The following is a 50,189-nucleotide window of genomic DNA, read 5'->3' as shown; positions in this document are numbered from 1 at the left end:
CTCGTTTGGAGAACAGGCTAACTTCAAACTGCGGACTTTTCAGGGGAGCAGGTCACAGGCGTACTCGTATCCTTCGCGCGCTCTATACGTCACCCATGATCAGATCGAGGCGATGACGCTGGCCGACCGCATCGTGGCACTGGACTGCGGGCGGATCGAACAGGTCGGCCGGCCGCAGGAGCTCTACCGCCAGCCCGCCAAAATATTCGTCGCAGGGGTCATTGGCTCACCAGCGATGACCTTCTTCGATGCGCGCCTCGACACGCGGGATGGTCGCAAGGTCGGCGTTCTGAAGACGGGAGAGACCGTGCCGATCTCGGCGCCCCCCCAATAAGGCAGGTGAAGACGGACGCGACGTTGTCCTGGGCATCCGCCCCGAGGACCTTGCCCTCGGCGAGGGGCCGATCCGCGGCTCCGTTCAGCTTGCCGAGGTCACTGGGGCTCAGGCGCTGCTCACCTTCGAATGCACTGCCGCCCGGCAGCCGGTGGTGTTGCTTGTCGAAACAGACACGAACCCCGACATCGGCGCTCCTGTTTCGGCTTGCGCGCCACCCGAGCGGGTCCACATATTTGACCGTCAAACTGGAGACCGCCCATGACCGATCTCGCCGCGCAGATAGCCGCACTGGAGGCGGAGCACGAGGCGCTAGTCATGGATCGCTTCGACGTCGATGTGGCCTGGTCTATGGGCAGTTGGCCGCGGCGGAGGGCCGCTGCCGATTCCTTGCCGATTGCGATCCAAGTCGCGCTGCCCGGCTGTCCGGTGTTCTCTGCGCTGCTGCCCGGTGCCGGCCTGGACAATCTCGCGTGGATCGAATGGAAACGTAACGTGGTGGAGCGGTTCTGGGAAGGTTCGCTGCTCACCACACTGCGCTGCGAGGCGATGGGAGCTACCCTCACGGGCAAGTTCCGGCTCGACGAAACACGCTTCGTTCACTCTGGTGTCGGTGTCGCCGTGCGACTTTCTGCGCTGGGTGGGATTTCCGGAAGCGTGATCGCCACCGGCCTGCCCCGGTTCATCGAGGCCTACAACAACCGCCGCCTGCATTCAGCCTTGGGCTATCTCAGCCCTGCACAGTTCGAAGATCGCCACGCCCGCGCCATGGTCAAAACCGCCGCCTGAGAATGTCCATCCGCAGGGGCGCACTCCAATACCGACCGCGGAGACAACCATGCATCCGGCAGGCACGCAATCAGGCGAGCAGGGCTTGACGCGACAAAGGCGATTAGACAACCCCATCAGTTCTGGGTGGAAATCAACACACCCAGATGTGTTGCAGGTCTGATGGCGATTGACTGAGGTCACCGCACCCACCTCCCGGCGGGACATCACAGGCTCGGCGTCAGGCCTGCAAACTCGGGGTCGGCCCCTCGTCGGGCATGCCTGTGGCGCTTGCGCCCGTTCGAAGGCCGTCCCGTCGACCCAGATACATTTATGGATCACGACCGGCTTCCGGGCGACAGCACCCGTTCCCGCAGTCCCTCCCCAGCACCACCTACTCGGGTCTGATGAAGATCAGCGGCCCGATCCGCAACATTCTGACGTCAAGCGCTGCCTCCAGGAAGGAGAGGGCAGAAAGCGGGTCGGTGACGTCAAGGGTCCCGCTCAGACGCTTTTGCGAAAGCGGCTCATCCGGCACCATGATCCGCCCGGCAAAGCGGTTGTCGATTTCAGCGATAACATCGGCGATCGGGGTGTCATCAAGCACAAGCTTGCCCTGACGCCAGGCCAGTGCGCGGTTCCGGTCGGCAGGGGTGATCTCTAGTTGCGCTCCGGCGATGTTGTAGTTGCCTCGCTGTCCCTCTTCCATTCGCGTTCCGTCATCATCGTCAAGCTTCAGTAGGACGCTGTGGTCCGTCACCGTGACCTCGATGTCGTTCAGTCCGAGCCGTACGACGAATGCGGTGCCGAGAGCTACGACCGTAGTATCGCCCGCGATGACAGAAAAGGGACGATCACGATCGGGCGCAACTTCGAAATAGGCCTGGCCGCGCAGCAAATGAACGCTGCGGTTTTCAGCGTCGAAATCAACTGAAATCGCGGAACTCGCGTTCAACTGCAACACCGTGCCATCATCGAGCGTTACCCTCGGCAACTCATCGATCCTGGCAACGACATCCGCACGCAGTCGCATTGGTCCGTCGGCCCAGAAAAAGCCCGCAAGGCCAACAGCAAATACCGCCGCCATGACGGCGATCTTCTTGCGCGGCCGTGCCGGATTCGCCTCGAAGGCGCTGAGTTCCGGGTCTGATGCGATCGCCCGTCCCGCTGCGCCAAAGAGGTGCCGTGCCGACTCGTAACTCCGTCGATTCGCTGCGGAGGCCGTCAACCAGGCCTGAAATGCGGCCTCCTCCGCAGGCCCCAGCGGGCCGCGGCTCTGGCGAAGAACCCAGCCAGCGGCCTCTTCATGTCGCTGTCGTCGTGACTGGCTGTCCGGCATGCGCCTTCCCGTGTTGCCCCATCCTGTCGTCTCGCCCCGACTTAAGCGCGAATGACCGTGGCCAGAAGGGAGATTCAGTCCGCCTCGTCCTCGAGCCGGTTGAGGCAGTGGATCAGGCTCTTGCGCAGGTGGCGGTCGACCATATTGCGGCTGATGTTGAGCTTTGTAGAGATCTCATCCGCAGAGAACCCGTGGAGCCGGTGCAGAATGAACACGGCCTTGCGGCGCGGCGGCAGTTCCGCGATGGCCGACCGCAGGCTGCGCAGCCTGGCTTCGGTCTCGAGACGCTGGTCGGGCCCGGGCATCTCGGCTGGCAGCGTTTCGACGATACCGTCAGCGGCGGTGAAGAGCCGCGCCTCGAAATTCTGCCGCCGAAAGCGGTCGATCGCGAGATTGGTCGCTGCGCGGGCGAGGAAGCTGCCGGGAGAGCGCTTGCCGCGCAGGACTTCGGGATTGTCCGAAATCTTCAGGTAGAGATCGTGAACGATATCCCGGGCGGATCCCCGGCAGTGGCCGCGCCGGGCGACGGCCGCGACGATATCGTTATAGTGAAGAACGATCGCCTGGTTCAGAAGATCTGAATCGTCGACGTCCTCTGCCGCGAGGCGCATGATGCTTTCCCTGTTCGGTGCAGTCGCCATCTGGCTGGGCGTCTTCTCCGGCAACGGCATCGATGCACGGAGTGACCCTTGCTCGGGAGTTGCGCCTGACTTTAGAGGACCTTGCTTGCCAGAACAATGCGCCTGGAGGTCCAGGCCGTCGCGAAGTCGTCATCGGCCCTTTAACTGTGGTCCGATTGCATCGCCCGAGGCAGGGCCATCGGGGAGCCGGTGACCGGATCGGGGTGGACTTCGGCCTGGACGCCAAATCCCGTCCACAGCGTTTCAGCGGTCATGACCTCGGCGGGGGAGCCCTCGGTGAGGATCGCGCCATCCCGCAGGACGGCCATGCGGTCGACGTAGCGCGCGGCCTGGTTGAGATCATGGAGCACCGCAACCACCGTCTTGCCTTCCCTCCGGACCAGCCGCACCAGCAGCTCCATGACCTCGATCTGGTGGGAAAGGTCGAGAAAGGTGGTGGGCTCGTCCAGCAGTAGAATCTCGGTCTGCTGAGCCAGAGCCATGGCGATCCAGCCGCGCTGGCGCTGCCCCCCCCGACAGGGTTTCGAGCGCTCGCGCCGCAAAGGCCTCCGTGCGGGTCATGCGCATGGCATCGGCGCAGGCGTGTGCGTCGTCCTGGCTCCAGCGCGCGAAGGGGCCGCGATGCGGATGGCGGCCAAGCCGGATGAGTTCGGCCAGCGGCAGGCCCTCGGGTGCCATCGGGTTCTGTGACAGAAAGGCCAGCCGGCGAGCGATGCGGCGCGCCGGGAGTGTGCGCAGATCCATGCCGTCAAGCGCGACCGTTCCGGCTGTCGGACGGAGATTGCGGCAGAAGCTGCGCAGCAGCGTTGACTTGCCGCTGCCATTCGCTCCGGTCAGCGCCGTGAAGGTGCCGGGTGCGATGCGCAGATCCAGCCCGCGCAGAACCTGCATACCGGCGTATCCGACACAGAGACCGGTGGCGCTCAGGGCAGGCGGTTTAGTGGGGGTCATGGCGCAACCTTCGCTGGAGCCAGAAGAAGAAGGGGCCTCCGACCATTGCCGTGACCAGCCCCACGGGGATCTCTGCGGGCGCGAAGACGATGCGGCCCAGCAGATCGGCGGCAGCCACCAGCACCGCGCCGAAAAGCGCCGCGGCAGGCAGCAGGCGGCGATGGCTTGGCCCGACCAGCCTGCACGCCAGATGCGGTGCGATCAATCCGACAAAGCCGATCGGCCCGGTGATCGAGACCGTCGCGCCTGCCAGCAGCGCGCAGAGCAGGATGAGCAGAAATCGGGCCTGTTCGATGGCTTGCCCGAGGCCACGCGCGAGACCGTCCTCTAGCCTGATCAGGTCGAGTGCGCGCGGCGCGACGAGGCAGGCCAGAAAGGCCGGGCTCAGCCAGAGCGCCAGGAGTTTCAGACGCGGCCAATCCAGCCCGTTCAGGCTTCCTGCAAGCCAGATCATCATGCGCTGAACCTGAGTGAGCCCGCCGAACGTGATCACCGTGGTCGTGGCCGCGCTGACCATCGCGGCCATGCCGATGCCGATCAGCACAAGCCGCATGGGGGCCGCGCCGCCTCTCCAGGCCAGCGCCCAGATCGCGCCGGCCATCGCGAGCGCCCCGCCGAAGCCCGCGATGGGCAGCAGCGCGGAGACGCCGGGAGCCCACAGAACAATCAGCAGACTGACCGACAGCGCCGCCCCTGCGTTGATCCCGAGCAGACCGGGTTCGGCAAGTGCGTTGCGCATCACGGCCTGGGTGATCGCGCCTGCCAGGGCAAGGGCCGCGCCGGCGAGGCAGGCTGCGAGCAGCCGCGGCAGGCGGAAGCCGGTCACGATGAGCGCCGCGTCAGGGTCCGCGCCCGGAAAGAACACAGCCGAGAGAACCCGATCGAGGGGCAGCGGCATGTCGCCCATGCCGAGAGAGGCGACGGCGAGCAATGAAAGGATGGCGCCCAGGGCGAGAGTGAGGCGGATCATCTGGCGCCCCCGGTCCCGCGCCGGGCGAGCCAGATGAAGAAGGGGGCGCCGAGCAGCGCGGTCGAGATCCCGACAGGGAAGGCGGCGCTGGCGGAGAGCCAGTGCCCGGCGGTGTCGGCACCGAGCAGCAGCACCGGACCGGTCAGGGCGGCGGCGGGCAACAGCACGCGGTAGTCGGCGCCCGCCACCAGCCGCACCAGATGCGGCGCCACCAGCCCGACAAAACTCACTGGACCGGCGAGCGCGACGGCGCCACCTGACAGCAGAACGCTCAGGATCAGCGCAATCGCCAGCCAGAGCCTGCGATTCTGGCCGAGCCCGTGCGCGACGTCGCGGCCTAGGCTGAGCACCATGATCTGCCGCCGCAGCAGAAGCGCGGCCGCAAGCGCCGCAAGGAGAAAGGGCGCAATGGCTGCCACATCCGTCATGCGCCGCCCGCTGAGGGATCCGGCGGTCCACAGGCGCACCTGATCCAGAGCGTTCTGATCGTAGATCAGCACGACCGTCGTCAGGGCGGTGAGGAAGCCGCCGGCCACGGCGCCAGCAAGCAGCAGCGTCTGCGTGGTGCCCCCGGCGGACTGGCCCAGCCCATAGACGGCTGCCGCGGCGGTGGCGGCCCCGGCAAAGGCAAACCAGAGCGTAAGGCCGGGCTCGGAGACACCGAGGATCGAGATGGCGAAAACGACGCTGAACGCGGCCCCGGCATTCACCCCCAGAAGCCCCGGCGAGGCCAGCGGGTTGCCGCTGGCCGCCTGCAGGATGGCCCCCGCGACCGCCAGTGCCGCTCCGGCCAGCAGGCCGGTCAGCGCCCTTGGTAGCCGGATGCCGGTGAGGACGATATGCTCGCGGGAGCCGTCGGCGGCAAGCAGCGTCTGCCAAAGACGCGCGGGCGCGATATCCTGCGCGCCCTGCATCAGCGACAGGGCGACGATCAGCGCGAGCGCGCAACCGAGCGCCGCGAAGCCCGCAGTTCTCTGATGTTTCACGGCAGCAGGAAGCTTTCGATGTCGTCGAGCACCGCATGCGCCGAGGCGACGCCGTGAAAGCCCATCCACTGCGACCGCTCGACGCGCCACGCGCGGCCTGCGGCGACGGAGGGCAGCATCTGCCAGAGCGGGTCGGACTCGACTTTTGCAGCCAGCGCGTCGTCGCCTTCAGGATCATAGCCATCGGCGACCACGTACAGCAGAATGTCGCCGTCGAGCACAGCCAGTTCCTCCCAGTCCGGGCGCTTGCGGAAATCCGTGCCTTCGGTGGTCTCATAGGCCGGGCGCCGAATGCCCGCCTCGGCGAGCACCGCATAGGGCGCATAGGCCATCGGCCCGTCGAGATAGACCTGGAAGCCGTTGGGAGACACCCGCAGCACCGACACCGTCAGATCCGCGGGAACGCGTTTGCGGATGCCGGCAACGCGGGCCTCGTAGGCCTCCAGCCTGGCCGCCGCCGTCTGCTCCCGACCCGTGACCCGGGCAAGCAGGCGGAAATGATCCTTCCAGTTGCCATGCGCAGACAGGATGGTCGGCGCAATCCGGGAGAGGGACGGGTAGAATCCCTCATGCGCATACGTGTCGCCGATGATCAGGTCTGGATCGAGCGCCACGATGCTTTCGAGGCTGGGCTGCTGGGCGTGGCCAATGTCGGCGATGCCCTCTTCGCGCGCCCGGGCAGAGGCATTCCTGTCGGGCAGCGACAGCAGCGGCGCGCCCAGCACCGGCACCTCCAGTTCCCACAGCATGCCGAGCGCCATCTGCGGATCGAGCACGACAATACGTGCGGGCTCTGCGGGTGTGCAGACCGGAGCGCCGAACACGCCGGTTTCGACAACGCGGCCGTCGCAGGCCGCAGCGGCGTGGGGAAGGGCGAGGAAAATGGAAGCGAGGAGTGCGCTGAGCCGCATATGTTCAAAACCTGCTCGAAGGGGCGGGCGCCGGAGGGTCCCGGCGCCCGCAACATCAAAATCTGGCGCTGAGATTGACGCCGAAGCGGCGTCCCTCACCTAGCGTCGCAGCAGTGTCGTTGTCGTTGTAGACGAAATAGGTCTCGTCCAGCGCGTTCTCGACGAAAGCGTTGAGTTCCCATCTCTCCGTGCGATAGCCGGCCTGGAGATTCACCAGCCAGCGGCTGTCGATGTAGTCATGCGGCAAAGAGCCAAGTCGCGCGAGGTAATCGGACGTGTATTTTGCATCCGCTCCGACATAGAAACCGTCTTTGAAACGGTAGTTCGCCCCCATGCCGACGCTCCAGTCGGGCGCCTCGGGGAAGGACATGCCCGACAGATCACCATAGGAGGCGTCTTCGAAGTCCTTGAACTCGGTGTTGACGTATCCAATCGACAGAAACGCATCGAACTGTTCGTTCGGGCGGTAGGTCGGTTCGATCTCGAACCCCCAGGACTCCGAAGAGGCGGCGTTGACGATCTTGCGGGACAGCAGGTCTGCCGGGTCCAGCTGCATCTGCACCTGCTGGTCTTCGAAGCGGGTGTGGAACAGGTTGGCGTTCAATGTGAGCCGGTCTTCCAGGAAGGATCCCTTGTAGAACAGTTCCATGGTGCGCGCCCGTTCTGGATCGTAGGTATAGGCAGACTGGCTGAGCGTGTCATAGGAGGCCCCGCCGGTCCGGAAACCGGTCGAAAAAGACAGCCCTGCCGTATGCGACCGGCCGAAGTCTTTCGCGATCGCGATTTTCGGGACGAAATTCCATTCGTCGAAATCCGTGGAGTAGTCGGTTCTGACCGTTGTCACCCCGCCCAGCGGTTCCGTCCTTTCGAGGTATTGGCTGATGTCCTGGCGCGTGTAGTCGAGCCGTCCGCCAAGCGTGACCCTGAAAGTGGGGGCCACTTCGTATGTCGCCTCGCCAAAAACCGCGTAGTTCTCGCTTGAGGTATCGTTGCGCTGAACCTGGTTGCGGAAATCATAGATGGTCCGGTCGTAGTAATTGTCCTCGTGCTCGTAGGCGGCATAGAGCCCGGCGACCCAGGAGAGGCGTTCATCCTCGTAGTTGAAGCGGAATTCCTGCGAGGCGAGATGGTCCCGGTAATAGCCGTGATAGGTGTTCACTTCGCCCGGGCTCCGGTAATTCGGCGATTTCCGCTGTGTGTCCGAGTAGCTGAAGGCGGTCATCGAGGTGAACCGCAGCGCGTTCGTCAGATCGTGGGTAATCTCGAGCCCGAGGTTATGCACATCGGTCGGGCGATGTTCGACGTAGGCAGGGATAGTGAAATCCCCGCGTTTATCATCGAAGTCGAAGCCGAGCCCGGGCCCGCCGATATCGCGGACATAAGGATCATCGTGCGAGAAGGAGTAGCTCAGCAGCGCACGGGTGGAAGGCAGGTCACTCGGTTCTATCAGCAGCTTGGCCCGGATCTGGTAGGTCGTATCCGTGGTGAAATCGTCGAGATGCTTGAAGCCCGAGAAGGTCGGATACTTGATATCGTTCTCACTCTTTTCGAAAACCCCGGAGAAGCGGAGAGCGACCTGATCGTCCACAAGCGGGGTGTTCAGCATGAAGGCGCTGCCACGCAGGCCGTTCGACCCTGCGGTCCCCGAAACCTCGGCCTCCTTGTCGAAGACAGGATCCTTGGTCTTTATATAGAGCGCGCCGGCCATGGCCGCGCGCCCCGAGAGCGTCGATTGCGGGCCGCGGTAGACCTCGACCTGTTCGACATCCCACAGGGTGCGGGCGCCGCGCCGGGTGCCATGGCTGGTCTGCTGGACACCGTCCACATAGAGCGACGCCAGAGGCGCACCGCCCGGCACCAGCCCCTCCGAATTCACGCCGCGGATGATGAAGCCGTTGTCGGTCCAGTCGCCATCCATGACGTTCCCGAGCCTGCGGAAGGAGTCCCGGAAAGACCGGATCTGGCCATTGCGGATCTGTTCCGAGCCGACGACACCGACGCTTGCGTCGGTGCTGCCCAATGTCGTTGCGCTGCGGTTGCCGTAGATGGTGATCGTGCCGAGCATGAGCGCGCCGCCGTCTTCCATAGTGGCGCGGTCGTCTGATCCGCGCTCGAGAACGACCTGATTGACGCCGGCAAAGCGCGCCTCGATGCCCGTTCCCGCAAGCAGGAGGTCAAGCGCCTCGTGCGGTGACATGGTGCCGCTGAGTCCGGGGGTCGATCTCTGGGACGCGAGCGCGGAATCGTAGAGGATCTGAAGCCCGGTCTGTCTGGCCAGATCGTTGAGACCTTTCGTCAAGGTTCCTGCAACCACTGAAATGTGTTGCGCTTCGGTCGGAGCTGGAAAATTCTGGGCCCGGACCTCGCCGGCGATGCAGACGCTTGCCAGCGCTGCTCCAGCAAATACCACATTCATGGCCGAATGTCGCAGGCGTGTCGCTTGGCGCCACGCCATGTAATCCTTTTTCATTCTGTCCCCCGCGTCGTTGCGATCTCTTAGGGTTGTCGCGGAATCGTGGCGGCGGCTCTGATCCGTTCATGCATCTGACGTTTGGAGCGCAGGACTTGGGACAGTCATTCTGAAAAATTCTGGAATTCGTCTTGCCTGGCCTACCCGTCCAGACCGAAGCGGCGGCGAAGAGAGATCCGGAGATCACGGTCGCGTTCTGCGGGCGCCTTCAGCACGCAGGTGGTGCATAGCTTGCCGCCCTCGACAGTGTAGTAGCGGCAGCATCCCCCCCCGCGCGCGCAGAGAGATTTTCTTTTGTGGCTCGCCGGCAGCGGTCAGATCCAGGTCGAAGAAATGGAGCTGCGCGTTGTCGAGCGGAGAACCCGCTGTCTTGACGATCCTCAGCGCCAGACCTTTCGCAAGCGCCTCTTCTCCCATCTTTCTGCCGACCGAGAGAAATTCCGCCGCCACAGAATCAGCCACGAGCCGCCAGAAGGCAGATGGAGCCAGACCGGACAGGATGCTCAGATGTGAGATCAGCGGAGCGAAATGGCGTTCGATTTCTGATCTTAAGACGTCGGCGAGAGGCATGGTTTCTTCGTCCTCAGCGATGCGCCTGTCTCGCTGGCCACCAGCGGTGGCGAGATCGGGAGAAAGAAAAACGACACGCATGTTCCGACGGAGAGGGTCGGTCGGGAGGTTCTCGGACTGAAAGCTGAGCGCAACATCGGTCGGTGCGAGCGACGGCACGATCCGATGATGCAGAAACTGGGGGGCCAGAACCTCCATTGTCGCCGCGACATAGTCGGACAGCATAAACGTCGCACACGCTTTGTCGTCAGCGCTCGGAGAGTAGCTGCGCTGGTACTCGAGAGCCTCCAGAAGCCGTGCAGCGTCTGCAAAGAAATCACTGCATCGCAGAAAGTCGCTGTCGGAGTGTGAAGAAATACATTGCGCACGATCCCCATGGAGCGGCTCTCCGTGCACAGATTCCTTCTCGAAATGGGTTTCATCGTCCCACTTATCTTCGGGACCACCGTCGCACATGATTTTTCCTTGTCAGCAAGTTCTGCTTTATGACGATTGAAAGGGGGCTTCCGGGACGGCCGCCGGAGATTTCAGCCCGACTGTGAACCGGGCTCGATGTGGCTCGGCAATGCCGCTCTGCCATGGCCCGGCACGGTATCGGTGGCACGCTCGGCATCCGGCTTCAGGATGACGGTCTTGCAGTGGTCGACTGGGTCACGCAGATCGGCCGTGACCCTGGCCCAGGCCTCTCTCGGGGGGGGGGCGCGTCGGTCCGGAGTCATAAGTGGCTGTCCGGCGGGATGAAGACCGGGGATCATCCGCGCGCCCATGACTTCCGCTCCGATGAAGCCGCCCCGGTCTCCCGCGTTCAAGACTGTCTCCCTCCGCCTGGGGCAGGCCCCGACGCAACCCGGTCCTCTCGGAATACCCAAATCACTGAAACTCCGGTGTGCAAATTCAGGTCGGTTTGCGCACCGCGACCGTTGACATCGGCACATTTGCTGCGCAGCCAGCCAGCACTTACCCGGGGGGCTCGACAAGAGGCTGAGATACCACTGGCACCCGTGCAGCGCAGTGACCCGATGAACCTGATCCAGTTCACACTGGCGTAGGGATGGTGCACTGTCCGGGCGAGCCCCGACCCCTTTCGTGAACGGGCAGTCCCACACCGGGAATCCCATTCGACGCGGAACTGGGTCTCCAACGCTTTGAGCTACGGAGGCTCCGACCGATGAAAGACCCGACCCCAACCGTCACTACGAGCCCGCTGGCCGCGCATCCGGGCGATGTCGTCGACCTCCTTGGCCACGCCCTCACTCTGCGAGCAACGGATAACGCTGAAATATGTGTCTTAATGTGCCATGTTTTTGTTTTCCATTGGCGGAAGTCACCTTATGTGATTTCGGGAACCGGCTGCAGATTCACACAAACCGCCGAGGCAGGCGGCGACCTCAAGCACGGCACTGAAATTGTCGCCTATAAGGATCGCTTCTTGGCAGCGCTTCTGGGCACCCTGGCGGCGCCTCCAGGGCGGGCCAATCATACTGGACCTGGCGCTGAGATCCGACCCGAGCAGCTTCTTGGAGCGTGGGCCGAAATGCTGCGCGTGATTGGGCCGAGCTGTGGCACGAAGCTGAGCGATGATCTCCACGCACTGTAACTTAGGCGGAGCGAGGCTCGCCGAAGCACTGGACCTGGCGAGGTCAAGAGCCTGCCCAATATGGTGCTCTGAAAACACGCCGAAAGGTATGAAACTTAGGCAGCGCCCCGATCGCTATCGGAGCGCTGCCTTCTTATTCGGGACCGTTCGCCGCCGGTCAGAAGGTCACCCCAAGCGCAACAACCAGCGACTCCTTGGTCCGGTTGCCGTTTAACCCATCGTAGCGGCCGTAGCTCACATTGATCATCGCCGAACGAGAGAGCGAGATCGACGCCCCGGCGAAGCTGTTGAGATAGGCCGTCTCGTCGACGTAATCGTCGTAGGAGTTGACGAATTCGACGTCGACCCCGAGCCCGGCGAAGGGATGGATCTTCCCCTGCCCCACATGCTGCAGCGCCGCCTTGGCATAGGCCGATCCGTAGTCTTCGGTACTCTCGCCGCGCGGTCCCTTCACCGTCGCGCCGAGCGAGTTGGTGGTCTCGTCGAACCAGGTCTTCTGCCAGGCCGCGCCAATGTTGGGGCGCAGGATCCAGCTCTCGGGCAGCGCCGCGATATCCGCCTTCGAGAAGCTGCCCACCGCATCCGCCTGCAGGTAGACCCGCTGAGCGTCCTGTTCTGCCTCGATGGTGGCAAAGGGCAGCGGAATGCTGGTCTCGGCGGTCTCGTTGAACCAGCCGGCGCGCAGGGCGACGCCCCAGTTCTCGTTCACCACCTTCAGCATGTCCGCGCGCAGCGCCCAGAACTCGATGTCGCTGCTGCCGCCATTGTGGCGCATCTCGACCTCGTTGCGGTTCACCTCGACCCCGATACCCAGCATCAGGTCGGCACTCGGCGCGTAGAAGTACTGCACGCCAAGGCCATGCGCCTCGCTGTCGCTCTCCATCTCGGTGCCGGCGTTCTCGGTGCGCCAGGCGTCCGACCAGCGGTTGTCCGAGGAAAAGCGCAGGTAGGAGGCGCTGTCACTCGGGCCCTTGTTCAGCTGGATGATGGCGCTGAGCGGGGTGAGAAGCTCGCTGACGCCGTCGGAATAGCCGTCGTCGGGGTTGCCCGGGATGTCCGCCAGCGCCGACATGCCACGCCCGAAGGCGACGCGGGACTGCAGCGCGCCGTAGCGCTCGTTCGAGGACATGATCCCGAGCAGGCCGCTCCGGCCCATGTTGGCCAGCACGCGGATCGACAGGGGCGGCGGGCCACCGGCTCCCTTGGCTTGCGGCGCTTCCGCCTTGGCTGCCGTTCCCGGGCACAGGGTTACCGCGCCCAGAGCGCAGGTCGCTATGAGTTTGAGCATCTCGCTCCTCCACTGATGTCAACTGGATGCGGGGCATCCTCCGGCCCCGCTTGGTCACTCGGCGCGCAGCAGCGGCGCCGTCATTCAGACAAGACGAAGCCCCGCGCGCCCCGTCGCCTCTCGGCCGGACGCGTCGTCCCGCGGTGCGTCCGCGAGACGGCCGAACCGGGCCCCGCCGCGCCGTCAGGCGCCGCGAGCGCGGCTCTCTTGCAACGTCACCCTTTCCTCCTCCGCACGGTCGCAACGTCCCCCGGCGACCGCACTCCTCCTCTGTTCCGCGAACCTAGCGAGAGGCAGGCGCAAATGAAAAATTGATTATTCTGCGCTCATGTATTCACGAGATGAATGGGCGGGAACTCCGCTCCCACTCATCCCGCCTGCTCGGCCTCGACCACGCAGGCCTTCAGCAGCGCCCGCATCCAGATCAGCCCCGGGTCGCGGGTGCGGTGCGCGTGCCAGCGGATGCTCTGCCGCAGCGGCGCCACCGGGAAGGGCGCGGGGTGCACCGCCATCCCGCCGCGCGCGACTGCAAGCTGCGCGAGCCGGCGCTGGATGAGCCCGATCCGGTCGGTGCCGCGGATCAGCTCGGGGATCGACGAGAAGAGGTAGGATGACAGCACCTTGCGCGGCACGATGCCGGCGTTGCGGATCGCCACGGCGGAATAGCTCTCCTGCCCGGTCAGCGGCTCCATCAGCACCTGCGGCGCGGCGGCGAACCGCTCCAGCGTCATCTCCACCCAGGCATGCGGCCCGTTGCCATCAACCAGCACCACCAGCTCGTCCTCGAAGAGGATCTCATGCTCCTGGTCGCTGGCGCCGAGGTAGTCGGGCACGATCAGCATGTCCGCCTCGCCGCGGTCGAGCAGCTTGCTCGGGTCGGCGTGCTGCGGCCGCAGGTTGAGCCGGATGTTCGGCGCCTCCTCTGCCACCCGGCGCGACAGCTGCGCGCCGAGCACGGCCAGCGAGTAGTCCGAGATGACGATGTTGAAGGTCCGCGCATCGGTGAGCGGGTCGAAGACCGGGCGGATGCGCGTCGCGCTCTCTACCCGCATCATGATCTCGCGCACCGGTTCCTGCAGCGTCTCGGCCAGCGGCGAGAGCTCCATCCCCCGCCCGACCTGCACCAGCAAAGGGTCGTCGAAGAAGGTCCGCAGCCGCCCCAGCGCGTTCGACATGGCCGACTGGGTGATGAACATCTCCTCCGCCGCCCGCGTCACGCTGCGGGTCTTCAGCAGAATATCCAGCGCCGCCAGCAGGTTCATGTCGAGCTTGTTGAAACGCATGGACTCCTCCGACTGCAATTCACAGCATCAATGTCAGCCATTCATCGAAGCAATTTTCTAAATACCTCTGCGAAAGCTACACGATTGGCAAGCAGGATTCGCACCCGGTTCCGTCCGGGTGCTGGCAGACGGAGGAGCCTGACCATGCGCATCATCGGACCCGACTACCTGGTGTTCGGGGTGGACGATCTGGAGGGATCGAAGACCTACCTTACCGATTTCGGCCTGAAGCCGGTGCAACTGGACGAGACCGGCTGGCTCTTCGAGACGCTCGACGGCACAGGCGTCATCATCCGCCCCAAGAGCGACCCCAAGCTGCCCGCCCCGCTCGAGACGAAGAACATGCTGCGCCAGCAGGTCTACGGCGTCGAAGACATGGCCGCGCTCGACGCGATCGAGGCCGAGATGTCGAAGGACCGCCGGGTGACGCGGCTGGCCGATGGCGCGATCGAGTTCAAGGACGACCTCGGCTTCGAGCTGCGCTTCCAGGTGACCATCCGCCGCCCGCTCTCGATGCCCGCCGAGAAGATCAACGCCCCCGGCGCCCCGGCGCAACGCGCGCCGAACGAGCTCGGCGTGACCGACGACATGCCCGCCCTGCCGCGATCTCTGAGCCACGTGGTGCTCTTCGTGCCCGACATGGACAAGATGGTCAGCTTCTTCTGCGACCGCCTCGGCTTTGTCATCACCGACGTGTTGACCGGCGCGGGCCCCTTCCTGCGCCCGGCGGCGAACGACGATCACCACACGCTCTTCTTTATCCGCACCCCCGCCTACATGATGGGCTGCGAGCACCTCGCCTTCCACATGGGCGGGCCGACAGAGCTGATGGTGGCGGGCGACCGCTTCGTGCGGAAAGGCTACCAGAGCTTCTGGGGTCCGGGCCGCCACAAGTTCGGCTCGAACTGGTTCTGGTACTTCAACAGCCCGCTCGGCGTGCATTTCGAATACGACGCCGACATGGACAAGCACGACGACACATGGGTCGCGCGCGAGGCACCGAACGGCCCCGAGGCGAGCCAGATGTTCCTGCTGCAGTGGCGCGAGAAATGGGCCCCCGGCGGCGGCCCCGAGGGCGGTTCCGGAAAACCATGAGCGCGGGCCAGCTGAGGCTGTGCCACCGGGACGACATCCCCGAGGGCACCGCCCGTGGCTTCCTGCCCCTGCCCGGCGCCCCGCGCAACGTCATCGTGGTGAACCGCGGCGGGCGCCTGCATGGCTACATGGACGCCTGCCCGCACTACCGCGGCGGCACGCCGATGGCCTGGCGCCGGGATGCCTACCTGAACGGCGAGGGCACGCATATCGCCTGCCACGCCCACGGCGCACTTTTTGAAATTGAAACAGGGGCCTGCGTGTCGGGCCCCTGCCTGGGAAGAAACCTGACCCGCGTGCCTCTCACCGAGGCAGAGGACGGGTCCATCAGCGTCCCGGCACAGGTCGCCGGACGCGCAGCACGGGAGGGCTGATCATGGCAGCGGTACAGAAAGTTCTGATCATCGGCGGCGGCTTTTCGGGCATGTCCGCGGCGATCATGCTGGCGCGCGGCGGCGTCGAGACCGACCTGGTCGAGATTGACGCCGGCTGGCGCAGCTACGGTGCGGGGATCAGCCTGCACGGCGCGACGCTGCGGGTTTTCGCCCAGCTCGGTATCCTTGACGCCTTCAAGGCTACCGGCGCCGCAACCGACGGGCTGGTGGTGCGCATGCCGCACAATGACCAGGTGATCGTCACCATCCCCACCCCGCCGATGCCCGGCACCGGCCTTCCGGGCAATGCCGCGATCATGCGCCCGGCGCTGGCGGCGATCCTTTCCGAGGCGACCCGCGCGGCGGGTGTGTCGGTCAAGCTCGGCTGCAGCTTCGAAACACTCAACGAGGATGCAACCGGCGTCACCGTCAGTTTCACCGACGGCACCTCGGGCCGCTACGACGTGGTGATCGGCGCCGACGGGCTCTTCTCCAAGACCCGCGCCACGCTGATGCCGGACGCTCCCAAGCCCGCCTATGTCGGCCAGGCTGTCTGGCGCGCCGAGCTGCCGACGCCCGAGGGGGTCGAGACGCTCAACATGTGGCTCGGCAAGGGGCTGAAGGTCGGGATCAACCCGGTTTCCGAGGGGCGCAGCTACATGTTCGTCACCGAGGACCGCCCGACCAACGACTGGGTCGATGAGTCCGAGTTGCTCCCGCGCATGAAGGCGATGCTGGACCAGTTTCCCTCGCCGATCCTCTCAGCCGTGAAGGACGCGCTGAGCGAGGACAGCAAGCTGATCTACCGCCCGCTCGAAAAGATGCTGCTGCCGCAGCCCTGGCACGTCGGCCGCATCATGCTGATCGGCGACGCGGTGCACGCGACGACGCCGCATCTCGGCGCCGGGGCCTGCATCGGCATGGAGGACGGGCTGGTCCTCGCCGAGGAACTGCTCCGCGCCGGGACCGTGGCCGAGGCCTTTGCCGCGCATGAGGCGCGCCGCTGGGACCGCTGCAGCATGGTGGTCACCAACTCGGCGCGCCTCTCGGAGATCGAGGTCACCGGCGGCGACCAGCGCGAGCACAACGCCCTGATGGGGCGCTCGATGATGGCCCTGACCGAGCCGGTCTGACCCAAGGCAAACACGCTGTCCCCGCGGGGGCAGGATAATGAACGGCCGGCGGGGGAGCCGGCGTACAGGGAGGAGGACATTGAATGAGTGATACCGGAGCATCTCCGGCAGCGATGCGCGCTGCGCCGGGTATAGCCAAGACCGGGGCCGCCGCGCTCGTGGTCGGCCATTGCGCGGGACTTGTCGACCTAGTCGCGCTACCGGTCTGGGTAGGCGCGCTGATCGCCCGCTTCGGCTTCGGCCCGCGCGAGGCCGGGGCGCTGGTCACGCTGTTCCTGATCGGGGCGGTGCTTGCGAGCGTGCTGACCGCACGCAACTTCACCCGCCTGCCGCGCAAGGCGCTGGCGGTGGCAGGCTTCGCGCTCGCCGCTGTAGCTTTCCTGTTGGCCGCGCGTCAGAGCGCCTTCCTGCCGCTCGCAGCGCTGCACCTGCTGGGCGGCATGGCGAACGGCGTGGCGCTGAGCCTCGTGCATGGCACCATGGGCCGCTCGGGCAACCCGCACCGGCTGTTTGCCATCGCGGGCGTCGGGCTCGGTCTCTTCGGGGTGATCTACATGGGCGCGGTGCCGCCGCTGTTGGCCCAGCATGGCGGCGCGGCGCTCTTCCTGAGCTTCGGGGCGATCATGACGGTGGCGACGCTGGCGACGCTGCTCGCCTTCCCCGATGCCGGGGACCGGAGCGACGCCCCAGCGGCGCGCGGCCCGCTCGCGCCCGGCGTCATGGCGGTCGTCGCGGGGGTGAGCCTCATGACCTTCAACCAGGCGATGGTCTTCTCCTTCGTCGAGGTGATCGGCACCGCCCGGGGCTTCGCGCCGCAAGCCATCGTCGGCACGCTGATCGCGCTCGGGGTGGTGAACTTCGTCGGCCCCGCGCCGCTTGCCGCGCTGTTGGAAAAGCGCCTTTCGCCGCGCCGCGTCGTCATGGCCGGCCCCGTGGTGCAGGCGGCGCTGGCGCTGGCGCTGACCTTTGCCACCGCCTTCGCGATCTGGGCGCCGGTCGCGGCGGTCTTCGTGGCGGTGCAGATTTTCACCCATACCTTCGCCTTCGGGCTGCTGGCGCGCATGGACAGGTCCGGCCGCGCCGCCGCCGCAACCCCGGCGATGCTGATGACCGGCTCGGCGCTCGGCCCGATCGTCGGCGGCATGCTGATGGAGAGCCTCGGGATCGGGGCGCTCGGGGTCATGGCAGTGGGCATCGCCGCCCTGTCGGTGACCTGCTTTGCCCGCGGCACCCGCGCCGAACGCTAAATTGAGAAGAAGGGTCCGCCCCGCGGCGGACCCGGTACTGAGGAGGAGACCCACATGTTCAAGACCCACGCAACCGCGCTCACGCTGCTTGCCGCCACCGCGCTTCCGGCCATGGCCGAGACCACGTTCACCGTGCTCGGCAGCGGCGGCGGGCCGATCGCCCGCGCCGACCGCTCGCAGCCCGCGAACCTCTTGCAGGTCAACGGCCGCAACATCGTCATCGACGCCGGCGACGGGTTGTCGATCCGCCTCGCGGCCAAGCGCCTGCGGATGGGCGATGTCGATGACGTCGTGCTGAGCCACCTGCATTTCGACCACGTCGGCGGGCTGCTCGCCGTGCTCGGCCAGCGCTTCCAGACCAACCCCGACAAGCCGGTGATGATCTATGGCCCGCCGGGCACCAAGGCGTTGATCGACGGCATGATCGAGGGCATGGGCCCGGCGATGGAGGCCGCCTACGGCATGGCCGACGCGACGATCATGACCGCGGACGAGCTGGTGCAGGTGCAGGAGATCCGCGGCGGCGAGACCTTCACCCTTGGCGATGTCACCGTGACCACCGCCAAGAACAGCCACTACAGCTTTGCCCATGGCAGCGATCTCGACAGCAAATACGAGTCTCTCTCGTTCCGCTTCCAGACGCCCGACCGAACCATCGTCTACACCGGCGACACTGGCTGGTCCGACGCGGTGATCGCGCTGGCGCAGGGCGCGGACCTGCTGGTCTCGGAACTGATCGACCTGCCGTCGATCATGGATACGGTGCGCAAGACCGCGCCCGAGCACCTCGTCGGCGAGATCGAGCAGCACCTCTCGGCGCACCACGTCACCCCCGAGGAGATCGGCCGCATGGCCGTCGCGGCGGACGTGGGCAAGGTCGTGGCGACCCATATCGCTGCCGGGGCGCGCGTCACCCCCGAGATGACCCAAGACTGGGCGCAGCAGATCTCGGCCATCTACGGCGGCGAGGTCGCCATCGCCGAGGACCTGCAGGACTACTGACGCCTGCCTCCCCGGGCATTCAGCGCATGAATGCCCGGGATCATGCCTTTCCATTTTTCGAATGGGCCAAGGCCGATTACCCCTCCGCTCGAGGGCCACGCGCCCCCGCACATCCCCCGACGATCCAAGGAGCCTTCCGATGGCGATGTTCAACTATTTCCCCAACTACGTCTGGAACCTGACGGTCTCCATCGCGCTCGCCTCGGGGGCCGAGATCGGCGAGATCATGGACATGTGCCAGCCGCTGCTGGAGAAGGCGAAGAACGGCGAAGACGCGGGCACCCGCGACTTCATGGTCGAATGGGTGCGCGTCGCCGACAAGCTGACCGAGATCGCCACCGAGGAAGAGGCCGAGGGCAAGCTCTTCTCGGCCGGCGACAAGCTCAAGCGCGCGGCGCTCTACTACATCCTTGCCGAGCGCATGCAGGGCCAGGGCGATCCCGAGCGGATGGTGACCTACAGGAAGGGCCTCTCCAACTTCCTCAAGGGCACCGAGTATTCCGGCGAGAGCGTGCGCCGCTTCGAGATCCCGTATGGCGACAAGGTGATCCCGGCGCTCTACACCCCGGCGCAGGGCGTCGAGGGCCCGGCCCCGGCGGTGGTCTACCTGAACGGCCTCGATAGCTGCAAGGAGCTGCTCTACTGGTCGTTCCTGCCGCATGAGCTGGCCAAGCGCGGCATCGCCACGCTCTGCGTCGACCAGCCCGGCACCGGCGAGAGCCTGCGCCTGCAGGACCTGCCCGCGCATTTCGACAGCGAGGCATGGGGCACCCCGGTCTACGAATGGCTCGCCGCGCGCGAGGAGGTGGACGCGGCGCGCATCGGCATCACCGGCATCTCGCTCGGCGGCTACTACGCGCCGCGGGTCTGCGCCAACGAGCCGCGCTTTGCCTCGGGCGCGGTCTGGGGCGCCAACCACAACTGGGCCGAGGTGCAACAGAAGCGCCTCAAGCGCGAGGGCGAGAACCCGGTGCCGCATTACTGGAACCACGTGATGTGGGTCTTCGGCGCCAAGGACATGGATGAGTTCCTTGGCAAGGCCAAAGGCTTCTGCCTCGACGGGCAGATGGAGAAGATCAAGGTGCCCTTCCTCGTCACCCATGGCGCGAATGACCGGCAGATCGCTCTGGATTACGCGCACCAGAGCTTCGACCAGCTGGTGAATTCCCCGCGCCGCGAGCTGAAGATCTTCACCGACCGCGAGGGCGGGGTCGAGCACGTCGGCGCCGACAACATGACCTACGGGCGGAACTTCATCGCCGACTGGTTTGCCGAGACGCTCGGCGGCCGGCTGAGCGCGGAGGGCTGAGATGCGCTTCGCCACGCTTGAGGGTGGCAGCCCCGACGGGCGGCTGCACCTCGTCTCCCGCGACAACACGCGTTGCACCCCGGCCACCGCGGTGCAGAGCCTGCGCCTCCTGATGGAGGACTGGGACACCTTCGCCCCGGCTCTCGAGAAGCAATACGCCGCGCTGAACGCGGGCGGCGGCGTGCCCTTCGATCCCGAGCGCGCCCTCGCCCCCCTGCCCCGCGCCTGGCAATGGCTCGACGGCTCGGCCTATGACAGCCACGGCGCGCTCATGCAGAAGGTCTTCGGGCTCGATCCCAACCCGCCGGGACGGCCGCTGATGTACCAGGGCATGTCGGACCGCTTCCTCGGCGCCACTCAAGACGTGCCGCTGCCTTCCGAGGAGGACGGCATCGATTTCGAGGGCGAGTTCGGGGTGATCTGCGACCACGTCCCGATGGGCAGCACCCCGGCCGAGGCCGCCGCGCGCATCCGGCTGGTGGTGCAGATCAACGACTGGTCGCTGCGCGCCATCGCGCCTGTCGAGATGAAGACCGGCTTCGGCTGGGTGCAGGCCAAGCCCGCCTGCGCCGTCGCCCCGGTCGCGCTGACCCCGGACGAGTTGGGTGCCGCCTGGCGCGACGCACGCGTCGACTTGCCCCTGCGGGTCGAGCTCAATGCCGAGCCCTTCGGAAACGCCGAGGGCTACCCGATGAGCTACGGCTTCGATCAGCTGCTCGCCCATGCCGCGCGCTCGCGTGATCTTGTTGCGGGCACCGTTCTGGGCTCCGGCACCGTGTCGAACGAGAATTTCCGCGAGGTGGGCTCCTCCTGCCTTGCCGAGCGTCGGGCGATCGAACTGCTCGACGAGGGCGCGCCGCGCACGCCCTACATGGGCTTCGGCGACCGGGTGTTCATGGAATGCCGCGACCGCGATCACGCGCCGCTCTTCGGCGCCATCGACCAGCAGGTCATCAACGGAGGCCGCACATGAGCCGCAGGATCATCGACCTTTCGGTCACGCTGACCGACGAGGTGCCCGCCGACCCGCCGGGCATGGGGCCAAAGATCGAATACATGGAGCATTCGGGCGGCGCGCACGAATATGCGCAGATGTTCGGCATCCCGGTCGAGCACCAGCTGGACGGCGCCGGCGCGGCGGTGGAGCGGCTGACGCTGACCACCCACAACGGCACCCATCTCGACGCGCCCTGGCACTACCACCCGACGATGAACAAGGGCGAGCGCGCCATCACCATCGACGAGGTCCCGCTCGAGTGGTGCATGGGCCCGGGCGTGAAACTCGACTTCCGCCACCTGCCCGATGGCCACGTGGTCAGCGCCGCCGAGATGGAGGCCGAGTTCGCCCGCATCGGCCACGCTCTGCAGCCCGGCGACATCGTTCTGGTCAACACCCGCGCCGGTGCGCTCTACGGCCAGCCGGGCTATGTCGCCGCGGGCTGCGGCATCGGCCGCGAGGCGACGCTCTGGCTGGCCGAGCGCGGCATGAAGATCTGCGGCACCGACGCCTGGAGCTGGGACGCACCGCTGAAGGCGGTGGCGGAAAAGGCCAAGGCGACCGGCCAGTGGGAGCTCTTCTGGGAAGGCCACAAGGCCGGGGCCGAGACGGTCTACTGCCACATGGAAAAGCTCGCCAACCTCGATCAGCTGCCGGACACCGGCTTCGAGGTGATCTGCTTTCCCGTCAAGGTCGCCCGCGGCTCGGCCGGCTGGTGCCGCCCGGTGGCCCTCCTCGCCGACTGAGGTCCGCGCCTCCCGGGAAGGCCGGCGCTCCGCGGGTGCGCCGGCCTTTTTATTGGTCCGGTCAGTGATAGGACTTACGTCGGCCGTCGCCGTCCGCTCTGGACTGTCCCTCTATCCCGGGAGGGGCGTGCCCCCATCGGTTTTTCTCAAGCGCGGTGCATCACCCAAGCCACCTGTCGGACGGTTGGCGTTTCGGACTTGCCGGATGGCGCAGTTCACGCCCGGCGGCATGAGCCGAGTAAGCGGTAACCAATGCGTCGGGTATTGGAACTTTCCGGCCATGTTCCCAAACGCGAGAGCGCGGATAAGGTCGATTTTGCTGAAACAGCCCCGCACTCAGAGATTATTCGCAGGACGCTCAGCGTTGTCGGAAGTGACCAGTTCAAAGTTTACTATTTCCTAGCCCGTCTTCACTGGGTGTTTACTGGCCATAGGAAGATGTGCCTTGATTATACCTCGAAGTTCCAACTCAATTAGCTGTGCCTCGCTATAGCCCAGCCTGCCCTGAAGCACCTTTGCCGTGTCTTCCCCGAGCCGCGAGGGCGCATCGGCGGGCGACGGCCCCACGCCATCAAACAAGATAGGCCCGCGCACAAGTCGCATCGGCCCGAGCTCTGGGTGCTCGACGCTCTCGATCAGCCCGTGCGCCGCGACATGCTCCTGCTCCAGTGCTTCGGCGATGGACAGGATCGGGGCGTTGGGCACGTCGAACTCCGACAGGCGCTCCAGCCAGTAGGCGGTGCTCTCGCGACCCATCTCGGCAAGGATGATCGGCTCGAGCGCCGCGCGGTTCTGCAGCCGCGCCTCGTAGGCGGCGAAACGCGGGTCTGCGATCAGCTCCTCGCGCCCGATGCAGCGGGCGAAGTTGTGCCAGAAGCGCTCGGTGAGGCAGGCGACGATGACATGGCCGTCGGCGGTGGCGAAGGCGCCGTAGGGCACGATGCTCGGGTGCTGCGTGCCGACGGGTTGCGGCGTCTGGCCGGTGACGAAATAGATCTGCGACAGGTACCCCTGCATGGCGATCAGGCTGTCGAGCATGGCGACCTCGACGTGCCGGCCTTGACCGGTGACGTGGCGCTCGTGCAGCGCCGCCAGTACCCCGAAGAGCGAAAAGAAACTGCCCGCCATGTCGCCGAGTGGCAGGCCGAGCTTGTTAGGGGCCTGCCCCGGCTCGCGGTTGACGCTCATCACCCCCGAGAGCGCCTGTGCCACGATGTCGAAGGCAGGCTTGTTGCCATGCGGACTGTTCTTGCCGAAGCCGGTGATCGAGCAATAGACCAGCTTGGGGTTCTCCGCCTTAAGCGCGGCATAACCGAGCCCGAGCCGATCCATCACGCCAGGGCGGAAATTCTCCAGCACGATGTCGCTCTGCGCAGCCAACTCCCGCGCGATGCGGATGCCATCGGGACTCTTGAGATCGACCGAGAGGCTTTTCTTGCTGCGGTTCAGTGCGATGTAATAGTGGCTCATGTCGCCGATAAAGGGCGGGAAGCCGCGGGTGTCATCGCCCTTCTCGAGCGGCTCGATCTTGATCACCTCGGCGCCGAGATCGGCCAGCACCATGCTGGCGTAGGGCCCCGACAGGATGCGCGAGAAGTCGAGCACGCGGACGCCGGAAAGCGGGCCGCTGCGGGTGTCGGTCTGGGGGGGCGCTCATGCGTCTGCTCCTGCTCTTGCAGCTATCTTCATCACCGCCGTGGCGGTCGCGATCGGAGTGTCGCCGCGCAGCACCTCGCCGTCGACGAAAATCAGCGAGCGGGTCTGGTGGCGGATCTCGGCGCGGGTCTCGAGGAAATCCCCGGCCTTCGCCGAGCCGAGAAAGCGGGTGTCCATCTGCACGGTGACCGTGGGCTGGCGGTCCGCCGCGTTCCAGGCGGCGATGGCGATCACCTGGTCGAGCAGCGTGGTCAGCACGCCGCCATGGATGGAGCCGATCGGGTTGGCGTGCATCTCGTTGGTCTGCAGGCCGAAGCGGGAACGGACATCGCGTGCCACCGGCCGCAGCAGCGGGCCGACGAGGCTGGCGAAGCCCTTAATCTTCACGATCTCCCAGTCGTCGAGGGACAGCGGGGCGTCAGCCATGGCTCAAGCTCCCACCGCGATCTGCGTGTGCTGCAGCTCGTCGCGGATCTGCTGCATCGCGCGCACGAGGCGCGGCACCTCGCCGTCCTTTAGCCGCTCGGAGATGCCGATGGCGACCAGCGAGCGGATCATCCGCCCGTCGGCGCCGAAGACCGGCACCGCGACGACCGTCACGCCCGAGATGTAGAGGCCCTGGTCGACGGCGAAACCCTGCGCCTTTGCCTCGGCCACCTGCGCGCGCCAGTCCTCGAAGCTGGGCGGGTGGTCCCAGACGAGGCGCGAGAATTTTTCCCGCAGCCGGTCCTCGGGCATCTCGGCATGGGCGGCGAAGAGGCGGCCGGTGGCGCTGATCAGCGCGGGGAAGCGGCTGCCGAGGTCGACCTGCAGGCGGAAGGGCATCGACGACTGCGAGAGCGCGACCACCACCATCTGCGACGGCTCGGCAAGCTGCGTGGCGATGCCGGTGACGCCGAACTCCTGCGACAGGGCCGAGAGCCGGGGCTGCACCAGCGCCGAGAAGCTGTTGCGCTGAAGCGCCGCGCGGGCCAGCGGCAGGATGCCGATTCCGATCGAGTAGCGCTTGGTCGCCGAATCAAAGTCCACCAGCCCCTCGTCCTGCAGCACGCGCAGGATGTGCAGGCAGGTCGAGGGGATCAGCCCCAGCTCGCGGGCGATGGGATTGACCCCCACGGGCTCGGGTGAACGGCCAAGAAACCTCAATATTGCAATGGCTCGGGTGACGGCGGGCACCTGCCTCTTGCTGCTTGTCTTGCTGTCGTCCTCGGCCATCTGACCCTCCCGTTTCGGCGGCATTTTATTGTCTATATACAATAAGAATAGCGTATTGACAATAATCCGTCTCGATCCCTACCCTTGTCAACGAGGGGGACGCAAAAACCGCGTCCCGCTCGGAGGAGAGGCTGGGAGGCAGGATCGGATGACCCGACTGACGGATTTCACGTCCTACGCGGACGCTCAGGCGCAGTACTCGAAAGCGGGTCTGTGGGAGCTGTTCGACGGCACGCGGGAGCGGTTCAACATCGCGCATGAGTGCATCGACCGTCACGTAGACGGCGAGGCGGTCGCGCTTCGGATCGCCCATGCGGATGGCCGGGACGAGATCGTCAGCTTTGCCGAGCTCTCGCGCCGCTCGTCGCAGATCGCGCATTTCCTGACGGCGCGCGGCGTGCAGAAGGGCGAGCGGGTCGCCGTGATGATCGAGCCCTCGCTGCCCTTCTACTGCGCGCTTTTCGGCGCGATGAAGGCCGGCGCCGTTGCGGTGCCGATGTTCACGCTCTTCGGCCCGGACGGCATCCGCCTGCGGGTGGCCGACTGCGAGCCCACGGTGTTCTTCACCAATGCCGAGAAGGCCCCCGAGGCCGAGGAGGGCGGCGCGCGGAACGTCATCGTCGCGGACGCGGATTTCCTCGACAGCCTGAACGATCTGCCCGGGACCTTCGACTGGGATACGGCGGGAGACGATCTTGCGGTGCTGCAATACACCTCGGGTACGACCCGGCTGCTGCCCGCCGCGGTGCACCACTCGCACCGCTCGATCGTCACGCTGATGGTCGCCGCGCTCTATGCAACCGGCATCCGCCCGGGTGACCGCTTCTTCTGCCCGTCCTCGCCGGCATGGGGCCACGGGCTCTGGCACGGCACGCTGGCGCCGCTCGCCATGGGCGTCTCGACCGGCACCTTCTCGGGCAAGTTTGACCCGGTGCGGCTGCTGAAGGCGCTACAGGATTTCCGCATCACCAACCTCACCGCCGCCGCGACGCATTACCGGATGATGCGCAACTCGGGCGAGGCGGAGAGGTACACGTATGCCTTCGACAAGCTCTCGTTCACCGGCGAGCCCATCGACAGCGAGACCGCGGCCTATGTCGAGCGCGTCTTCGGCACCAAGGTCCGCTCGATGTACGGCACGACCGAGATCGGCGTGATCATCGCCAACTACCCGGGCGCCGACGATCTCGAGGTGCGCGACGGCGCCATGGGCAAGGCGGTGCCGGGGGTCGAGGTCGAGGTGCAGCGGGGCGACGGCACGCGCTGCGATCCCGGCGAGACCGGCGAGCTGATGGTGAAGAAGGGCGGAAAGTGGTTCCCGACCAAGGATTTGGGCCGGGTCGACGAGGACGGATATTTCTACCACGGCGGCCGTGCCGACGACGTCATCATCTCGGCTGGCTGGACGATCGGCGCGATCGAGGTCGAGGACGCCATCCTCAGCCATCAGGCGGTCGCCGAATGCGGGGTGATCGGCGCGCCCGACAGCCTCCGCGGACAGGTGGTCAAGGCCTACATCATTCTCAAGGGCGCACCTGTTGAAGGGCTGGCGAAGGACATCCAGGACCATGTCCGCGCCCGGCTCGCCCGCCACGAATACCCGCGACAGATCGAATTCGTCGCCGAGCTGCCGAAGACCCCGGCCGGCAAGGTGAACCGCAAGATCCTGCGTGATTTGCAGGCTGAAACACTCGCGGCCGCCGGCTGACCGGGCTGCCGCAACGTCATTCGAGGAGGAAGAAGATGAACGACATGACCCGCAAGTTTCCGAAGATCACCGAGGAGGGCCTCGACGATCTGCGCAAGCGCATCGGCGTGAAGATCGAGAAGACGGTCGAGCCCTGGTGCTACGAGGCGACCCGCGACAACATCCGCCACTACGCCCATGGCATCGGCGACGACAACCCGCTGTGGTGTGATCCCGAGTACGCCAAGACCACGAAGTACGGCGACGTGATCGCGCTGCCGAGCTTCCTGTTCTCCACCAGCCGGATCATCTCGGGCTACGTCGGCGGCCTGCCGGGCGTGCATGCCATGTGGTCGGGCGCGAACTGGACCTGGCACAAGGTCATCCCGCGCAACACCGAGTTCCGCACCGAGGCCTACCTGAAGGACCTCGTCGAGCATGACACGCGCTTTGCCGGCAAGGCGGTGCAGCAGATCTACCACGTCGACTTCTACGACGCGAAGACCGGCGACATGCTGGCCGAGGCCGACAGCTGGTGCTTCCGCACCGACCGCGACGCGGCGCGCGAGAACGGCACCAAGTATACCGAGGCCAAGGCCAAGGGCCGCCGCGTCTACACTGAGGAAGAGCTGCGCGAATACTACAAGTACTACGAGCAGGAAGAGATCCGCGGCGCGCAGACCCGCTACTGGGATGACGTCGCCGAGGGCGACGAGCTGCCGACTATGGTCAAGGGCCCGATGACCGCGACCGGCTTCATCGCCTATGCGCAGGGTTGGGGCGGGCTTTATATCCGCGCCAACAAGCTCGCATGGCAGTTGCAGCAGAAGCACCCTTCGGCCGGGATCAAGAACCGCTTCGGCATTCCCGATTGCCCCGAACGCGTGCATTGGGAAGAAGAGTTTGCGCTCGAGGTCGGCGCACCGGGTGCCTATGACTACGGCCCCGAGCGGACCTCGTGGCTGACGCACCAGGTGACCAACTGGATGGGCGACGACGGCTTCCTGCGGCAGGCGAAATGCCAGGTCCGCCGGCACAACCCCGAGGGCGACATCATCCTGATCCACGGCTCGGTGGTGCGTAAATACGAGGAGGACGGGCGCTACCTGCTGGAGATCCAGCAGCGCGCCGAACAGCAGGACGGCGAGATGTCGGCGATCGGCTCGGCCATCGTCGAGCTGCCGAAACGCTGAGGGCCGCGCGCCCGCGCCGGGACACCCCAGCGTCAACCATCTGGGAGGTAAGGTTGCACGTCGTTGGTACCATCCTGAGAAAACTCGAGGACACCCTGCATCTGCTGGGGTGCCTCGGACTGCTGGTCGTGGTCGTCCTGATCAACGCGGACATCCTGATGCGGCTGGTCCTGCACACACCCGTGCAGTTCCAGTTCGAGCTCACCGAGCTCTACCTGATGCCCGCGCTCGCCACGCTCTCGCTGTCGCGGGTCTTCCGCGACGGCGGGCACCTGGCGCTCGACTTCGTGCCGGAACACCTGCCCGGGGTGCTGGGGGTGGTCGTCGACAAACTGCGCCTGCTGCTGCCGGCGCTGTTCTTCGGCCTCGTCGCCTGGATGTCCGGGAAATTCGCGCTGCATGCCTTCCAGAGAGGCGAGGTCGAATACGGGGTGGTCGATTGGCCGCTCGGCTGGGCCTACGCCATCGTGCCGCTGGGATGCGGAGTTCTGGTGCTGCGGCTGATCTACGACGCGCTGACGCGGGAGGCGCCGGCGCCGGTCTGATTTTGTCTATAGGGAGGAGGACAAGATGAAGATGACGAACAAAGTGGTCGCTGCCCTGATGGGGGCGCTTGCGCTCGCGGGCAGCCACGTGAGCGCCGAAACGCTGCGGCTCGGGGATTTCCAGTCCACCAGCCACATCGTCTCGGCCGAGGGAACGACGAAATGGATGGCCGCGGTCGAAGAGGCGACCGGCGGCAAGCTGTCGTTCGAGCATTTCCCGTCCGAGCAGGCGGCGAAGTCCAAGGCGCAGCTCGACGCGGTGAAGAGCGGCATTCTCGACGCCGCCCTGCTGGGCACGATCTACCACACCGACGCGCTGCCGCTGAACTCGGTGGTCGGCCTGCCGGGCTACTACGGCTCGGCCGAAGAGGGCACCAAAGCGGTGCAGGCGATGCTGGCCGAGGGGCCGATGCGCGACGAGCTGCTCGAGGCGGGGGTGACCCCGATCTTCGGCTTCGTGCTGCCGCCCTACCAGGTGCTGGCCAAGCAGCGGCTAGGCATGCCGAGCGACTGGGAGGCGCTGGACGTCCGCACCTCGGGCGCGACCCAGGCGATGACCGCGCGCGGCCTCGGTGCCGTCGGCATCTCGATCCCCGGCCCGGAGGTCTACACCGCGGTCGAGCGCGGCCGTCTCGACGCCGTGCTCTTCCCGCTCGCCTCTGTGCCCGGCTACAAGCTCAACGAGGTGGTGAGCCACATCTCCACCAACGGCTCCTTCGGCGGTTACAGCTTCGTCATGGTGGTCCGCAGCGACCTCTATGACAGCCTCGCCCCCGAGCTTCAGGAGGCAATGAAGACCGCCGGCGACGAGATCGCCCTCCACGTCGCCAAGGCGCAGGACGACAGCGTCGGCGATCTCATCGCGGGCTGGAAGGCCGACGGCATCGACACCTACGAGTTCACCGACGAGGAACTCGCGGCGCTGCGCGCCGGCATGGAGCTGGTGACCGAGGATTGGGTCGGCCGCATGGGTGGCGAGAAGGGGCAGGCGGTCCTGGATCGTTACACCGAGCTGACGAGCCAGTAACCTCTTCGCAATTCCCGGAAATACAAGGGCGGCCGGCCTGCGCGCCGGTCGCCCTCTTCAGGAGTCCGTGCCCGCTTCATGCTAACATTCTTCGCAATACTCGTGCTTCTAGCCCTGTTCATGGCCGTGCGCATGCCGATCGCCTTCGCCATGGGGATGAGCGGCTTTATTGGCCTTTCGCTGCAGCTCGGCCCGCGCCCGGCGCTGGCGGTGCTGGAGCGGACCTTCTTCGACAGCTCGTCCTCCTTCATCCTTGTCGCCATTCCGCTGTTCATCCTGATGGCCGAACTGCTCACCGCCGGCGACGTAACGCGCCGCGCGATCATCGCCTGCCAGGGCTGGATCGGCCACGTGAAGGGCGGGCTCGCCATGGCCACGGTCGGCGCCTCGGTGATCCTCGCCGCGCTGGTCGGCAGCTCGACCGCCTCGACCGCCGCCATGGCGGCCTCGGCCTTTCCCGAGATGCGGAGCCACAACTACTCGGAGCGCCTCGCTGCCGCAGTGGTTTCGGTCGGCGGCACGCTGGCCGTCGTGGTGCCGCCCTCGATCGTGCTGGTGGTCTACGGCGTACTGACCGAGACCTCGATCGGCAAACTTTTCATTGCCGGGATCATCCCCGGCCTGCTGACCGCGATCGGCCTTGCCGTTGTCATCAAGCTGATCGCCCACACCACCGATCAGGCGCCGAAGGGCGCGCCCTTCGAGCTTGGCAAGGCGGTGAAGGCCAGCCGCCACGTGCTGCCGATGATCCTGCTGATGGCGCTGGTTATCGGGGCGATCTACGGCGGCATCGCCTCGCCCTCCGAGGCGGCGGCACTCGGCGTCATGGGCTCGCTGATCATCGTCATCTTCCAGCGCAGCCTTTCCTTCGTCAATTTCAACCGCTCGGTTTCCGGCGCGATCCGGGCGACGGTGATGATCGTCGCGATCGTCGCCTGCTCGGCGATATTCTCGAACTACCTCGCCTTCACCCGCATCACCCATTCGCTGCTCGAGTTCGTCGCGACCACGAGTCTGCCGCCGGCGGTGATCATGGGGTTCATCGTGCTGATCTTGCTGGTCATGGGCATGTTCATGGACCAGCTTGCGATCCTGTCGCTGGCCATGCCGCTGGCCTTCCCGACCGCCATGGCGCTGGATTTCGATCCGGTGTGGTTCGGCATAGTGGTGACGAAAACGGTGGAGATCGGGCTGCTGACCCCGCCGCTTGGGCTCAATGCCTATGTCGCGGCGGCGCAGACGGGTGTGCCGCTCGGAAAGATCTTCTGGGGCATCCTGCCGTTCCTGGCAATGGAGATTCTTGTCCTCGCGCTTCTTCTGGGCTTCCCGCAGATCACGCTTTTCCTGCCTGACCTGATGTCCCGCTAGCCGTGGATTTCTTTGCCCTATTGGGCTCTCTCTCAACCCTAATATTGACGGGTCCCGCCACCTGTGAGCTGATCCCAGCGAGTGGTCCAGGTTGAACGTTAATGCATGGTCAGTCTCAACTGGCGCGGGCTCTCGGGCATGGAAAGCCCGCGCGCCCGCACGCAGGTCGCCTACCGCGCCAACCTGGCGCGAAACCGTTTCCTGAAGCAGACCCCGGAGCACCTGGAGATCATCGAACTGCTCAGGCGCGGACGCAACAGCGATGCCGCCGTCGCGATGCAGCACCACCTCGGCACCGTCATCCTGAACCTGCAGGACCTAGAGCCAATTCTCTCGGGCAGCAGAAACTCCGGTCGCTGAGGGTCAGCGCAGCTTTGTAGCAACTTCTGTGGTTGCCGCTCGTTGTGCTGGTCCTTCAAACCCTAGGGCTTGGTGATCGAATGCGGTCTCCTATCAGGACTGTTGATGCGGCACTTTCCGGAAGCGGCTGGCCGGGATGGTGATCAGCGAAGCGGGTCCAAATCTGCATCCAGAGCTCCAGGGCTCGCAATTGCCATCCAGTTTTCCCGAACCGGATCCTTTTGATCTTTTTGCCAATATGGTCGTCGGTTTCTCACACCCCAGTCCCCGGTGTCGCTTGCAGTCGACGCGCCTAAAGACGTACCGGTAATCGGAACCGGGAGCTTGTAATCCTCCGGTCACCTGATCATGGCCCAGATTATGTGCGCCATTTTGTTGACCAGAGCGATCCCCGCCAACATACGCGGTTTCCTTGCCAACATCTTCTCCAGCCACGAACTGTGCGCACGCGAGATCGTTCCAACCGATTTAGTCGCGACATTGCGCCAATGGTGAGTAGGCGCCTGATGTTGTCTGACCGGCTTTCGTGACCCGCTCCAATCGCTCCTTGCGGCCCGAGGAGTGCTGGCGTGGTGACAACCCCAACACAAGCAGCAAAATCTCGTCTACGGCGGAAGACACTCACGACCGTTGCTATGGTCGCGAAAACCAACGCCTTGATTGGGCCGACGCCTGGGATGGCTTTTTGGGTTCTCTCCGCGATCACCGCGATGGGCGCCGCATGTTTGCGTTCAGGGTCGGGCAGATCGAAGTGGTGTGCGTGGTCAAGTCCGCTGTCCCGGGAGCGATCTTGCCCTCGCCCCTCGCCCCTCGGCCCGCGTCCCGGCTGGACGCCTTCGGATGTGGCACAGTCAAGGTTTTGGAACTGGCTTGTTCAGATGGTGGCATCCTCATCCAGGAGGCGCACGGGCTCCTTCCAGGCGAATGGGCGGATGCGCCACTCAGGCACCCACGCTTCAGCTGTCGGATGTCGGATTTGGCCAGAATATATATTTATAGAGCTGGTCCTGATGTGTGCAGCCGAATGTATTACAGTCGTCTCTTGAGGGTGTTGCGTGAGTTTCCACCAACAGGCGCAGCATTGACGTACCGTACTTCCATTCCGGCCAGGGGTATTGTCGCAACCTATCTGAAGAACCCGGCGTTTTGCGCGGCCAAACTCGACAACGACCTTCCTTCTTGAAGCCCGCGGATTATCTGCGCCTCCTCCTGCTGCAGGCGCAGCGCGGTGGCGGCGTGGCGCGCGGCCTCGGCCGGGTCTAGCACCGCGACGCCGTTCTCGTCCGCGAGGATGATGTCTCCGCGCGCGACCGTCGCGCCGCCGCAGGTGATCAGCCCGCCGACGTCGCCGGCAAGGTTGCGCAGGCGCGTGGTCAGTGGCGAACGGCCACGGCACCAGACCGGCAGACCGAGCGCCTCGAGCGCCGCACGGTCGGTGACGAAGCCGTCGATCACCACCCCGGCCACGCCCCGCGCACATGCCGCGTGGCCCATCACAGCGCCGAAGCAGGCGTGGCGGAGATCACCGCAGCGGTCGATGACGATGACCTCGCCCGGCTCGGCCACCGACAGCGCCTCGATGAGCGCCGTGCCGTCCGGCCCCGGCAGGCGCACGGTCAGTGCCGGGCCGAAGATGCGGGTGCCGGGCAGCAACGCCTGGATTGACGGAACCATGAAGCCCTGGCGCAGAATGCGGCCGAGCGTGGCGGTTTCAACCGCGGATAGATCGGGAAGCATGGGCGTCTCCTGTCAGCGGACAGGCGCCAGAGTAGACGTCGGCCCGCGGAGGGCGAAGCAGGGATTGCCGCCAAGGCTTATCGGAAGGATAAGCCCTGCCTATGGCCGGGTTGCGGCCCTTCCGTGTTACACGCCTGCCATCCCCACGAGTCGACAAGCCATGCCCGCGAAGCCGAAGATCGCCGACCTGAACTGGAACTTGCTCCGCAGCTTCTGCGTGATCGCAGAGGAAAAGGGCATCACCCGCGCCGCCAAGCGGCTCAACATGAGCCAGCCTTCGGTCAGCCTTGCGCTGCAGCGGCTCGAGGAACAGCTCGGTTGCCAACTGGTGTTCCGAGGCAGCAGGCATTTCGCGCTGACCCTGCGGGGCGAGAAGATCTACCAGGAATGTGCCGAGATCTTCCGCGGCGTGGACCGCATCGCGGTTCTGTCGGAGGATCGCAATGACGAGGAATTCGGCGAGTTGAACCTGTCGATCATCTCGCAGCTGCACTCGCCGCTGATCGACGAGGCTCTTCGGCTCTACCACCAGCGCTACCCGTCGATCACCTGGCGCATCGAGGTGCAGAACTCGGCCGAGACGGTGCGGCGGATCACCCAGGAGAAGGCCGGCATCGGCATTTGCCTGTTGACCAAGCCGATCATCGGGCTGACCTGCCGGCACCTGTTCCGCGAGGAATTTAGCGTCTTCTGTGGCGCCGAGCACCACCAGTTCGGCAAGACCGAGATCGACGTCCGCGACCTACAGCAGGAGTCTGTAGTCGCCTTCACCTGCGCCACGGAGGGGATGGGTCTCGAGCCGATGACCATGCTGCGCGAGGGGCTGGGTCTTGGCAACCGCATCAGCGGCTCGAGCCACGACCTCGAGGAGGTGCGGCGGATGATCGTCTGCGGTCTCGGCATTGGCATCCTGCCTGCCGTGGCGGTGGTCGAACAAGTCGAGCATGGCGAGCTCTGGCCGCTCAAGCTGGCCGACCAGCCGCTCGGAGCCGACGTCTTCCTCGTGCACAGCCCGCAGAGCCAGCTGACACCGCCAGAGCAGCTCTTCGTCGATCTGATCGAGGAGCTGCTGAACCTCTATCCCGATATGTCCTGACGGAAACGGACGGCGCCGCCGGAAGCCTGGGGAAGGTTCAAGGTGAGTGTCCTGCGAGAGGCAGCGGCGATGCCCCTGCCCCGAGATCGGTGGCGCGGCGATCAGGCCCGGCTTGTCCGGCCAGGCACCGATCGCCCCACTTGGTCCCCTCAGCTCAGCGGTCGGCCCGCTTGACCACCGCGTGCAGCAGCATGTTGAGACCGGCTTCGAAATCCTCCGGCTCGCAGCTTTCGTTGTTGTTGTGGGTGATGCCGCCCTTGCAGGGGGTGAAGATCATCGCCGTCGGGCAGTGCAGCGCCATGTGATAGGCGTCATGCCCGGCCTGAGACTGGATGTCGCGCCAGTTCCAGCCTTGCCGGACCGCCTCGTCGCGGATCCCCGAGATCAGCTCGGCGTCGAAGATGTCGCCGCCCCAGCTCCACTCGTCCTCGAAGACCGCGCGGCAGCCGGCCATGGCGGCGGCGGCATGGGCGGCGCGGCGCATCTTCTCGGCCATCACCCGCGCGGTGATCGGATCGGGGTGGCGCACATCTGCGATGCACTGCGCCGTGTCCGACAGGATCCCCGGCTTGTTCGGCCAGGCGGCAAGCCGCGAGCCGGTGGCCTTGCCGTCACCCACGGCGAAATCCCAGCCGATGTCGTCGACGGCGGTCAGGAAGCGCGCCCCGGCGATCAGCGCGTTGTGGCGCAGGTCCATCGGGGTCGGGCCGGTGTGGGCGGTCTCGCCCTCGAAACGCACGCGCACGCCGTGGCTGGGATATCCGCCGGTGACCACGCCCACCTGTCGCTTCTCGGCGTCGAGGATCGGGCCCTGCTCGATGTGCAACTCGAAATAGGCGTCGATGTCGCCAGCCTTGCAGGGCATCGCGCCCTTGTAGCCGATGCGCTCCAGCTCGTCGCCGAAGCGCGGGCCGTCATCGGCTTCCAGCGCATAGACCCAGTCGCGCTCGTACTTGCCAACGAAGCAACCCGAGGCGACCATCGGCGGCGAGAAGCGCGCGCCCTCCTCGTTGGTCCAGTCGACCACCACGATGGGGCGGCGGGTGACATGGCCCAGATCATTGAGGCAGCGCACCAGTTCGAGGCCCGCCAGCACCCCGGCGATGCCGTCGAAGCGGCCGCCGTTGATCTGCGTGTCGAGATGGCTGCCGATGTAGATCGGCGGGAGCTCCGGGTCGGTGCCCTCGCGGCGGGCGAAGATCGAGCCCAGCTCGTCGATCTCGACGGCGAGCCCGGCGTCTTTGCACCAGTTCACGAAGAGGTCGCGCATCTCGCGGTCGCTGTCGGTCAGGCTCAGCCGCGACAGGCCGCCGGGGCGGCCGGTGCCGATCTTGGCCGAGGCCTCGATTGTCGACCAGAAGCGGTCCAGCGAGACGCGGGTTTCGGGGGTAAAGCTCATGAAATGCCTCGTGACGTGAGAGGGATCGGGGCGTCAGAACGCCCCGGTCAGGCCGGTGACGATCCCGGGGAACAGGACCAGGAGAAGCAGCACCGCCACCATCGAGCCGAGGAACGGCAGCAGGTAGCGGAAGGCGGCGGACATCGGGATGCCCCCGGTGCGGCAGGCGGCCATGAGGTCGATGCCGAGCGGCGGGGTATTGGCGCCGATGGCGAGGTTGATGGTCAGCAGGATGCCGAAATAGACCGGGTCGATCCCGTAGGCCCGCAGCACCGGCAGGAAGACCGGCGCGAGGATCAGGATGATCGCGATGCTTTCCATGAAGGTGCCGAGGATCAGCACCAGCAGCATGATCAGCAGCAGCGCCACGGTGGCGTTCTCGGTCAGCGCGAGGATGCCGTTCACCGCCAGCTGGGGCACCTGCTCGGCGGCAAGGATCCAGCCGAAGACCGAGGCGGCGGCGATCACGAAGAGGATCGATCCGGTCATCTCGGTGGTGTCGCGCAGGATCTTCCCGATGCCGCGCAGGTCGAGGCTGCGGTAGAGTAGCCCGCCGGTCAGCAGCGCGTAGACCACGCCCGCGCCCGCCGCCTCGGTCGGGGTGAAGATGCCGAAGCGGATGCCGCCGACGATGATCACCGGGGCGATGAGCGCGGGGACGGCCTCGATCAGCCGGCGCCGCACGTTGGCACCCGAGACCGGTTCGCCGCCGCGCCAGCCGTTGCGGCGCGAGATGATCCAGGCCACCACCATCAGCCCGAGCCCCAGCATCAGCCCGGGGATGATCGCGCCGAGGAAGAGCTGGCCGATCGAGGTGTTGGTGGCGGTGCCGTAGACGATGAGCACGATCGAGGGCGGCACGACGGTGCCCAGCGAGCCGGCGCAGCCGAGCGCGGCGCAGGAAAAGCCCGGCGCGTAGCCGCGCTCCTTCATCGCGGGCAGCAGCATGGTGCCCACGGCGACCACGTCCGCCACGCCCGAGCCCGACAGCGATCCGAAGAGCAGGCAGGCGGTGATCATCACGATGGCGAGCCCGCCGGTGCTGCGCCCGACCAGCGCCGAGCAGAGCGCGACGATGCGCGGCGCGAGCCCGCCCTGCACCATCAGCATCCCCGCCATCAGGAAGAGCGGGATCGCCAGCAGGGTGAAACTGTCGATGCCCGCGATCATCCGCTGCGCCACCACCATCATCGGGGCCAAGTCGGCGACGGCGATGTAGAGTGCCGAGGCCAGCCCCAGCGCCACGGCGATGGGCGCGTCGATCAGGATCAGCACCACGAAGCTGCCGAGCAGCAGTGCAAGCTCCAAGCTCATGACCGGCCTCCCCGCAGCAGCAGCGCCAGCACCGAAAGCCCGGCGCCGATCGGCAGGCAGAGGTAGAAAAGCCCGCCCGGCAGGCTCATCGCGGTGGTCTGGTGATGCCAGGTGAAGAGCGTGATCTTCCAGCCGGTGACCACGAGGATCAGCAGGAAGGCGGCGCTGGCCAGCCACGCGAGGGCCAGCAGCACGCGGCGCGGCGCGCCGTCCGGCAGCAGCATCTCGAGGATGCCGGCGCGGAAATGCGAATTTCTCAGGAAGCCCGAGATGATGCCGATGAAGGTGATCCAGACGAGGATCAGCCGTGGCAGTTCCTCGGACCAGCGCGGGGTCTGGCCGAGCGCGTAGCGCGACAGCACGACCCAGGCGACCAGCGCCGCCAGCGCGGCGACGCCAAGCGCGCCGACATGGCGCGCCGCGCCGTCGAGCAGCGCGGCGGCACGGGAGCGGAACTCGGTCATTTCGGCACTCCGAATTCGGGGGCGTGGCACAATTGGCACTCGTCGCAATAGGCCGCGACGACGACCCATTCCTCGCTCAGCACCTCGACTTCATGCACCACGCCCGGCGGCAGCCGCAGCGCGGTGCCTTCCCTCATGAAGAACTCCTGCCCGTTCGCGCGCAGCACCGCCTCGCCCTTGAGCGTCAGCGTGACCTCGTCGCGCGGATGGGCGTGGGGCACGCTGCGCGCGCCCCGCCTGCCGGTCGTGACCGCGAACTTGATGAAGCCTTCCCCACGTTCCTTCGGCGAAAACAGCACTTTCTGGCTGAAATCGAAAAGCTGGACGGGGGCAATCTCGCCCAGCTCCTTCACTTCCGGCAGGCGCTCGCTCATTTGCGGTACTCGTTCAGGATCGACAGCAGCTCGTCGCCGTAAAGACCGGCGTTCTCGTCCCAGATCGGCTGCACGGCCTCGATGAAGGGCGCCTTGTCGACCTCGTTGACCTCCATGCCGTGCTCCTCGAGCTTGGCGATCATCTCGGCGTCGCTGTCGGCGACCATCTGGCGCTGCTTCTCACCCCATTCGAGGGCGGCGGCCTGCACGATGTCCTGATCCTCGGGCGAGAGTTTCTCCCAAACCGGCTTCGAGAGCACCAGTGTCGCCGCGCCCCAGACGTGGCCGGTCAGCGAGACGTATTTCTGCACCTCGTAGAAGGACGAGGAATAGATGATCGACAGCGGATTCTCCTGCGCGTCGAACACGCCCTGCTGTAGCGCCGAATAGAGCTCGCCGAAGGCCAGCGGCGCGGGTTCGGCGCCGAGCGCCTCGAAGGTCGCGAGGCGGACCTTGTCGGGGGTGACGCGGATCTTCAGCCCGGCGAGATCGGCGGGGGTCTCGATCGGCTGCTTGGAGTTGGTCACGTTGCGGTAGCCGTTCTCCCACCACGCCAGAACCTTGACGTTCTGCGCGTCGAGAAGCTCGGCCAGCTTCTCGCCCAGCTTGCCGTCGAGCGCGGCAAAGGCCTGTTCGCGGCTGGTCCAGGCGTAGGGCATCTCGATGATGCCCATCTTGGGCTCGACGGTCTGGAACGAGCCCGCGCCGATGACGCCGCCCTGCACCGAGCCAAACTGCAGCCCTTCGATCATGTCCTTCTCGTTGCCGAGCTGGCCGCCGGGGAAGATCTCGATCTTCACGCGGCCCTCGGTCTTTTCCGCGACCTCGTCGGCGAAGCCGGTGGCGGCGACGTTCCAGCTGTGGCTGTCCGCCAGCACGTGGCCGATGCGGATGGTGGTTTCGGCCAGCGCACCGCCGGCGCAAGCAAGGCCGAGCACGGCCGAGGCGACGGCGCTCTTGAGCAGGGTGTTGAGGTTCATTTTGGACTCCCGTTGGTTTGTGCCGGGATAGAACCTCGCCCCCGCCGAAACAGCAAATAGGCTGGGGCTATGCTTCCGATGGGGCTTGGCAATGCATGCCGCGAGGGCTTGAAGATGGCAGCGAATGGCGCGCGGGACGCGGAGACCGCAAAGGTGAAAGCCCGCTGACGCGCTCCCCGAAAACGTCCCCGTTTCAGCTTTGAGTTCTCCGGACGGAAGCCTCGCCCGGGAGAGGAGCGGCGCACAGAAGGCGTTCATCATCAAGCAGGAGGAGGATGGCACCCCTGCGTTGGCAGCCCGAGCCTTTCGCCGGACTGGGACATCATTGCCCGAGGGGCGCGTTCATTTCTCTCGAGACAAGGGAGCGTCGCTGGTCGCATCGAAGGTGTCGATCGACGATAGCACATGGCTGCGCATTGCCGACTCGGCGCGGCTGACACTGCCAGCACGCAAGGCCGCCAGGATGCAGCGGTGGTCGTAGATGCTGCGCTCGAGCCGGGTGATGTCGAAGCGGTTGTAGGTGCGCATGATGACGCCCAACTTCATCAGCGAGCCGGCCATCTGGGCGAGCTGCGGGTTGCGTGACATCTCGAGAATCTTCAGGTGGAACGCGGTGTTCTGCACGGAAAATGCCTCGAGGAAATCGGTTCCCCGGCCCGCCGCAATCTTGTCCATGGCGTCGCACATGGCTTCCAGCTCGTCGAGATCCTTCGCGCGCGCATGCTGTGCCGCGAGCCCCGCGCCGAGAGTCTCGAGCGCCGCGCGGATCTCGAACAGGTCAGTCAGGTCCGAGCCGCTGTACTTGGCGACAACCGCCCCCGATCCCGCCCTTATGTGCACGAAACCCTCGCGTTCCAGCCGGCGCAGCGCGTCGCGGATCGGCGTGCGGCTCACCCCCGCACGTTCGGCAAGCTCCGCTTCGATCAGACGGTCCCCTTCGCGGTATTCGCCATCGATGATGGCCTGCCGGATGACGTCGTAGCCAGCCTCGCCAGCGGTAGAGCTTTTCGTAGACTTTTTCATCAGATTGTATACCGTGAGGTCAGAATCATGAATATTTTCGCATGTTTTAATACACTTTGTATTCTAAGTGAGGGAAAATGCAAGGAACACTCAAGGCGCGCCTGGCCACTGGCGAGATGCTCGTCGCGCCCGGCGTCTATGACATGATCTCGCTGCGCATGGCCGTCTCGGCCGGGGCGAGCGTGGCCTATATGACTGGTTACGGGAGTGTCGCGTCGCACCTCGGGCTGCCCGATGCGGGGCTCGCGTCCTACCGCGACATGGTCGGCCGGGTCGAGGTGATGGGCGCCTATTGCCGCGAACGCGATATACCGCTGATCGCCGATGGCGATACCGGCTACGGTGGCATCGTGAACGTCGCGCACACGGTACGCGGATACGAGGCCGCCGGGGCGAGCGCGATCCAGATCGAGGACCAGGTCTTTCCGAAGAAATGCGGTCATACACTTGGCCGCGCGGTGATCCCCACCGAGGACATGGTGACCAAGATCAAGGTCGCGACGGACGCGCGCCGCAGCGACGAGTTCCTGATCCTCGCCCGCACCGATGCGCGCACCACCCACGGGCTCGACGAGCATCCACCGGATGGAGCAATATGACGCCGCCGGTGCCGACATCCTCTTCATCGAGTCCCCGGAAAGCGAGGCCGAGCTTGCCCGGATCGCGGCGCATTTCTCGAAGCCGGTGCTGGTCAACAACGTCGAGGGCGGACGCACGCCGGTGCTGCCGCAGGCGCGGCTCCGGGAGCTGGGCTTCGGCCTTTCGATCTATCCCGCCACCGGCTTCCTTGCCGTCGGCGCGGCGCTCGAGAACGTCTACGCCGGCCTGCTGAACGGCGGCGAGGAGGCAATAACGACGCCGCTCTACAACTTTGAAAAATTCAACAAACTGATGGGGTTCGAGGAAATCTACGCGCTGGAAGACCGTTTCAAGGCCTGACGGGGAGGTCTGGCTTTTCATAGGGAGGAGGAAATCATGAAGCACTTGAAGGACATTCTTTGGGCAGGGGCGATTGCGCTGCTGCCGGTCGGAGCGCTTGCCGAGACCATCACACTGGCCTCGACCGTGCCCGACAGCGGGGTGAACCGCGTGGTCACCGAAACGCTGGTCGACGCGCTCCACGAGGCGAGCCCCAAGACGACGGTCGACATCTTTCTCGACGGCTCTCTGGGCGGCGAGCGCGAGCTGCTCGACTTGCTGCGGCTCGGCGAGACGGACATCCACATGGGGGTGATCCACGCCTCGCTCTATTTCCCGGAACTCGATGCGACCCTGGTGCCCTACCTGTTCCCAGATTACGCCAGCATCCAGGCGTTCCTGGCCTCGGACACCGGCGACCGGCTGAAGGCGGCGCTGGAGGAGAAGGGCAACGCCAAGTTCCTCGGCACCTACTACCAGGGCGCGCGCTGGACCACCGCGAACCGGCCGTTCCGGACCCTGGACGAGCTCAAGGGGCTCAAGATCCGCATGCCGGAGATCCCGTTGTGGATCAAGATCTGGTCCGGGATGGGCGCGACGACGACCCCGATGCCCTCGCCCGAGGTGTTCTCGGGGCTGCAGACCGGCGTGATCGACGCGCAGGAGAATATGCTGAGCAACATCCTCGGTCGCCGGCTTTACGAGGTCCAGAGCCATCTTATCGCGACCGAGCACCAGCATAGCTACATCACGATCATGGCCAATCTCGACTTCTGGAACGGGCTGGACCCAGAGGCGCAGGCGCAGCTCCAGGCGGCGGTCGACAAGGCCACGGCAGCAGGCTCGCAAAGCGCCTTCGAGGAGAACCAGAGCCTGATCGACGAGATCGTCGCCTCGGGTGTCGAACTGGTGCAGCCCGATCCCTCCTTCCGCGCCGACAGCATGGAGATCATCCGGGCGGCCGCCAACAGCCAGCTTGAACCGGGCATCTACGAACGGGCGGTCGCGGTCATCGAAACCACGCAGGGCACCGGAAATTGAAGCGTGCCACGCAGCTGATCGTGAAGGTGAGCGACGCCATCGCCACCTTCGCCTTCGCGGGCTTCCTGTGCGCGATCGTCGCACAGGTAGCCTACCGATACGCCGGGATATCGATGGTCTGGAGCGAGGAACTGGCACGGCTTCTGAACGTCTACATGGTGTTCTTCGGCCTGATCCTAGTGACGGCAGACGGCGGGCATCTCAAGATCGACATACTCGAACGGTCGATCCGCTCGCCCGAGGCGCTGCGGCTTCTGCGCTGCTCACACAGGGTCCTGGCGCTGGTCTTTCTGCTCTGTCTGGCCTGGGGCGGGCTGCAACTGACACGCTCGTCCTGGGATCACCCGCTGGCCACGATGGCCTGGGCCAATCACGGCATGTTCTACCTGCCGGTGGTCATCGGCACGCTGGTGTCCGCGGCGCTGCTCGCCCTGCAACTCCTGCCCATGCCTGAACAAGCGGCACAGCCGCAGGAGGACATCGGATGATCCAGGGCTTTGCCATGCTCGGCTATCTGGTCGTGCTGCTGGGGCTCGGCCTCGGAGCCGCCTTCGCCATGGGTCTTTCCGGCCTCATCTATTTTGGGGCGACGCGCGGCATCGATTCCATCCCCTACGAGATCATCGTGCAGCGGGTCGTCGCGGGGATCGACTCCTTCACGTTGCTGGCGATCCCGATGTTTATCTTCGTCGGACACCTGATGAACGAGAGCGGCGCAACCACCCGCCTCTTCACCTTCGCCAAGGACCTCGTCTCGCCGATGCGCGGCGGGCTGGCGCAGGTGAACGTGCTGGCGAGCATGCTCTTCGCGGGCATGTCCGGCTCGGGAACCGCCGATGCGGCGGGCCTCGGGAACATCGAGATCCGCGCCATGCGCGAGGCCAACTACGATGACCGCACAACCATCGGCGTCACGGTGGCATCGTCGCTGATCGGGCCGATCATCCCGCCCAGCATTCCCGCGATCCTCTATGCGATCCTCGCTCAGGTCAGCGCGACGGACATGCTGCTGGCCGGGATACTGCCGGGCCTGCTGATGGCGGCGGCGCTGATGCTGCTGTCGGCCTGGCACGCGCGGCGCTTCAACTATCCCCGCGGCAGCTTCCCCGGGCTGGCCCGACTCTGGGCCTCATTCCTGTCGGCCTTCGGCGCGCTGCTCACCCCGGTCATCCTCTTGGGCGGCATCATGCTCGGAATATTCACCGCAACCGAGGCGGCCGCCGTCGCCGGGCTCTGGGCCTTTTTCCTCGCAACCGTGCTCTATCGCTCGATGGGGCTGCGCGCGGTGATCGGGGTGTTGCGGCGCTCGACCTACGATTCCGCCACGATCATGTTCATCCTCGGCTGTTCGGCGGTACTGGCCTGGATCCTGACACGGGTGAAACTGCCGACGACCATCGCGACCTGGCTGATCGGCCTGTCCGACAGCCCGGCGGTCATCATGCTGCTCGTAATGGTCTTCCTGCTCGCGATCGGCTGCTTCATGTCGGTCGCCGTTGCGATCAATATCCTGACCCCGATCCTCGTGCCGATCATGGTGCTCTACGGTTTCGACCCGGTGCATTTCGGGATCATCATGATCATGCTGCTGGTCATCGGAGAGGCCACGCCGCCTTTCGGCATGGTGCTCTATGTCATCACCAATATCTCCGGGCGGCCCTTCGAGTTCGTTGTCGCCGCGGCCCTGCCGTTCCTGCTGGCGATCCTGGTGGTGGTGATCCTCGTGGCGCTGTTCCCGCCGCTGGCGCTCTGGTTGCCCAGCCTCGTACGCTGAGCCACCGCGCCCCCGTCGGAAAAGCCGCGTGTTTGAGCTGCCTCCAGCCGGGGGCCGCCCTGCCCGCCGATGCCTTGATCAGCGCCGCGCAGAGCATAAGTTTCCCATAGTCCGGCTAGGGAGAAGACATGACGCAGACGCTGCCGCCGCGCATCGAACCGGCGACCGAGCCGCTGGGGATGCTCGCGAGCCTTCGGGCCGCGCGCAGCAACGTGCTGCGGATCATCCCCGCCATCGCCTACACCCAGCCCATCGTCACCGGCACCACGGGTCATGCCCGCTGGCACATGGTGCAGGGCCCCGAGGGGATGAAGCGGCTGTTCCTCGACAACGTCGAGAACTACCCCAAGTCCGAGGTCATGCTGCGGATGCTGCGCCCGGCGGTGGGCGACAGCCTCTTCACCTCCGAGGGCGCGCAGTGGCGCTGGCAGCGCCGCGCCATCGCCCCGGTCTTCGCCGCCCGCAACGTCGAGGCGCTGGCGCCGGTGATGACCGCCACCGCCGAGCGCGCCTGCGACCGGCTCGCCGGCCGGGGCAGCGCCGAGATGGTCTCCGAGATGCTCTCGGCCACCTTCGACGTGATCTGCGACGTGGCGCTCTCGGGGCGTGAGCACTTCGATGCGGAGGCCTACGGCGAGGCGATCACCCGCTATTTCCTGACCGTGGGCCGGGCCTCGCTGCTGGATTTCCTCGAGGTGCCGCCCTGGGTGCCGCGCCCGGCCGAGCTCTTCGGGCGGGGCGCGGTGAAGACGATGCACGCCATGGTGTCCCGCGCCATCGAGGCGCGGCGGCGCGAGGCGACGGGCGGGGCCGACGATCTGCTCGATCACATGCTGGCAGCGCGGGACCCCGAGAGCGGCCGCACCATGTCGCCCAAGGACCTTCTGCATAACATGCAGTTCTTCATCGTCGCGGGCCATGAGACCACGGCGCTGTCGCTGGCCTGGGCGCTCTACCTGCTGGCCCGTGACGAGCCGGCGCAGGCGCGCGCGCGGGCGGAGGCAAGAGACGTGCTGCAGGGCGGGCGCTGCGGGCACGCGGAGCTCGAGCGCATGCCCGGCATCACCGCCGTTCTCGACGAGACCATGCGGCTCTACCCGCCGGTGGGCATGCTGGCGCGCAACGTGCGCGCGGCCGACACGCTCTATGACCGCGAGATCCGCCCGCGCGAGACGATCTTCGTCAACACCTGGGCGCTGCACCGCCACCACGCCTATTGGGAGCGGCCCGACCAGTTCGTTCCCACGCGCTTTGCCCCGGGACAGACGCGGGATCGCTACCTGCACCTGCCCTTCGGCGCCGGGCCGCGGATTTGCGTGGGGGCGAATTTCGCCATGATGCAGGCGGGGATCATCCTCGCGACGCTGCTGGCGCGCTACCGCTTCACGCCGAAGGGACCGCGCCCCGAGCCGATCATGCACATGACCGTGCGCCCCGATCCCGGCGTGACGTTGGAAATCACGCCGCTCTAGGGCGCAAGATGACCGCGAGGACAGAATTCCGGTCTTCCGCCGACGGCGGTCACGTGCCAAGAGAGCTGCATGCGACATCGGGCGGTCCTTGCGGTTATCCTGTGCCTCGGAGTGCTTCTGGCACTGTCGAGCGTGGTGTCTGCCGCGCGCATGGCCCCGGATCGCACCACCGCCGAGCTTCAGGCCTATGCCCTGGCCTTTGGCGGCTCGATCGACGAGCTCTGCGGCAAGACGGCGGGGGCGGATCACCATTGCCCGCTCTGCCACGGCCTGCCGGAGGCGCCCGAGAGCGCCCATGGCGGTCGGGCCCTGCTCTTCGAGCCGCATGACGGCTGGCGGAGCCGCGATGATCTGCACCGTGCCGCGCAGGCGCGCAACCTCTGTCATTCCACGCGGGCGCCCCCGGTTTCCGTCTGACGGCCTCGCGCCGTGCTTCCCGGAACCCTGCCTTGGTGGCCCTGCCCCGAGGCGCCCTTGTCACGCCCGGCGGCCTGCCGGGCCGCTCGGAATTGACTCATGTCGGAAACAACGCAACGCGCCGCCTCGGCCGCGCTCTACCGCGCCGTGTGGCGCTGGCACTTCATCGCCGGACTGGTGATCCTTCCCTTCGTGCTGATCCTCGCGATCACCGGGGGCATCTACCTCTTCAAGGACGAAATCAACGACGCGGCCTATGCCCGCCTGCGCGTCGTCGAACCGGCGGCCACGCAGCTCGCCCCCTCGCAGATTGCCGCCGCCGCGCTCGAGGCGCACCCCGGCGCGCTGAAGGCCTACACCCCGCCCGCCTCCGAGACCCGCAGCGCCGAGGTCGACATCCTTGGCGAGGACGGGCTGAAGGACACGGTCTACGTGAACCCCTATACCGGCGACGTGCTCGGCACGCTCTGGGACAGCGGCGCCGCCGGCAGCCCGGCGATGTACGTGGTGCGCAAGCTGCATTCGCTGGAGTACGTCGGCTGGCTCGGCAACCGGCTGATCGAGATGGCCGCGGGCTGGATGGTGCTCTTGGTTGCCAGCGGCGTCTACCTGTGGTGGCCGCGCGGCAAGGGACTCAGCACCACGACCATCAAGGCCAAGCGTGGGCGTCCGTGGTGGCGTGACCTGCATGCGGTCACCGGGCTCTATGCCGGCGTCTTCATCGTCTTCCTCGCCCTGACCGGTCTGCCCTGGTCGGCGATCTGGGGCGGCAAGTTCTACGAGTATACCAATGCCCTCGGCCTCGGCATGCCCGAGGGCTACTGGTCCGGCCTGCCCGCCTCGACCGTGCCGCTCGCCGAGGTCACCGACCGCGCGCCCTGGATCATCGAAAAACAGACCGTGCCGCTGTCCGGCGCGGCAGAGGGCGTGCCGCAGACGCTCGACCAGGTGATCGCGACGGTGGAGGATCTGGGCATCGTGCCGGGCTACGCGGTCTCGATGCCGGGTGGCCCCGAGGGGGTCTTCACCGCCTCGGTCTACCCCGATGACATCACCTTCGAGCGGGTCATCCACCTCGACCAGTACAGCGGCGCGGTGCTCTACGACGCGGGGCTGGCGGCTCTCGGCACGCTCGGCCGCTGGGCGGAATGGGGAATCTCGGTGCACATGGGACAGGAATGGGGGCTCGCGAACCAGATCGTGCTGCTGCTCGCCTGTCTCGCCATGGTCGGGCTCTGCCTGTCCGGAGGCGTGATGTGGTGGAAGCGTCGCCCCTCCGGGGCGCTCGGTGTGCCGCAAGTCCCTTCCGACTGGCGCATTCCCCGCACGCTGCTGCTGATGGCGGTCGCGGCGGGGGTCTTCTTCCCGCTGGTCGGCCTTTCGATGCTGGGTCTCGCGGCGGTGGAGGTCGCGGTTCACCTCACGCAACGGCGCAAGGCACTGGCATGACGCGGGCAGGCGCCCGCCCGGCGGGCGCCTGCTGTCCCTGCCCATGCCCCCGAGGGCACGGAAGGGATTGCAACCCCACCGCCGCGCGTCGTACCCCGGGCCGACGTCGGATCGCAGAGGAAAGCGCGGGTGCTGCAGCTCAGGAATGTCTCGGTGAAGCTTGGCGGGGTGGAGGCCCTGCGGCAGATCTCGCTGAACGCGGGGGAGCGGCGCATCGGCATAGTTGGGCGCAACGGGTCGGGCAAGACCACCCTCGCGCGGGTGATCGCCGGGCTGCAGGTGCCCGACGCGGGCAGCGCCGAGATCGATGGCCGCGACATGGCGCGCGACCGCAAGGCGGCGCTGCGCTCGGTCGGCATCCTGTTCCAGAACCCCGACCACCAGATCATCTTCCCCACCGTCGAGGAAGAGATCGCCTTCGGCCTGATACAGCTCGGCCGCTCCCGCGCCGAGGCGGCGCGCGAGGTGCAGACCATCCTCGCCCATTTCGGCAAGAGCCACTGGGCCTCGGCGCCGACGCATGGGCTCTCGCAGGGGCAGAAGCAGCTGGTCTGCCTGATGGCGGTGCTGGCGATGCGGCCTGCGCTGATCGTGCTGGACGAGCCCTATTCCGGGCTCGACATCCCCACCCGCATGCAGCTCATGCGCTACGTCGACGAGGTCGAGGCCCGCATCCTGCACATCACCCACGACCCCGAGAGCGTGCGCCACTACGACCGGGTGATCTGGATCGACGAGGGCAGGCTGCGCGCCGACGGGACACCAAGCGAGCTGCTGCCGCAGTTCGAGGCGCAAATGCGCCTCTGGGGAGGGCGCGATGATCTCTCTGACCTCGCCGGTTGAGACCTGGGCCCACCGCGTGCCCGCGGGTGTCAAGCTCGCGGCGCTGTCGCTGGCGACCGTCGGGCTCTTTGCCTTGCAGGATCCGTGGCATCTTGCGATCGCGCTCGCCGCGGTGGTGGCCCTTGTCCTCTCCGGGGGGCTCGCATTCGCCGCCGAGGCCGCGCGCAGCCTGCGCATCCTGCTGCCCTTCCTCGGGCTGATCGCGGTCTGGCATCTGGTCACCGGCCAGCTCGCCGAGGGCCTTGCCGTCGCCTTGCGCCTGCTGGCGGCGCTGAGCCTCGCGAATTTCGTCACCATGACCACGCGGCTGACCGACATGGTCGCCGTTGCCGCGTGGCTGCTGGCCCCCTTCCGCCGCTTTGGTCTCTCGACCCGCGCGCTGGAGCTGTCGGTGGCGCTGGCGGTCCGTTTCACCCCCTCGATCGCCCGCAAGGGCGGGCTTCTCACCGAGGCCTGGCGCGCCCGCTCGGCCCGCCGCGCCGGATGGCAGGTCGTCATGCCCCTTGCGGCTCTGGCCATCGATGATGCAGAACATGTCGCCGAGGCGCTTCGCGCCCGGGGCGGTGTCGAACCGCCCGAATTTACCGGATAGGAGGATCCGCCCTTGGAACGCAATCTTACCCATATCGCGCTCTTTGCCGCGCTCATCGCCGGGCTCGGGCTGATCCCCAAGTTCACCCTCGCCTTCGGCGTGCCGATCACCGCGCAGACGCTCGGCGTAATGCTGGCAGGCACGGTGCTGGGCGCGAAACGCGGCGCGCTGGCCTGCCTGCTGTTCATCGCGCTGGTGGCGCTCGGCCTGCCGCTGCTGGCGGGCGGCCGCGGCGGACTCGGCGTCTTCGCCTCGCCCACCGTGGGCTTCCTCGTCGGCTGGCCCTTTGCCGCCTTCGTCACCGGCCTCATCGTCGAGCGCTGGCGCGGCAACCTCGCGCTGGTCTCCGCCATCGCCTCGGGGGTCGGCGGCATCCTCGTGCTCTATGTCTTCGGCGTTCTCGGCATGTCGGTCACCCTCGGAAAGACCCTGCCCGAAGCGGCCCTGCTCGTCACCGCCTTCATCCCCGGTGACGTGATCAAGGCCGTTCTGGCGGGGCTCATCACCTCGGCGCTGGCCCGCTCGCGCCCCGCGAGCGTGCTCTCGCGCGGGTGATCCCGGCATGAGCCTCACGCCGGCGGAGTCGCTGCTCTTCGCGCGCCGCTCCGCCCGCGCCTTCCTGAAAGACCCCGTGCCGCGCGCCGATCTCGAGCGGATCCTGCGCGCGGCACGCTCGGCGCCGAGCGGCGCCAACCTGCAGCCCGGCCGGTTCCACGCGCTCACCGGCACGCCGCTGGCCGAGCTGAGTGCCACGCTGCTCGGCGCCATCGAGGAGGGCCGTCCGCAGGTCGCGCAATATTCCTACTTCCCCAATCCCATGCCGCCCGGGCTGAAGGCCAAGCAGCGCGCCGCGGGCTACGCGCTCTATGCCGCGCTGGGGATCCAGCGCCGCGATCTTGAGGGCCGCCGTGCGCAGTTCACCCGCAACTACGGCTTCTTCGGCGCCCCGGTCGGCATCGTCGTGACCATCGACCCCGAGATGGGCAAGGGCTGCTTCATGGACCTCGGCATGTCGCTGATGGCCTTGATGGTCGCCGCACAGGGCATGGGCTACGCCACCTGCGGCATTGGCGCTTTGGCGAACCATGCCGATGTCGCCCACGCCCATCTCGGGCTCGGCGAGGACGAAATGGTGGTCTGCGGCATGGCGCTGGGGCGTGCCGATCCCGCGGCCCCGGCGAACGGGGTCGAAACCGCCCGCGACCCGCTCGAGGCCTTCGCCACCCTGCGCGGCTTCAGCTAGAGAGCAGCACCGCCGTCCCGAGCCCGCCCGCCGCCGCGATGGCCGCGATCCCCGTGCCGCCGCGCGTCCGCACCTCGTGGAACAGCCGCACCGCATTGATCGCGCCCGAGGCCCCCACCGGGTGCCCGCGCGCCAGCCCGCCGCCGCCGGGGTTGACGATCTCGGGATCGAGCCCCGCGCCCTCGACGCAGGCGATGGCCTGCACGGCGTAGGCCTCCATCACCTCGGCGACGCGCAGATCCGCCGCGCGCAGCCCCTGCCGGTCGAGCAAGCTGCGGATCGCCGCCACCGGTGCGAGCCCGGGACGGTCTGGCCGCCCGCCCAGCGTCAGCCCGCCGAGATAGCGGAGGCCCTGCCGCCCGAGCCGCGCCGCCACCCGCTCCGAGACCAGAACGCAAAGCGCCGCCCCATCCGCCGCCACGGCCGCATTGGCCGAGGTGATCGAGCCCGAGAGCACCGGCGCCCGCGCCGCCAGCCGTGGCGAGAGCGCCCGCGTGAAGGCGTCGCCCTCCAATCCTGCGAGCGGGACGATCTCTCCGGAGAGATCGGCGCAGAGCGCCTTGCGGTGGCTCTCGATCGCCCAGAAATCCTGCGCCGCCCGGGAAATCCTGCCCTCCTGCCCCAGCGCGTCGGCCGCAGCATCCATCTCTGGGTCCAGCTTGGGCCAGGGCGCAAAGGGCGGGCGGTCGTAGGCGATGGGCGGGCCGCCCTCCGGGTCGGTGCGCAGCCGCAAGGGGCGCCGCGAGTAGGATTCGACCCCGCCTGCCAGCACCACCTCGGCCTGCCCCGAGGCAATCATCCCGGAGGCGACCACCAGCGCGTCGAGCCCGCCGCAGCACTGCCGGTCGAGCGTCAGCCCGGCCACCCGCTCGGGCAGCCCCGCCGCCAGCGCCACCAGCCGCGCGGGATTGCCGCCGGCAGCGAGCGCATTGCCGAGCACCAGCTCGTCGACCTCCTCGAGGGCCAGCCCCGCCGCCGCGACGGCGGCGCG

51 protein-coding genes, 4 pseudogenes and 1 riboswitch are annotated in these 50,189 nt (G+C 66.5%); of the genes and pseudogenes, 31 read left to right on the top strand and 24 right to left on the bottom strand.

The features are described from left to right. The 3 genes and pseudogenes from CLG85_RS27470 to CLG85_RS19085 all read left to right on the top strand — a co-directional run. A pseudogene (locus CLG85_RS27470) lies at positions 1 to 334 on the top strand (hypothetical protein); the annotation flags it as partial. Positions 335 to 362: 28 nt separating this feature from the next. Next, complete coding sequence (locus CLG85_RS27815; RefSeq protein ID WP_375796939.1) at positions 363 to 599, top strand: TOBE domain-containing protein; 237 nt, start codon at positions 363 to 365, stop codon at positions 597 to 599. After that, a complete protein-coding gene (locus tag CLG85_RS19085; protein ID WP_095881083.1) occupies positions 596 to 1,123 on the top strand; it encodes a heme-binding protein in 528 nt (175 codons plus the stop codon). Before CLG85_RS27815 ends, CLG85_RS19085 begins: the two co-directional genes overlap by 4 nt. A gap of 373 nt (positions 1,124 to 1,496) precedes the next feature. Here the strand turns inward: CLG85_RS19085 and CLG85_RS19080 are convergent, their stop codons facing one another. The 10 genes and pseudogenes from CLG85_RS19080 to CLG85_RS27805 form a co-directional block, all read right to left on the bottom strand. Further along, complete coding sequence (locus CLG85_RS19080; RefSeq protein ID WP_095881084.1) at positions 1,497 to 2,441, bottom strand: FecR family protein; 945 nt, start codon at positions 2,439 to 2,441, stop codon at positions 1,497 to 1,499. A gap of 74 nt (positions 2,442 to 2,515) precedes the next feature. Further along, complete coding sequence (locus CLG85_RS19075; protein ID WP_260349859.1) at positions 2,516 to 3,106, bottom strand: RNA polymerase sigma factor; 591 nt, start codon at positions 3,104 to 3,106, stop codon at positions 2,516 to 2,518. Between the two features lie 116 nt (positions 3,107 to 3,222). Further along, entirely contained in the window at positions 3,223 to 3,564 is a 342-nt protein-coding gene (locus CLG85_RS27465; RefSeq protein WP_311735010.1) for an ABC transporter ATP-binding protein, read from the bottom strand. Between the two features lie 91 nt (positions 3,565 to 3,655). Then, a pseudogene (locus tag CLG85_RS27460) lies at positions 3,656 to 3,973 on the bottom strand (ATP-binding cassette domain-containing protein); the annotation flags it as partial. 46 nt (positions 3,974 to 4,019) lie between these two features. After that, positions 4,020 to 5,003: a FecCD family ABC transporter permease gene (locus CLG85_RS19065; RefSeq protein ID WP_095881087.1), complete on the bottom strand. Its 984-nt coding sequence runs from the start codon at positions 5,001 to 5,003 to the stop codon at positions 4,020 to 4,022. Next, positions 5,000 to 5,989, bottom strand: coding sequence for a FecCD family ABC transporter permease (locus CLG85_RS19060; protein ID WP_260349858.1), 990 nt, complete (start codon positions 5,987 to 5,989; stop codon positions 5,000 to 5,002). Before CLG85_RS19060 ends, CLG85_RS19065 begins: the two co-directional genes overlap by 4 nt. Next, on the bottom strand, positions 5,986 to 6,900 hold the full coding sequence (locus CLG85_RS19055) for an iron-siderophore ABC transporter substrate-binding protein (RefSeq protein WP_095881089.1): 915 nt from the start codon (positions 6,898 to 6,900) through the stop codon (positions 5,986 to 5,988). The genes CLG85_RS19060 and CLG85_RS19055 overlap by 4 nt, the downstream gene beginning before the upstream one ends. 55 nt (positions 6,901 to 6,955) lie before the next feature. Further along, positions 6,956 to 9,370: a TonB-dependent receptor gene (locus CLG85_RS19050; protein WP_095881090.1), complete on the bottom strand. Its 2,415-nt coding sequence runs from the start codon at positions 9,368 to 9,370 to the stop codon at positions 6,956 to 6,958. 140 nt (positions 9,371 to 9,510) lie between these two features. After that, complete coding sequence (locus tag CLG85_RS27810) at positions 9,511 to 9,681, bottom strand: (2Fe-2S)-binding protein (RefSeq protein ID WP_375796938.1); 171 nt, start codon at positions 9,679 to 9,681, stop codon at positions 9,511 to 9,513. Positions 9,682 to 9,808: 127 nt separating this feature from the next. After that, positions 9,809 to 10,165: pseudogene (locus CLG85_RS27805) on the bottom strand (IucA/IucC family C-terminal-domain containing protein); the annotation flags it as partial. A 727-nt stretch (positions 10,166 to 10,892) separates the two neighbouring features. Further along, positions 10,893 to 11,010, top strand: a riboswitch (TPP riboswitch). Positions 11,011 to 11,108: 98 nt separating this feature from the next. Here CLG85_RS27805 and CLG85_RS19040 point away from each other — a divergent pair. After that, the gene (locus CLG85_RS19040) at positions 11,109 to 11,537 is read left to right on the top strand and encodes a hypothetical protein (protein WP_095881092.1); all 429 of its coding nucleotides are present in this window, start codon (positions 11,109 to 11,111) and stop codon (positions 11,535 to 11,537) included. A 157-nt stretch (positions 11,538 to 11,694) separates the two neighbouring features. Here CLG85_RS19040 and CLG85_RS19035 read toward each other — a convergent pair whose 3' ends face one another. Together CLG85_RS19035 and CLG85_RS19030 are read right to left on the bottom strand one after the other, a co-directional pair. Next, complete coding sequence (locus CLG85_RS19035; protein ID WP_095881093.1) at positions 11,695 to 12,825, bottom strand: autotransporter domain-containing protein; 1,131 nt, start codon at positions 12,823 to 12,825, stop codon at positions 11,695 to 11,697. A gap of 368 nt (positions 12,826 to 13,193) precedes the next feature. Then, on the bottom strand, positions 13,194 to 14,108 hold the full coding sequence (locus CLG85_RS19030; RefSeq protein ID WP_095881094.1) for a LysR substrate-binding domain-containing protein: 915 nt from the start codon (positions 14,106 to 14,108) through the stop codon (positions 13,194 to 13,196). A 144-nt stretch (positions 14,109 to 14,252) separates the two neighbouring features. Between CLG85_RS19030 and CLG85_RS19025 the strand changes: the two genes are divergently transcribed. From CLG85_RS19025 to CLG85_RS18990, 8 genes are all read left to right on the top strand, one after another. Beyond that, positions 14,253 to 15,203 carry a VOC family protein gene (locus CLG85_RS19025; protein WP_095881095.1) on the top strand — a complete coding sequence of 317 codons (951 nt, stop codon included), beginning with the start codon at positions 14,253 to 14,255 and terminating at the stop codon, positions 15,201 to 15,203. Beyond that, a complete protein-coding gene (locus CLG85_RS19020; protein ID WP_095881096.1) occupies positions 15,200 to 15,577 on the top strand; it encodes a Rieske (2Fe-2S) protein in 378 nt (125 codons plus the stop codon). The genes CLG85_RS19025 and CLG85_RS19020 overlap by 4 nt, the downstream gene beginning before the upstream one ends. A gap of 2 nt (positions 15,578 to 15,579) precedes the next feature. Next, positions 15,580 to 16,710, top strand: coding sequence for an FAD-dependent oxidoreductase (locus CLG85_RS19015; protein WP_095881097.1), 1,131 nt, complete (start codon positions 15,580 to 15,582; stop codon positions 16,708 to 16,710). An 83-nt stretch (positions 16,711 to 16,793) separates the two neighbouring features. Then, a complete protein-coding gene (locus CLG85_RS19010; protein WP_260349856.1) occupies positions 16,794 to 17,957 on the top strand; it encodes an MFS transporter in 1,164 nt (387 codons plus the stop codon). A 54-nt stretch (positions 17,958 to 18,011) separates the two neighbouring features. Beyond that, entirely contained in the window at positions 18,012 to 18,959 is a 948-nt protein-coding gene (locus CLG85_RS19005) for an MBL fold metallo-hydrolase (RefSeq protein ID WP_095883704.1), read from the top strand. A gap of 139 nt (positions 18,960 to 19,098) precedes the next feature. After that, positions 19,099 to 20,268, top strand: coding sequence for an alpha/beta hydrolase family protein (locus CLG85_RS19000; RefSeq protein WP_095883705.1), 1,170 nt, complete (start codon positions 19,099 to 19,101; stop codon positions 20,266 to 20,268). Between the two features lies 1 nt (position 20,269). After that, positions 20,270 to 21,241 (top strand): fumarylacetoacetate hydrolase family protein, encoded by a 972-nt coding sequence (locus CLG85_RS18995; protein WP_095883706.1) that lies wholly within the window; start codon positions 20,270 to 20,272, stop codon positions 21,239 to 21,241. Continuing rightward, positions 21,238 to 22,011 carry a cyclase family protein gene (locus tag CLG85_RS18990; protein ID WP_260349855.1) on the top strand — a complete coding sequence of 258 codons (774 nt, stop codon included), beginning with the start codon at positions 21,238 to 21,240 and terminating at the stop codon, positions 22,009 to 22,011. The genes CLG85_RS18995 and CLG85_RS18990 overlap by 4 nt, the downstream gene beginning before the upstream one ends. Before the next feature lie 399 nt (positions 22,012 to 22,410). On the opposite strand, the pseudogene CLG85_RS18985 reads toward CLG85_RS18990, so the two are convergent. The 3 genes and pseudogenes from CLG85_RS18985 to CLG85_RS18975 all read right to left on the bottom strand — a co-directional run. After that, positions 22,411 to 23,619 (bottom strand): annotated as a pseudogene (locus CLG85_RS18985) (CaiB/BaiF CoA transferase family protein); the annotation flags it as partial. A 45-nt stretch (positions 23,620 to 23,664) separates the two neighbouring features. After that, positions 23,665 to 24,093, bottom strand: coding sequence for a PaaI family thioesterase (locus tag CLG85_RS18980; RefSeq protein WP_095880871.1), 429 nt, complete (start codon positions 24,091 to 24,093; stop codon positions 23,665 to 23,667). 3 nt (positions 24,094 to 24,096) lie between these two features. After that, complete coding sequence (locus CLG85_RS18975) at positions 24,097 to 24,882, bottom strand: IclR family transcriptional regulator (RefSeq protein WP_095880872.1); 786 nt, start codon at positions 24,880 to 24,882, stop codon at positions 24,097 to 24,099. A 148-nt stretch (positions 24,883 to 25,030) separates the two neighbouring features. Here CLG85_RS18975 and CLG85_RS18970 point away from each other — a divergent pair, with 148 nt between their 5' ends. The 6 genes from CLG85_RS18970 (at position 25,031) to CLG85_RS18945 (ending at position 31,062) form a co-directional block, all read left to right on the top strand. Next, positions 25,031 to 26,590: an acetate--CoA ligase gene (locus CLG85_RS18970; RefSeq protein ID WP_095880873.1), complete on the top strand. Its 1,560-nt coding sequence runs from the start codon at positions 25,031 to 25,033 to the stop codon at positions 26,588 to 26,590. 35 nt (positions 26,591 to 26,625) lie between these two features. Beyond that, positions 26,626 to 27,762, top strand: coding sequence for an FAS1-like dehydratase domain-containing protein (locus tag CLG85_RS18965; RefSeq protein WP_095880874.1), 1,137 nt, complete (start codon positions 26,626 to 26,628; stop codon positions 27,760 to 27,762). Between the two features lie 53 nt (positions 27,763 to 27,815). Next, positions 27,816 to 28,307 carry a TRAP transporter small permease gene (locus CLG85_RS18960; protein WP_095880875.1) on the top strand — a complete coding sequence of 164 codons (492 nt, stop codon included), beginning with the start codon at positions 27,816 to 27,818 and terminating at the stop codon, positions 28,305 to 28,307. A 25-nt stretch (positions 28,308 to 28,332) separates the two neighbouring features. Continuing rightward, positions 28,333 to 29,334: a TRAP transporter substrate-binding protein gene (locus CLG85_RS18955; RefSeq protein WP_095880876.1), complete on the top strand. Its 1,002-nt coding sequence runs from the start codon at positions 28,333 to 28,335 to the stop codon at positions 29,332 to 29,334. A gap of 78 nt (positions 29,335 to 29,412) precedes the next feature. Beyond that, positions 29,413 to 30,702 carry a TRAP transporter large permease gene (locus CLG85_RS18950; protein WP_095880877.1) on the top strand — a complete coding sequence of 430 codons (1,290 nt, stop codon included), beginning with the start codon at positions 29,413 to 29,415 and terminating at the stop codon, positions 30,700 to 30,702. Positions 30,703 to 30,807: 105 nt separating this feature from the next. After that, positions 30,808 to 31,062 (top strand): hypothetical protein, encoded by a 255-nt coding sequence (locus tag CLG85_RS18945; protein WP_095880878.1) that lies wholly within the window; start codon positions 30,808 to 30,810, stop codon positions 31,060 to 31,062. A 468-nt stretch (positions 31,063 to 31,530) separates the two neighbouring features. Here the strand turns inward: CLG85_RS18945 and CLG85_RS18940 are convergent, their stop codons facing one another. Together CLG85_RS18940 and CLG85_RS18935 are read right to left on the bottom strand one after the other, a co-directional pair. After that, positions 31,531 to 31,650 (bottom strand): transposase, encoded by a 120-nt coding sequence (locus tag CLG85_RS18940; RefSeq protein WP_260349860.1) that lies wholly within the window; start codon positions 31,648 to 31,650, stop codon positions 31,531 to 31,533. Positions 31,651 to 32,187: 537 nt separating this feature from the next. After that, complete coding sequence (locus CLG85_RS18935) at positions 32,188 to 32,799, bottom strand: RraA family protein (protein ID WP_224918025.1); 612 nt, start codon at positions 32,797 to 32,799, stop codon at positions 32,188 to 32,190. 160 nt (positions 32,800 to 32,959) lie between these two features. Here CLG85_RS18935 and CLG85_RS18930 point away from each other — a divergent pair, with 160 nt between their 5' ends. Beyond that, entirely contained in the window at positions 32,960 to 33,895 is a 936-nt protein-coding gene (locus CLG85_RS18930) for a LysR family transcriptional regulator (RefSeq protein ID WP_260349854.1), read from the top strand. Between the two features lie 154 nt (positions 33,896 to 34,049). On the opposite strand, the gene CLG85_RS18925 is transcribed toward CLG85_RS18930, so the two are convergent. The 6 genes from CLG85_RS18925 to CLG85_RS18900 form a co-directional block, all read right to left on the bottom strand. After that, a complete protein-coding gene (locus tag CLG85_RS18925) occupies positions 34,050 to 35,294 on the bottom strand; it encodes a Zn-dependent hydrolase (protein ID WP_095883992.1) in 1,245 nt (414 codons plus the stop codon). Positions 35,295 to 35,327: 33 nt separating this feature from the next. Then, positions 35,328 to 36,608, bottom strand: coding sequence for a TRAP transporter large permease (locus CLG85_RS18920; protein WP_095883991.1), 1,281 nt, complete (start codon positions 36,606 to 36,608; stop codon positions 35,328 to 35,330). Next, a complete protein-coding gene (locus CLG85_RS18915) occupies positions 36,605 to 37,072 on the bottom strand; it encodes a TRAP transporter small permease (RefSeq protein WP_260349853.1) in 468 nt (155 codons plus the stop codon). The genes CLG85_RS18920 and CLG85_RS18915 overlap by 4 nt, the downstream gene beginning before the upstream one ends. Beyond that, the gene (locus CLG85_RS18910; protein ID WP_260349852.1) at positions 37,069 to 37,446 is read right to left on the bottom strand and encodes a cupin domain-containing protein; all 378 of its coding nucleotides are present in this window, start codon (positions 37,444 to 37,446) and stop codon (positions 37,069 to 37,071) included. Before CLG85_RS18910 ends, CLG85_RS18915 begins: the two co-directional genes overlap by 4 nt. Further along, positions 37,443 to 38,426, bottom strand: a complete 984-nt coding sequence (locus CLG85_RS18905) for a TRAP transporter substrate-binding protein (RefSeq protein WP_260349851.1) — start codon at positions 38,424 to 38,426, stop codon at positions 37,443 to 37,445. Before CLG85_RS18905 ends, CLG85_RS18910 begins: the two co-directional genes overlap by 4 nt. 342 nt (positions 38,427 to 38,768) lie before the next feature. Further along, a complete protein-coding gene (locus CLG85_RS18900) occupies positions 38,769 to 39,449 on the bottom strand; it encodes a GntR family transcriptional regulator (RefSeq protein ID WP_095882548.1) in 681 nt (226 codons plus the stop codon). 77 nt (positions 39,450 to 39,526) lie between these two features. On the opposite strand from CLG85_RS18900, the gene CLG85_RS18895 reads away from it, so the two are divergent. The 12 genes from CLG85_RS18895 to CLG85_RS18840 all read left to right on the top strand — a co-directional run bounded on the left by CLG85_RS18895 (position 39,527) and on the right by CLG85_RS18840 (position 49,198). Continuing rightward, on the top strand, positions 39,527 to 40,048 hold the full coding sequence (locus CLG85_RS18895) for an isocitrate lyase/PEP mutase family protein (RefSeq protein WP_260349850.1): 522 nt from the start codon (positions 39,527 to 39,529) through the stop codon (positions 40,046 to 40,048). Further along, complete coding sequence (locus CLG85_RS18890) at positions 40,035 to 40,388, top strand: hypothetical protein (protein ID WP_260349849.1); 354 nt, start codon at positions 40,035 to 40,037, stop codon at positions 40,386 to 40,388. Before CLG85_RS18895 ends, CLG85_RS18890 begins: the two co-directional genes overlap by 14 nt. A gap of 36 nt (positions 40,389 to 40,424) precedes the next feature. Further along, the gene (locus CLG85_RS18885; protein ID WP_095882546.1) at positions 40,425 to 41,408 is read left to right on the top strand and encodes a TRAP transporter substrate-binding protein; all 984 of its coding nucleotides are present in this window, start codon (positions 40,425 to 40,427) and stop codon (positions 41,406 to 41,408) included. Next, on the top strand, positions 41,405 to 41,896 hold the full coding sequence (locus CLG85_RS18880) for a TRAP transporter small permease (protein WP_095882545.1): 492 nt from the start codon (positions 41,405 to 41,407) through the stop codon (positions 41,894 to 41,896). Before CLG85_RS18885 ends, CLG85_RS18880 begins: the two co-directional genes overlap by 4 nt. After that, complete coding sequence (locus CLG85_RS18875; RefSeq protein ID WP_095882544.1) at positions 41,893 to 43,182, top strand: TRAP transporter large permease; 1,290 nt, start codon at positions 41,893 to 41,895, stop codon at positions 43,180 to 43,182. Before CLG85_RS18880 ends, CLG85_RS18875 begins: the two co-directional genes overlap by 4 nt. Positions 43,183 to 43,310: 128 nt before the next feature. Next, a complete protein-coding gene (locus CLG85_RS18870) occupies positions 43,311 to 44,654 on the top strand; it encodes a cytochrome P450 (protein WP_260349848.1) in 1,344 nt (447 codons plus the stop codon). A 69-nt stretch (positions 44,655 to 44,723) separates the two neighbouring features. Further along, on the top strand, positions 44,724 to 45,071 hold the full coding sequence (locus CLG85_RS18865; RefSeq protein ID WP_260349847.1) for a hypothetical protein: 348 nt from the start codon (positions 44,724 to 44,726) through the stop codon (positions 45,069 to 45,071). Between the two features lie 99 nt (positions 45,072 to 45,170). Continuing rightward, a complete protein-coding gene (locus tag CLG85_RS18860; RefSeq protein ID WP_095884289.1) occupies positions 45,171 to 46,520 on the top strand; it encodes a PepSY-associated TM helix domain-containing protein in 1,350 nt (449 codons plus the stop codon). Positions 46,521 to 46,649: 129 nt separating this feature from the next. After that, complete coding sequence (locus tag CLG85_RS18855; RefSeq protein ID WP_095884290.1) at positions 46,650 to 47,363, top strand: energy-coupling factor ABC transporter ATP-binding protein; 714 nt, start codon at positions 46,650 to 46,652, stop codon at positions 47,361 to 47,363. Then, complete coding sequence (locus tag CLG85_RS18850; RefSeq protein ID WP_095884291.1) at positions 47,338 to 47,955, top strand: CbiQ family ECF transporter T component; 618 nt, start codon at positions 47,338 to 47,340, stop codon at positions 47,953 to 47,955. The genes CLG85_RS18855 and CLG85_RS18850 overlap by 26 nt, the downstream gene beginning before the upstream one ends. A 12-nt stretch (positions 47,956 to 47,967) precedes the next feature. Continuing rightward, positions 47,968 to 48,510 carry a biotin transporter BioY gene (locus CLG85_RS18845; protein WP_095884292.1) on the top strand — a complete coding sequence of 181 codons (543 nt, stop codon included), beginning with the start codon at positions 47,968 to 47,970 and terminating at the stop codon, positions 48,508 to 48,510. A gap of 7 nt (positions 48,511 to 48,517) precedes the next feature. Beyond that, positions 48,518 to 49,198: a nitroreductase gene (locus CLG85_RS18840; protein WP_260349846.1), complete on the top strand. Its 681-nt coding sequence runs from the start codon at positions 48,518 to 48,520 to the stop codon at positions 49,196 to 49,198. Here CLG85_RS18840 and CLG85_RS18835 read toward each other — a convergent pair. Further along, a partial coding sequence (locus tag CLG85_RS18835; protein WP_260349845.1) for a thiolase family protein occupies positions 49,191 to 50,189 on the bottom strand: 999 nt, incomplete at its 5' end. The two genes, CLG85_RS18840 and CLG85_RS18835, sit on opposite strands and share 8 nt — an antisense overlap.

It is taken from the genome of Alloyangia mangrovi (genome assembly GCF_002300555.2).
In the GTDB taxonomy this organism is placed as follows: domain Bacteria; phylum Pseudomonadota; class Alphaproteobacteria; order Rhodobacterales; family Rhodobacteraceae; genus Salipiger; species Salipiger mangrovi.
This window is presented reverse-complemented; position numbering and strand designations above follow the sequence as displayed.

Excerpts from the sequence above, each read along its gene's own strand:
- CLG85_RS19085 (WP_095881083.1), top strand. The coding sequence starts at position 596 with ATGACCGATCTCGCCGCGCAGATAGCCGCACTGGAGGCGGAGCACGAG.
- CLG85_RS19080 (WP_095881084.1), bottom strand. The coding sequence starts at position 2,441 with ATGCCGGACAGCCAGTCACGACGACAGCGACATGAAGAGGCCGCTGGC.
- CLG85_RS27465 (WP_311735010.1), bottom strand. The coding sequence starts at position 3,564 with ATGGCTCTGGCTCAGCAGACCGAGATTCTACTGCTGGACGAGCCCACC.
- CLG85_RS19065 (WP_095881087.1), bottom strand. The coding sequence starts at position 5,003 with ATGATCCGCCTCACTCTCGCCCTGGGCGCCATCCTTTCATTGCTCGCC.
- CLG85_RS19055 (WP_095881089.1), bottom strand. The coding sequence starts at position 6,900 with ATGCGGCTCAGCGCACTCCTCGCTTCCATTTTCCTCGCCCTTCCCCAC.
- CLG85_RS19050 (WP_095881090.1), bottom strand. The coding sequence starts at position 9,370 with ATGAAAAAGGATTACATGGCGTGGCGCCAAGCGACACGCCTGCGACAT.
- CLG85_RS19040 (WP_095881092.1), top strand. The coding sequence starts at position 11,109 with ATGAAAGACCCGACCCCAACCGTCACTACGAGCCCGCTGGCCGCGCAT.
- CLG85_RS19035 (WP_095881093.1), bottom strand. The coding sequence starts at position 12,825 with ATGCTCAAACTCATAGCGACCTGCGCTCTGGGCGCGGTAACCCTGTGC.
- CLG85_RS19030 (WP_095881094.1), bottom strand. The coding sequence starts at position 14,108 with ATGCGTTTCAACAAGCTCGACATGAACCTGCTGGCGGCGCTGGATATT.
- CLG85_RS19025 (WP_095881095.1), top strand. The coding sequence starts at position 14,253 with ATGCGCATCATCGGACCCGACTACCTGGTGTTCGGGGTGGACGATCTG.
- CLG85_RS19020 (WP_095881096.1), top strand. The coding sequence starts at position 15,200 with ATGAGCGCGGGCCAGCTGAGGCTGTGCCACCGGGACGACATCCCCGAG.
- CLG85_RS19015 (WP_095881097.1), top strand. The coding sequence starts at position 15,580 with ATGGCAGCGGTACAGAAAGTTCTGATCATCGGCGGCGGCTTTTCGGGC.
- CLG85_RS19010 (WP_260349856.1), top strand. The coding sequence starts at position 16,794 with ATGAGTGATACCGGAGCATCTCCGGCAGCGATGCGCGCTGCGCCGGGT.
- CLG85_RS19005 (WP_095883704.1), top strand. The coding sequence starts at position 18,012 with ATGTTCAAGACCCACGCAACCGCGCTCACGCTGCTTGCCGCCACCGCG.
- CLG85_RS19000 (WP_095883705.1), top strand. The coding sequence starts at position 19,099 with ATGGCGATGTTCAACTATTTCCCCAACTACGTCTGGAACCTGACGGTC.
- CLG85_RS18995 (WP_095883706.1), top strand. The coding sequence starts at position 20,270 with ATGCGCTTCGCCACGCTTGAGGGTGGCAGCCCCGACGGGCGGCTGCAC.
- CLG85_RS18990 (WP_260349855.1), top strand. The coding sequence starts at position 21,238 with ATGAGCCGCAGGATCATCGACCTTTCGGTCACGCTGACCGACGAGGTG.
- CLG85_RS18980 (WP_095880871.1), bottom strand. The coding sequence starts at position 24,093 with ATGGCTGACGCCCCGCTGTCCCTCGACGACTGGGAGATCGTGAAGATT.
- CLG85_RS18975 (WP_095880872.1), bottom strand. The coding sequence starts at position 24,882 with ATGGCCGAGGACGACAGCAAGACAAGCAGCAAGAGGCAGGTGCCCGCC.
- CLG85_RS18970 (WP_095880873.1), top strand. The coding sequence starts at position 25,031 with ATGACCCGACTGACGGATTTCACGTCCTACGCGGACGCTCAGGCGCAG.
- CLG85_RS18965 (WP_095880874.1), top strand. The coding sequence starts at position 26,626 with ATGAACGACATGACCCGCAAGTTTCCGAAGATCACCGAGGAGGGCCTC.
- CLG85_RS18955 (WP_095880876.1), top strand. The coding sequence starts at position 28,333 with ATGAAGATGACGAACAAAGTGGTCGCTGCCCTGATGGGGGCGCTTGCG.
- CLG85_RS18950 (WP_095880877.1), top strand. The coding sequence starts at position 29,413 with ATGCTAACATTCTTCGCAATACTCGTGCTTCTAGCCCTGTTCATGGCC.
- CLG85_RS18945 (WP_095880878.1), top strand. The coding sequence starts at position 30,808 with ATGGTCAGTCTCAACTGGCGCGGGCTCTCGGGCATGGAAAGCCCGCGC.
- CLG85_RS18935 (WP_224918025.1), bottom strand. The coding sequence starts at position 32,799 with ATGCTTCCCGATCTATCCGCGGTTGAAACCGCCACGCTCGGCCGCATT.
- CLG85_RS18930 (WP_260349854.1), top strand. The coding sequence starts at position 32,960 with ATGCCCGCGAAGCCGAAGATCGCCGACCTGAACTGGAACTTGCTCCGC.
- CLG85_RS18925 (WP_095883992.1), bottom strand. The coding sequence starts at position 35,294 with ATGAGCTTTACCCCCGAAACCCGCGTCTCGCTGGACCGCTTCTGGTCG.
- CLG85_RS18920 (WP_095883991.1), bottom strand. The coding sequence starts at position 36,608 with ATGAGCTTGGAGCTTGCACTGCTGCTCGGCAGCTTCGTGGTGCTGATC.
- CLG85_RS18915 (WP_260349853.1), bottom strand. The coding sequence starts at position 37,072 with ATGACCGAGTTCCGCTCCCGTGCCGCCGCGCTGCTCGACGGCGCGGCG.
- CLG85_RS18910 (WP_260349852.1), bottom strand. The coding sequence starts at position 37,446 with ATGAGCGAGCGCCTGCCGGAAGTGAAGGAGCTGGGCGAGATTGCCCCC.
- CLG85_RS18905 (WP_260349851.1), bottom strand. The coding sequence starts at position 38,426 with ATGAACCTCAACACCCTGCTCAAGAGCGCCGTCGCCTCGGCCGTGCTC.
- CLG85_RS18900 (WP_095882548.1), bottom strand. The coding sequence starts at position 39,449 with ATGAAAAAGTCTACGAAAAGCTCTACCGCTGGCGAGGCTGGCTACGAC.
- CLG85_RS18895 (WP_260349850.1), top strand. The coding sequence starts at position 39,527 with ATGCAAGGAACACTCAAGGCGCGCCTGGCCACTGGCGAGATGCTCGTC.
- CLG85_RS18890 (WP_260349849.1), top strand. The coding sequence starts at position 40,035 with ATGGAGCAATATGACGCCGCCGGTGCCGACATCCTCTTCATCGAGTCC.
- CLG85_RS18885 (WP_095882546.1), top strand. The coding sequence starts at position 40,425 with ATGAAGCACTTGAAGGACATTCTTTGGGCAGGGGCGATTGCGCTGCTG.
- CLG85_RS18875 (WP_095882544.1), top strand. The coding sequence starts at position 41,893 with ATGATCCAGGGCTTTGCCATGCTCGGCTATCTGGTCGTGCTGCTGGGG.
- CLG85_RS18870 (WP_260349848.1), top strand. The coding sequence starts at position 43,311 with ATGACGCAGACGCTGCCGCCGCGCATCGAACCGGCGACCGAGCCGCTG.
- CLG85_RS18865 (WP_260349847.1), top strand. The coding sequence starts at position 44,724 with ATGCGACATCGGGCGGTCCTTGCGGTTATCCTGTGCCTCGGAGTGCTT.
- CLG85_RS18860 (WP_095884289.1), top strand. The coding sequence starts at position 45,171 with ATGTCGGAAACAACGCAACGCGCCGCCTCGGCCGCGCTCTACCGCGCC.
- CLG85_RS18850 (WP_095884291.1), top strand. The coding sequence starts at position 47,338 with ATGATCTCTCTGACCTCGCCGGTTGAGACCTGGGCCCACCGCGTGCCC.
- CLG85_RS18840 (WP_260349846.1), top strand. The coding sequence starts at position 48,518 with ATGAGCCTCACGCCGGCGGAGTCGCTGCTCTTCGCGCGCCGCTCCGCC.